The sequence below is a fragment of the Cellulomonas marina genome (assembly GCF_900111925.1).
GTDB classification, from domain to species: domain Bacteria; phylum Actinomycetota; class Actinomycetes; order Actinomycetales; family Cellulomonadaceae; genus Cellulomonas; species Cellulomonas marina.
The window spans coordinates 55,728-112,708 of sequence record NZ_FOKA01000013.1; the positions used below are offsets into that span (position 1 = coordinate 55,728).

General features: G+C 74.6%; 48 protein-coding genes, 1 tRNA gene and 1 pseudogene (1 of these 50 only partly in view). 12 read left to right on the forward strand and 38 right to left on the reverse strand.

Translation table 11 applies throughout. The features are described 5' to 3' along the window. From BM048_RS13780 to BM048_RS13810, 6 genes and pseudogenes are all read right to left on the reverse strand, one after another. A protein-coding gene (locus BM048_RS13780; protein WP_373308431.1) for a pseudouridine synthase crosses the window boundary here: on the reverse strand, positions 1–99 show its 5' portion. It extends 636 nt beyond the left edge of the window; 99 of the gene's 735 nt are visible here — the first part of the coding sequence; it begins with the start codon at positions 97–99; its stop codon lies off the left edge, out of view. Positions 100–997: 898 nt separating this feature from the next. Next, positions 998–1,606 (reverse strand): annotated as a pseudogene (gene scpB / locus BM048_RS13790) (SMC-Scp complex subunit ScpB); the annotation flags it as partial. Further along, entirely contained in the window at positions 1,603–2,484 is an 882-nt protein-coding gene (locus BM048_RS13795) for a segregation and condensation protein A (protein WP_090033919.1), read from the reverse strand. The gene BM048_RS13795 and the pseudogene scpB, both read right to left, overlap by 4 nt. After that, on the reverse strand, positions 2,468–3,352 hold the full coding sequence (locus tag BM048_RS13800; protein WP_090033921.1) for a ParA family protein: 885 nt from the start codon (positions 3,350–3,352) through the stop codon (positions 2,468–2,470). The genes BM048_RS13795 and BM048_RS13800 overlap by 17 nt, the downstream gene beginning before the upstream one ends. A gap of 50 nt (positions 3,353–3,402) precedes the next feature. Next, positions 3,403–4,371, reverse strand: a complete 969-nt coding sequence (locus BM048_RS13805; RefSeq protein WP_373308434.1) for a site-specific tyrosine recombinase XerD — start codon at positions 4,369–4,371, stop codon at positions 3,403–3,405. Further along, on the reverse strand, positions 4,368–5,345 hold the full coding sequence (locus BM048_RS13810; RefSeq protein WP_373308435.1) for a heme o synthase: 978 nt from the start codon (positions 5,343–5,345) through the stop codon (positions 4,368–4,370). The genes BM048_RS13805 and BM048_RS13810 overlap by 4 nt, the downstream gene beginning before the upstream one ends. 518 nt (positions 5,346–5,863) lie before the next feature. Here BM048_RS13810 and tkt point away from each other — a divergent pair. The 5 genes from tkt to pgl all read left to right on the forward strand — a co-directional run bounded on the left by tkt (position 5,864) and on the right by pgl (position 12,673). Next, entirely contained in the window at positions 5,864–8,035 is a 2,172-nt protein-coding gene (gene tkt / locus BM048_RS13815) for a transketolase (RefSeq protein ID WP_090033923.1), read from the forward strand. Between the two features lie 179 nt (positions 8,036–8,214). After that, positions 8,215–9,420, forward strand: a complete 1,206-nt coding sequence (gene tal, locus BM048_RS13820; RefSeq protein ID WP_090033925.1) for a transaldolase — start codon at positions 8,215–8,217, stop codon at positions 9,418–9,420. Further along, complete coding sequence (gene zwf / locus BM048_RS13825) at positions 9,417–10,958, forward strand: glucose-6-phosphate dehydrogenase (protein ID WP_090033926.1); 1,542 nt, start codon at positions 9,417–9,419, stop codon at positions 10,956–10,958. The genes tal and zwf overlap by 4 nt, the downstream gene beginning before the upstream one ends. Further along, on the forward strand, positions 10,955–11,872 hold the full coding sequence (locus BM048_RS13830) for a glucose-6-phosphate dehydrogenase assembly protein OpcA (RefSeq protein ID WP_090033999.1): 918 nt from the start codon (positions 10,955–10,957) through the stop codon (positions 11,870–11,872). The genes zwf and BM048_RS13830 overlap by 4 nt, the downstream gene beginning before the upstream one ends. A gap of 12 nt (positions 11,873–11,884) precedes the next feature. Continuing rightward, positions 11,885–12,673 carry a 6-phosphogluconolactonase gene (pgl, locus tag BM048_RS13835; protein WP_090033927.1) on the forward strand — a complete coding sequence of 263 codons (789 nt, stop codon included), beginning with the start codon at positions 11,885–11,887 and terminating at the stop codon, positions 12,671–12,673. Positions 12,674–12,764: 91 nt separating this feature from the next. Here the strand turns inward: pgl and BM048_RS13840 are convergent, their stop codons facing one another. From BM048_RS13840 to uvrA, 10 genes are all read right to left on the reverse strand, one after another. Next, positions 12,765–13,112: an RNA polymerase-binding protein RbpA gene (locus BM048_RS13840; RefSeq protein WP_090033929.1), complete on the reverse strand. Its 348-nt coding sequence runs from the start codon at positions 13,110–13,112 to the stop codon at positions 12,765–12,767. 10 nt (positions 13,113–13,122) lie between these two features. After that, positions 13,123–13,365, reverse strand: coding sequence for a preprotein translocase subunit SecG (secG, locus tag BM048_RS13845; RefSeq protein WP_090033931.1), 243 nt, complete (start codon positions 13,363–13,365; stop codon positions 13,123–13,125). A 124-nt stretch (positions 13,366–13,489) separates the two neighbouring features. After that, the gene (gene tpiA / locus BM048_RS13850) at positions 13,490–14,278 is read right to left on the reverse strand and encodes a triose-phosphate isomerase (RefSeq protein WP_090033932.1); all 789 of its coding nucleotides are present in this window, start codon (positions 14,276–14,278) and stop codon (positions 13,490–13,492) included. A gap of 3 nt (positions 14,279–14,281) precedes the next feature. Further along, positions 14,282–15,481 carry a phosphoglycerate kinase gene (locus tag BM048_RS13855; RefSeq protein ID WP_090033934.1) on the reverse strand — a complete coding sequence of 400 codons (1,200 nt, stop codon included), beginning with the start codon at positions 15,479–15,481 and terminating at the stop codon, positions 14,282–14,284. A gap of 196 nt (positions 15,482–15,677) precedes the next feature. Further along, entirely contained in the window at positions 15,678–16,682 is a 1,005-nt protein-coding gene (gap, locus tag BM048_RS13865; protein WP_090033938.1) for a type I glyceraldehyde-3-phosphate dehydrogenase, read from the reverse strand. 287 nt (positions 16,683–16,969) lie between these two features. After that, the gene (gene whiA, locus BM048_RS13870) at positions 16,970–17,950 is read right to left on the reverse strand and encodes a DNA-binding protein WhiA (RefSeq protein WP_090033939.1); all 981 of its coding nucleotides are present in this window, start codon (positions 17,948–17,950) and stop codon (positions 16,970–16,972) included. Positions 17,951–18,059: 109 nt separating this feature from the next. Further along, the gene (locus tag BM048_RS13875; RefSeq protein ID WP_373308432.1) at positions 18,060–19,052 is read right to left on the reverse strand and encodes a gluconeogenesis factor YvcK family protein; all 993 of its coding nucleotides are present in this window, start codon (positions 19,050–19,052) and stop codon (positions 18,060–18,062) included. Between the two features lie 8 nt (positions 19,053–19,060). Next, the gene (gene rapZ / locus BM048_RS13880; protein ID WP_090033943.1) at positions 19,061–20,029 is read right to left on the reverse strand and encodes an RNase adapter RapZ; all 969 of its coding nucleotides are present in this window, start codon (positions 20,027–20,029) and stop codon (positions 19,061–19,063) included. Further along, positions 20,026–22,164 (reverse strand): excinuclease ABC subunit UvrC, encoded by a 2,139-nt coding sequence (gene uvrC / locus BM048_RS13885; protein ID WP_090033944.1) that lies wholly within the window; start codon positions 22,162–22,164, stop codon positions 20,026–20,028. The genes rapZ and uvrC overlap by 4 nt, the downstream gene beginning before the upstream one ends. A 3-nt stretch (positions 22,165–22,167) precedes the next feature. Next, positions 22,168–25,029 carry an excinuclease ABC subunit UvrA gene (gene uvrA, locus BM048_RS13890; RefSeq protein ID WP_090033946.1) on the reverse strand — a complete coding sequence of 954 codons (2,862 nt, stop codon included), beginning with the start codon at positions 25,027–25,029 and terminating at the stop codon, positions 22,168–22,170. A gap of 122 nt (positions 25,030–25,151) precedes the next feature. Between uvrA and BM048_RS13895 the strand changes: the two genes are divergently transcribed. Next, a complete protein-coding gene (locus tag BM048_RS13895; RefSeq protein ID WP_090033948.1) occupies positions 25,152–27,113 on the forward strand; it encodes a glycoside hydrolase family 15 protein in 1,962 nt (653 codons plus the stop codon). Next, entirely contained in the window at positions 27,110–27,847 is a 738-nt protein-coding gene (locus tag BM048_RS13900; RefSeq protein ID WP_239078868.1) for an MBL fold metallo-hydrolase, read from the forward strand. Before BM048_RS13895 ends, BM048_RS13900 begins: the two co-directional genes overlap by 4 nt. Before the next feature lie 24 nt (positions 27,848–27,871). Here the strand turns inward: BM048_RS13900 and BM048_RS13905 are convergent, their stop codons facing one another. Further along, positions 27,872–29,110 carry an acyl-CoA dehydrogenase family protein gene (locus BM048_RS13905; RefSeq protein ID WP_090033949.1) on the reverse strand — a complete coding sequence of 413 codons (1,239 nt, stop codon included), beginning with the start codon at positions 29,108–29,110 and terminating at the stop codon, positions 27,872–27,874. Positions 29,111–29,205: 95 nt separating this feature from the next. Between BM048_RS13905 and BM048_RS13910 the strand changes: the two genes are divergently transcribed. Beyond that, positions 29,206–29,496, forward strand: a complete 291-nt coding sequence (locus BM048_RS13910; RefSeq protein ID WP_090034002.1) for a YciI family protein — start codon at positions 29,206–29,208, stop codon at positions 29,494–29,496. 30 nt (positions 29,497–29,526) lie between these two features. On the opposite strand, the gene BM048_RS13915 is transcribed toward BM048_RS13910, so the two are convergent. The 11 genes from BM048_RS13915 to BM048_RS13965 all read right to left on the reverse strand — a co-directional run bounded on the left by BM048_RS13915 (position 29,527) and on the right by BM048_RS13965 (position 43,823). Then, positions 29,527–30,525 carry a TerC family protein gene (locus BM048_RS13915; protein WP_090034004.1) on the reverse strand — a complete coding sequence of 333 codons (999 nt, stop codon included), beginning with the start codon at positions 30,523–30,525 and terminating at the stop codon, positions 29,527–29,529. Beyond that, positions 30,525–31,601, reverse strand: a complete 1,077-nt coding sequence (locus BM048_RS13920) for a TerC family protein (protein WP_090033951.1) — start codon at positions 31,599–31,601, stop codon at positions 30,525–30,527. The genes BM048_RS13915 and BM048_RS13920 overlap by 1 nt, the downstream gene beginning before the upstream one ends. Positions 31,602–31,876: 275 nt before the next feature. Next, the gene (gene uvrB, locus BM048_RS13925; protein WP_090033952.1) at positions 31,877–33,982 is read right to left on the reverse strand and encodes an excinuclease ABC subunit UvrB; all 2,106 of its coding nucleotides are present in this window, start codon (positions 33,980–33,982) and stop codon (positions 31,877–31,879) included. A gap of 126 nt (positions 33,983–34,108) precedes the next feature. After that, positions 34,109–34,762, reverse strand: coding sequence for a pyroglutamyl-peptidase I (locus BM048_RS13930; protein ID WP_090033954.1), 654 nt, complete (start codon positions 34,760–34,762; stop codon positions 34,109–34,111). A 9-nt stretch (positions 34,763–34,771) separates the two neighbouring features. Next, positions 34,772–35,404 carry a dephospho-CoA kinase gene (coaE, locus tag BM048_RS13935; RefSeq protein ID WP_090033955.1) on the reverse strand — a complete coding sequence of 211 codons (633 nt, stop codon included), beginning with the start codon at positions 35,402–35,404 and terminating at the stop codon, positions 34,772–34,774. Positions 35,405–35,506: 102 nt separating this feature from the next. After that, positions 35,507–37,000: a 30S ribosomal protein S1 gene (rpsA, locus tag BM048_RS13940; protein ID WP_090033957.1), complete on the reverse strand. Its 1,494-nt coding sequence runs from the start codon at positions 36,998–37,000 to the stop codon at positions 35,507–35,509. A 262-nt stretch (positions 37,001–37,262) separates the two neighbouring features. Beyond that, positions 37,263–38,288 (reverse strand): 6-phosphofructokinase, encoded by a 1,026-nt coding sequence (locus tag BM048_RS13945; protein ID WP_090033958.1) that lies wholly within the window; start codon positions 38,286–38,288, stop codon positions 37,263–37,265. Between the two features lie 179 nt (positions 38,289–38,467). Beyond that, on the reverse strand, positions 38,468–40,246 hold the full coding sequence (locus tag BM048_RS13950; protein ID WP_090033960.1) for a dipeptide ABC transporter ATP-binding protein: 1,779 nt from the start codon (positions 40,244–40,246) through the stop codon (positions 38,468–38,470). Continuing rightward, the gene (locus BM048_RS13955) at positions 40,246–41,184 is read right to left on the reverse strand and encodes an ABC transporter permease (RefSeq protein WP_090033962.1); all 939 of its coding nucleotides are present in this window, start codon (positions 41,182–41,184) and stop codon (positions 40,246–40,248) included. Before BM048_RS13955 ends, BM048_RS13950 begins: the two co-directional genes overlap by 1 nt. Continuing rightward, positions 41,181–42,182 carry an ABC transporter permease gene (locus BM048_RS13960; protein WP_090033964.1) on the reverse strand — a complete coding sequence of 334 codons (1,002 nt, stop codon included), beginning with the start codon at positions 42,180–42,182 and terminating at the stop codon, positions 41,181–41,183. Before BM048_RS13960 ends, BM048_RS13955 begins: the two co-directional genes overlap by 4 nt. 9 nt (positions 42,183–42,191) lie before the next feature. Then, positions 42,192–43,823, reverse strand: coding sequence for an ABC transporter substrate-binding protein (locus tag BM048_RS13965; RefSeq protein ID WP_090034005.1), 1,632 nt, complete (start codon positions 43,821–43,823; stop codon positions 42,192–42,194). A 248-nt stretch (positions 43,824–44,071) separates the two neighbouring features. On the opposite strand from BM048_RS13965, the gene BM048_RS13970 reads away from it, so the two are divergent. Then, positions 44,072–44,899, forward strand: coding sequence for a class I SAM-dependent methyltransferase (locus BM048_RS13970; protein ID WP_090033965.1), 828 nt, complete (start codon positions 44,072–44,074; stop codon positions 44,897–44,899). Positions 44,900–44,972: 73 nt separating this feature from the next. Here BM048_RS13970 and polA read toward each other — a convergent pair whose 3' ends face one another. Then, positions 44,973–47,783, reverse strand: a complete 2,811-nt coding sequence (gene polA / locus BM048_RS13975) for a DNA polymerase I (protein WP_090033967.1) — start codon at positions 47,781–47,783, stop codon at positions 44,973–44,975. On the opposite strand from polA, the gene BM048_RS13980 reads away from it, so the two are divergent. Next, positions 47,782–48,282, forward strand: a complete 501-nt coding sequence (locus BM048_RS13980; RefSeq protein ID WP_090033968.1) for a PaaI family thioesterase — start codon at positions 47,782–47,784, stop codon at positions 48,280–48,282. The two genes, polA and BM048_RS13980, sit on opposite strands and share 2 nt — an antisense overlap. Here the strand turns inward: BM048_RS13980 and BM048_RS13985 are convergent. Together BM048_RS13985 and BM048_RS13990 are read right to left on the reverse strand one after the other, a co-directional pair. Then, positions 48,198–48,839 carry a GNAT family N-acetyltransferase gene (locus BM048_RS13985; protein WP_239078869.1) on the reverse strand — a complete coding sequence of 214 codons (642 nt, stop codon included), beginning with the start codon at positions 48,837–48,839 and terminating at the stop codon, positions 48,198–48,200. The two genes, BM048_RS13980 and BM048_RS13985, sit on opposite strands and share 85 nt — an antisense overlap. 188 nt (positions 48,840–49,027) lie before the next feature. After that, on the reverse strand, positions 49,028–49,666 hold the full coding sequence (locus tag BM048_RS13990; protein ID WP_090034008.1) for an ANTAR domain-containing response regulator: 639 nt from the start codon (positions 49,664–49,666) through the stop codon (positions 49,028–49,030). Positions 49,667–49,798: 132 nt separating this feature from the next. On the opposite strand from BM048_RS13990, the gene BM048_RS13995 reads away from it, so the two are divergent. Further along, positions 49,799–49,871: transfer RNA gene (locus BM048_RS13995), tRNA-Leu, on the forward strand. A 35-nt stretch (positions 49,872–49,906) separates the two neighbouring features. On the opposite strand, the gene BM048_RS14000 is transcribed toward BM048_RS13995, so the two are convergent. From BM048_RS14000 to BM048_RS14025, 6 genes are all read right to left on the reverse strand, one after another. Then, the gene (locus BM048_RS14000) at positions 49,907–50,455 is read right to left on the reverse strand and encodes a hypothetical protein (RefSeq protein WP_090033969.1); all 549 of its coding nucleotides are present in this window, start codon (positions 50,453–50,455) and stop codon (positions 49,907–49,909) included. Between the two features lie 406 nt (positions 50,456–50,861). Next, positions 50,862–51,581, reverse strand: a complete 720-nt coding sequence (locus tag BM048_RS14005) for an SDR family oxidoreductase (protein WP_090033971.1) — start codon at positions 51,579–51,581, stop codon at positions 50,862–50,864. Next, the gene (locus BM048_RS14010) at positions 51,581–52,375 is read right to left on the reverse strand and encodes an SDR family NAD(P)-dependent oxidoreductase (RefSeq protein ID WP_090033973.1); all 795 of its coding nucleotides are present in this window, start codon (positions 52,373–52,375) and stop codon (positions 51,581–51,583) included. Before BM048_RS14010 ends, BM048_RS14005 begins: the two co-directional genes overlap by 1 nt. Before the next feature lie 82 nt (positions 52,376–52,457). After that, positions 52,458–53,444, reverse strand: a complete 987-nt coding sequence (locus tag BM048_RS14015; RefSeq protein WP_090033974.1) for a diacylglycerol/lipid kinase family protein — start codon at positions 53,442–53,444, stop codon at positions 52,458–52,460. Between the two features lie 172 nt (positions 53,445–53,616). Then, positions 53,617–53,874 (reverse strand): hypothetical protein, encoded by a 258-nt coding sequence (locus BM048_RS14020; protein ID WP_090033975.1) that lies wholly within the window; start codon positions 53,872–53,874, stop codon positions 53,617–53,619. A 91-nt stretch (positions 53,875–53,965) separates the two neighbouring features. Then, positions 53,966–54,451, reverse strand: coding sequence for a ScoMcrA-related endonuclease (locus tag BM048_RS14025; protein WP_090033977.1), 486 nt, complete (start codon positions 54,449–54,451; stop codon positions 53,966–53,968). 154 nt (positions 54,452–54,605) lie between these two features. Between BM048_RS14025 and BM048_RS18275 the strand changes: the two genes are divergently transcribed. After that, complete coding sequence (locus BM048_RS18275; protein ID WP_217644269.1) at positions 54,606–55,580, forward strand: glycosyltransferase; 975 nt, start codon at positions 54,606–54,608, stop codon at positions 55,578–55,580. Here BM048_RS18275 and BM048_RS14035 read toward each other — a convergent pair. Then, positions 55,535–56,860 carry an ISL3 family transposase gene (locus BM048_RS14035; protein ID WP_239079078.1) on the reverse strand — a complete coding sequence of 442 codons (1,326 nt, stop codon included), beginning with the start codon at positions 56,858–56,860 and terminating at the stop codon, positions 55,535–55,537. The genes BM048_RS18275 and BM048_RS14035 overlap by 46 nt on opposite strands. Between the last annotated feature and the right edge of the window lie 121 nt (positions 56,861–56,981).

Below are 56,981 nucleotides of genomic sequence, written 5' to 3' on the forward strand. Positions count from 1 at the left end.
CACGCGGCCGGAGGCGATGAGGTTCTCGCACGCGCGGCGCGAGCCGAGGCCCGCCGCCGCCAGGACCTTCTGCAGGCGCGTGCCGTCCGGGTCGTGCACGTCGATCTCCGGCAGCGCCGCCGGGCGGGGACCGCGCGGCGCGCCGGCGACGCGCGCGGCCGGGCGACGCGCACCGGCGCCCGCACCAGCACCAGCAGCACCGCGCTGGCCTCGGGCGCCCGGGCCGGGGCCGCCCTTGCCCGGCACCCGGCCGCCGGCACGCGCCGGGGCGCGCGACGCTGCCCGCGGACCCGCGGACGACGACCGGTCCTCGCGCTCCGGCCGTCCCTCCCGCTCGGACCGGGACGCAGGGGCCCGGTCGTCACGCCGGGTGTCACGGCGGTCGTCGCGCCGGTCGTCACGAGCCCCGTACCCCGCGCGCGAGGCGCCCGGACGCCGGTCGTCACGCCGGTCGTCACGCCTGTCGTCACGCCGGTCGTCACGCCGGTCGTCACGGCGGTCGTCACGCCGGTCGTCACGCCTGTCGTCACGCCGGTCGTCACGAGCGCCGTACGACGCGCGGGGTGCGCCCGGGCGGCGGTCGTCGCGCGGGCCGCCACCACGCTCGTCGCCGCGGCCGGCGCCCCGGCCGCCGGACGGACCGGCGCCGCGCGCGCCGCCCTGACCACCGTCACGACCGCCGCGGCCACGGCCCTGACCGCTGCCCCGTGCGCCGCCCTGGCCGGCACCACGTCCGGCGCCCTGCCCCGGTCGGCCGCCGCCGCGGGCACCGCCGCCCGCGCCGCCGCGTCCGCCGCCACCCGTGCCGGGGCCGCGGCCGCGGCCGCCTCGTGCGTCACTCATCGTCGTCGTCCGTCCTGTCGTCGTCGGACCCGTCCCGGGCCCGGTCGTGCGCGTCGTGCCGTCCGCCCTGCTCGTCCCCCGGCGGCGGGCCCGAGGCGCCGCCGCGCGCGGTGGCGCCCGCCGTCCCGGCCGTGCGGAGCCCGCGCGACCCGGAACCGGCCTCGTCGAGGTCTCCCACCTCCGGCAGGTAGGGGGCGAGCGGCGGCAGGTCGTCGAGGGTGCCGAGCCCCAGCCGCTCGAGGAAGTATCCCGTGGTCCCGTAGAGCACCGCACCGGTGGTCGCGTCCTGACCCACCTCGGCGACGAGCCCGCGGGCCGTCAGCGTCCGCATGACGCCGTCCACGCTCACGCCACGGACGGCCGAGACCTGCCCCCGCGTCACCGGCTGCCGGTACGCGACGACGGCCAGCGTCTCCAGGGCCGCCTGCGTCAGGCGCGCCTGCTGCCCGTCGAGCACGAACCGCCCGACGACGTCGCCGTGGGCCGCCGAGGACCAGATCCGCCAGCCACCCGCCACCTCACGGAGCTCGAAGCCGCGGGGCCGGCCGCCGCCGGCGCCGGCGTACTCGTCGGCCAGCTCGGCCAGGAGCGCGCGGACCTGCGGCACCGGCAGCCCCAGCACCGCGGCGAGCCGCACGGCGGGCACGGGCTCGTCGGCGACGACGAGCACCGCCTCCAGCGCGGCCGCCGCCCCACCCGGCAGGGACGCGACGTCGGGGCCCTCCTCGGCGCCCAGGTCGGCACCCGCGTCCGGCGTGCTCACGCCGGCCCCTCCCCGCCGGCACGCGGCGCGAGGTCCTCCGCGTCGAAGTCCCCGGCCACGCGGACGCCACCGGCGGCGCTGCCCGTCCACCGCACGGTCAGCTCGCCCAGAGGCTGCACCTGCTCGAACGCCACCGCGCCCTCGCGGAACAGCTCGAGCAGGGCGAGGAACCGGGCGACGACCACGAGCGTGCCGTCGGCGTCGCCCACCAGCGTGCGGAACGAGGCGCTGCCGCTGCGTCGCAGCCGGGCGACGAGGACGTCGGCCTGCTCGCGGACGCTGACGGGCGGCGCGTGCAGGTGCGCCAGGTCGACGCCCGGCGGTGCCGGGCGCGGCGCCAGGGCCCGGGCCGCCAGGGCCGCGAGCTGCTCGGGGCCGATGCTCAGGACGAGCTCGGGCAGGAGGGCGGCGAGCTGCGGCTCGAGCGCGACCTGCCGCGGGAACCGCCGGGACTCGCGCAGGAGGCGCTCCTCCAGGTCGGCCGCGACCTGCTTGTACGCCCGGTACTGCAGCAGCCGCGCGAACAGCAGGTCCCGCGCCTCGAGCAGCTCGAGGTCCTCGGCGTCCTCGATCTCCGCGCTCGGCAGCAGGCGCGCGGCCTTGAGGTCCAGCAGCGTGGCCGCGACGAGGAGGAACTCGCTGACCTGTCCCAGGTCCCAGTCCCCCGCGCTCTCCCGGGCGCGCAGGTGGGCGATGAAGTCGTCGGTCACCCGCGCGAGCGCCACCTCGGTGATGTCGAGCTTGTGCCGGGCGATGAGGCCCAGCAGCAGGTCGAACGGGCCCTCGAAGTTGTCGAGGCGGACGGCGAAACCGGTCCCGCCCGCCGGGGCGTCGGCGGCGGGACCCGGCCGGACGGTGGCCTCAGGCGGCGTCGCCACGGGCCACGAGCTCGCGCGCGAGCTGGCGGTAGGCGGCGGCGCCGGGGTGGTTCGGGGCGTAGGACGTGATGGGTTCCGCGGCCACCGTCGCGTCCGGGAACTTCACCGTCCGCCCGATGACGGTGTGCAGGAGCGTGTCGCCGAACGCCTCGTGCACGCGGGCGACGACCTCGCGGGCGTGCAGCGTCCGCGAGTCGAACATCGTCGCGAGGATCCCGTCGACCTGCAGCCGCGGGTTCAGCCGGTCGCGCACCTTCTCGATCGTCTCGACGAGGAGGGCCACGCCGCGCAGCGCGAAGAACTCGCACTCGAGCGGGATGAGCACCCCGTGCGCGGCCGTGAGCGCGTTGACGGTCAGCAGCCCGAGCGAGGGCTGGCAGTCGACGAGCACCACGTCGTACTCGTCCATGACGGGGCGCAGCACGCGGGACAGGACCGACTCGCGCGCCACCTCCCCGACGAGCTGCACCTCGGCCGCGGACAGGTCGATGTTCGCCGGGAGCAGGTCGAGGTTCTCGACGGCGGTGCTGCGCAGCACCTCCCGCACGTCGAGGCCGCGCTCCATCAGCAGGTTGTAGATCGTCGTGTCGAGCTCGTGCGGGCTGGTGCCCAGCCCGACGGACGCGGCGCCCTGCGGGTCGAAGTCGACGACGAGCACCCGTCGGCCGTACTCGGCCAGCGCGGCGCCGAGGTTGATCGTCGTCGTCGTCTTGCCGACGCCGCCCTTCTGGTTGCACATCGCGATGACCCGGGCCGGGCCGTGCGCCGCCAGGGGCGCGGGGACCGGGAAGTCGGGGACGGGACGGCCCGCCGGGTCCAGGCGCTGCTCGCCGGGACCTGCCGTGACCTGCTCGCTCGTGCCGCTCATGCGCTCGTCCCGCTCACCACCCGGACAACCTACCGGAGCCCAACCCCGCGTCAGCGCGCCCGGGGGTGCGCCGTCGTGTAGACCTCGCGCAGCGTGTCCCGGGTCACCAGGGTGTACACCTGCGTCGTCGTGACCGAGGCGTGGCCGAGCAGCTCCTGCACCACCCGCACGTCGGCGCCGCCCGCCAGCAGGTGCGTGGCGAACGAGTGCCGGAGCGTGTGCGGGGACAGGTGCGGGGCCTGGGCGAGCCCGGCGCGGCCGGCCGCCGCGCGCAGCGCCGCCCACGCGCTCTGGCGGCTCAGCCGTGCGCCGCGCGTGTTGCAGAACACCGCCGGCGTGCCGCGGCCGGCGGCCACCAGCGCCGGCCGTCCCCGGACGAGGTACGCCTCGAGCGCGCCGAGCGCGAAGGACCCGACGGGTACGACGCGCTCCTTGCCCCCCTTGCCGCGCAGCAGCACGGACGCGCGCCCCGGCGAGGTGTCGAGGTCGTCGAGGTCGAGGCCGACGGCCTCCGAGATCCGGGCACCGGTTGCGTAGAGCAGCTCGAGCAGCGCGCGGTCGCGCAGCGGACCCGGGCCCTCCCCCGTCCCCGCCGCCTCGAGCAGGCGCTCGACGTCCTCGACCGGCACGGCCTTGGGCAGGCGCCGGGGCTGCGCGGGCGGACGGACCGCCCGCGCGGCGTCGGCGGGGACGGCGCCCTCCAGGAGCCAGAACCGGTGCCAGCCGCGGACGGCCACGACGGCGCGGGCCGCCGAGGACGCGGAGAGCGCCGCACGGCCGTCGGACCCGGACCGCAGGACGCGGACGTAGGCCGTCACGTCGGCCTCCGCGACCTGGTCCGGCGCCGTGCGCCCGGATGCCGTCAGGTGCCGGGCGTACCGCGCGAGGTCCCGCCGGTAGGCGGCCAGGGTGTTGGCCGACAGGCCGCGCTCGACCTGCAGGTGGGCCAGGTACTGCTCCAGCGACGCGCGGAGCGCCGGTGCGACGTCCTCGTCGCCGGCTGCCGCCACCTCCGTCAGAAGGGCAGGAACACGTCGACGACCACGGCCACCGAGAGAGCGGTGAGGTAGGTGATCGACGCGTGGAACACGGTCATCTCCTTGAGCCGCCCAGCCTGCGGGTCGCGCGCGCGCCGCAGCAGGCCCAGGCACAGCGCGAGGAACCACACGCCGAGCCCCAGGGCGACCACGCCGTAGACCCAGGTCATCCCGGCGACCGGCACGAGCAGCAGGCTGCACGCGATCATCGCCAGGGTGTGCCCGACCATCTCGCGGGCGACCCGCGTGTCCGCCGCCACGACGGGCAGCATCGGCACGCCCGCCGCCGCGTAGTCGCGGCGGAACTTCATCGACAGCGGCCAGTAGTGCGGCGGCGTCCAGAAGAAGACGACGCCGAACAGCACGAGCGGCGCCCAGCCGACACCGCCGGTGACCGCCGACCACCCGATGAGCACCGGCATGCAGCCGGCCGAGCCGCCCCAGACGATGTTCTGCGACGTCCGCCGCTTGAGGATCATCGTGTAGCCGACGACGTAGATGAGCACGGCCGCGGCGGCGAGCAGCGCGGAGACCGGGTTGACGAGCGTCCAGAGCCACACGAGGGACACGACGCCCAGCACGAGCCCGAAGACGAGCGTCTCGCGCGGCGTGACCGCGCCCGTGATGGTCGGCCGCCGGCGGGTGCGGTGCATGACGGCGTCGATGTCGCGGTCGAGGTAGCAGTTGAGGACGTTCGCGGCGCCCGCGGCCATGGCCCCGCCGACGAGGGTCGCCAGCACCAGCCCGAGCGGGGGCAGGCCGCCGGCGGCCAGCACCATGGTGGGGACGGTGGTGATGAGCAGCAGCTCGATCACCCGCGGCTTCGTCAGCGCGACGTACGCACCGACCTTGCCCCGCAGCCGCCCGCGTCCCGCGGCGGGCTGCCGGCCGTCACCGGCGCGCTGCGGCCCCGCGGTGACGGGCACGGCCTCGACGGCCTCGACGGCGTCGCCGATGACGGGTGCGGGAGCCCCCGCGGGCAGGGACGACGCCGGAGCGGCCTCGGTCGTCAGGGTTCTGCGTGGACGCACGCGGTGCGGCTCCGTTCCTCGTCCGGGGCACCGGGGTGCCGGGTCGACGTCCTGCACGACCGCCGGGTGCCGCACGCGGCGGTCCGGGCCCGCGGGCGTGCGGGCAGGTCGGGGGGTGCTGGGACCCCGCCATGGTACGCCCGCGGCGCGCCGCCACGGGCGTGCGGGCGCACGTCACGTCGCGGCCCGGCCACAGGTCGGCGCACCGGCCCGGGGCAGATCGGACCGATCCGGCGTCCCACCCCCTGGACGGCTCGGTCGGCGGGGCCGGGGGCGGGAGGTCTAGGCTCGCGGCGGGGACGGCAGCGGCGCGCCCGTGGTGCCGCGGCAGCCTGCCGTCGTGCCACCTGCGCACCGTCCCGTGCCCGTCGTACGCCCGTCGTCCCGGCACCCGGTGCCGGAGCCCCCTGACGCCCGCCGGTCGCGGGCGGGAATGAGGACATGTGAACGTCCAGGCCCCTGCTGCTCCGTCGGTCGGGTGGACCGACCTCGACCGCAAGGCGGTCGACACGGTCCGCGTCCTCGCCGCCGACGCCGTCGAGAAGGTCGGCAACGGCCACCCCGGCACCGCGATCAGCCTGGCCCCGGCCGCGTACCTCCTCTACCAGAACGTCATGCGGCACGACCCCGCGGACCCGCACTGGACGGGCCGGGACCGCTTCGTCCTGTCCTGCGGCCACTCGAGCCTGACGCAGTACATCCAGCTCTACCTGGGCGGCTGGGGCCTGGAGCTCGAGGACCTGGAGGCCCTGCGCACCTGGGACTCCAAGACCCCGGGCCACCCGGAGTTCCGCCACACCACCGGCATCGAGATCACCACCGGCCCCCTGGGCCAGGGGCTCGCCTCGGCCGTGGGCTTCGCGATGGCGGCCCGCCGGGAGCGCGGCCTGCTCGACCCCGACGCGGCACCGGGTACCAGCCCGTTCGACCACTTCGTCTACGTGCTGGCCTCCGACGGCGACCTGCAGGAGGGCGTCACCTCCGAGGCCTCGTCGGTCGCGGGCACCCAGCAGCTGGGCAACCTCGTCGTCGTCTGGGACGACAACCGCATCTCCATCGAGGGCGACACGCAGATCGCGTTCACCGAGGACGTCGCCGCGCGCTACGGCGCGTACGGCTGGCACGTGCAGACGGTGGACTGGCTGACCGGGCCCGACGGCTACCACGAGGACGTCGACGCCCTCTACGCCGCGATCGAGGCGGCCAAGGCGGTCACGGACCAGCCCTCCTTCATCCAGCTCCGCACGATCATCGCCTGGCCCTCGCCGAAGAAGCAGGGCACGCACGGCGCGCACGGCTCGAAGCTGGGCACGGACGAGGTCAAGGGCCTCAAGGAGGTCCTCGGCTTCGACCCGGAGAAGAGCTTCGACGTCGCGCCGGAGGTCATCGAGCACACGCGCGGCCTGTCGCAGCGCACCGCCGAGGCCAAGGCCCGCTGGCAGGAGTCGTACGACGCGTGGCGCAGCGCGAACCCCGAGCGGGCGGCGCTGCACGACCGGCTCGAGGCCGGCACCCTGCCCGAGGGCTGGGCGGACGCCCTGCCGACGTTCGAGGCCGGCAAGGCCGTCGCGACGCGCCAGGCGTCCGGCGAGGTGCTCTCCGCGCTCGCGCCCGTCCTGCCCGAGCTGTGGGGCGGCTCCGCCGACCTCGCGGGCTCCAACAACACGACGATGAAGGGCGAGCCGTCCTTCATCCCCGCCAAGTACTCCACGAAGGAGTTCTCGGGCGACGAGTACGGCCGCACGCTGCACTTCGGCATCCGCGAGCACGCGATGGGCGCGATCCTGTCCGGCATCCGGCTGCACGGGAACACCCGGCCGTACGGCGGCACGTTCTTCACCTTCTCGGACTACATGCGCGGCTCCGTCCGCCTCGCCGCCCTCATGGGCGTGCCGGTCACGTACGTGTGGACGCACGACTCCATCGGCCTGGGTGAGGACGGCCCGACGCACCAGCCGGTCGAGCACCTCGCGGCGTGCCGCGCCATCCCCGGCCTGGCCGTGGTGCGCCCGGCCGACGCCAACGAGACGGCCGCTGCCTGGAAGGCGCTGCTCGAGCGCACCGACGGCCCGGTCGGCCTCGTGCTGACCCGGCAGAACGTGCCGACGTTCCCCCGCGGCGAGGACGGCTTCACGTCCGCCGACGGCGTGGCCCGCGGCGCGTACGTGCTGCTCGACGCCTCGTCGGGCACGCCGGACGTCATCCTCCTGGCGACGGGCTCCGAGGTGCAGCTCGCCGTCGAGGCGCGCACCACCCTCGAGGCGGCGGGCGTCGCCACGCGCGTGGTGTCCGCGCCGTCGCTGGAGTGGTTCGCCGAGCAGGACGCGGAGTACCGCGAGCAGGTGCTGCCGAAGGCCGTGCGCGCCCGCGTGTCGGTCGAGGCGGGGCTGGCCCTGTCCTGGCACAAGCTCGTCGGCGACGCCGGCCGCAGCGTGTCGCTCGAGCACTACGGGGCGTCCGCCGACTACGAGACGCTGTACCGCGAGTTCGGCATCACGGCCGAGGCCGTCGTGGCCGCGGCGCACGAGTCGCTGGCCGCCGCCCGCGGCGACGCCGACCCGTCGTCCGACTCCGGCACGCCCGACCGCAGCGGCACGGGCGACCAGCAGGCCTGACCCGCGGTGCCGGGCGCGCCCGGCACCCGACCGCCGGGCCCCGCCCGGCACGGACCCACCCCTCGGCGGGGCGTCGCACCTGACGACGCACACGTCGCCACCGCGACGCCCCGCCCCGCGGACCCCACCGGCCGCGCACCCCACGGGCGCGCCGACCGCAGACGCAAGGAGGACCACCGATGTCCGAGCAGAGCACGCAGGAGACCACCGGCCAGGGCACGCCGAAGGCCGAGGACCGCGGTGCGCGCAGCGCGCCGCTCGACCGCCTCGTGCAGGAGGGCGTCGCCGTCTGGCTCGACGACCTGTCCCGGGAGCGGCTGCGCACCGGCAACCTCGCCGACCTCGTGGCCCACCACGGCGTCGTCGGGGTGACGACGAACCCCTCGATCTTCGCCTCGGCGCTCGCCAAGGGCGACGCCTACGACGAGCAGCTGCGCGAGCTGGCCGCCCAGGGCGCCGACGTCGAGGACGCGGTCTTCCGCATCACCACGGACGACGTCCGCGAGGCGGCCGACGTCCTGCGCCCGGTGTACGACGCCACGGACGGCGTCGACGGCCGCGTGTCCATCGAGGTCGACCCGCGGCTCGCCCGTGACACGGAGAAGACGGTCGCGTCCGCGAAGGCGCTGTGGTCGACGGTGGACCGCCCCAACGTCTTCATCAAGATCCCCGCGACGATCGAGGGCCTGCCGGCCATCACCGCGGTCCTGGCCGAGGGCATCAGCGTCAACGTCACGCTCATCTTCTCCCTCGAGCGCTACCGCGCCGTGCTCGACGCGTTCCTCACGGGTCTCGAGCAGGCGAAGGAGAAGGGCATCGACCTCGCGCCCGTCGCCTCCGTCGCCTCGTTCTTCGTCAGCCGGGTCGACGCGGCGATCGACAAGAGGCTCGACGAGCTCGGCACCGAGGAGGCCGCCGCGCTGCGCGGCAAGGCCGCCCTGGCCAACGCCCGCCTCGCCTACGGCGCGTACCAGGAGGTCGCCGCCTCCGACCGGTGGAAGGCCCTGGCCGCCGCCGGCGCCAAGCCGCAGCGACCGCTGTGGGCGTCGACCGGCGTCAAGGACCCGGCGTACCCCGACACGCTGTACGTGCAGGAGCTCGTCGTCGCCGGCGTCGTCAACACGATGCCCGCCGGCACGCTCGAGGCGACGGAGGACCACGCGGAGATCACCGGCGACACGGTCACCGGTCGGACCGAGGAGTCGCAGGAGGTCGTCGACCGGCTCGCGGCCCTCGGCGTCTCCCTCGACGAGGTGACGGAGGCCCTCGAGGTCGACGGCCTGCAGAAGTTCGACCAGGCCTGGGAGCAGCTCCTCGGCACGGTGCGCGACGGGCTCGGCGGCGCCCAGGAGGCGGTGGCCAGCGGGTCCGGGGCGTCCCGGTGAGGCCCGCCAAGGTCGCACCCGGCCGCAACCCGCTGCGGGACCCGCGGGACCGGCGCCTGCCGCGCATCGCCGGCCCCTGCGGGCTCGTCATCTTCGGCGTCACCGGCGACCTGGCGCGCAAGAAGCTCATGCCGGCCGTCTACGACCTCACCAACCGCGGCCTGCTCCCGCCCGGGTTCGCCCTGACGGGCTTCGCCCGGCGGGACTGGGAGACGCAGGACTTCGCGCAGATCGTCCACGACTCCGTCCGCGAGCACGCCCGCACGCCGTTCCACGAGGCGACGTGGCGCCAGCTCGCGGAGGGCATCCGCTTCGTCCAGGGCTCCTTCGACGACGACGCCGCGTTCGACCAGCTGGCCGCGACGGTCGAGGAGCTCGACGTGAAGCGCGGCACCGGCGGCAACCACGCGTTCTACCTGTCGGTGCCGCCGAGCCAGTTCCCCGTCGTCTGCGAGCAGCTGTCCCGGTCGGGCCTGTCGCAGCCGAAGGAGGGCACCTGGCGCCGCGTGGTCATCGAGAAGCCCTTCGGGCACGACCTCAAGAGCGCGCAGGAGCTGGACCGCGTCGTCTCCTCGGTCTTCCGACCGGACGACGTGTTCCGGATCGACCACTACCTGGGCAAGGAGACGGTCCAGAACCTCCTGGCCCTGCGGTTCGCGAACCAGCTCTTCGAGCCGATCTGGAACGCCAACTACGTCGACCACGTGCAGATCACGATGGCCGAGGACATCGGCATCGGCGGGCGCGCGGGGTACTACGACGGCATCGGCGCGGCGCGCGACGTCATCCAGAACCACCTCCTGCAGCTCCTGGCGCTCACCGCCATGGAGGAGCCCGTCTCCTTCGAGGCGGCGGACCTGCGGGCGGAGAAGATCAAGGTCCTCTCGGCGGTCCGGCTCCCGCGCGACCTCGGCCGGCACACCTCGCGCGGGCAGTACGCCGCGGGGTGGCAGGGCGGCGAGCAGGTCGTCGGGTACCTGGAGGAGGAGGGGTTCAACCCCGCCTCCACCACGGAGACCTTCGCGGCCGTGCGCCTGGACATCGACACCCGCCGCTGGGCCGGCGTGCCGTTCTACCTGCGCACCGGGAAGCGCCTCGGCCGCCGCGTCACCGAGATCGCGGTCGTGTTCAAGCGCGCGCCGCACCTGCCCTTCGAGTCGACCGCCACGGAGGAGCTGGGCAAGAACGCCCTGGTCATCCGCGTGCAGCCCGACGAGGGCGTCACGCTGCGGTTCGGCGCCAAGGTGCCCGGCACCGCCATGGAGGTGCGCGACGTCACGATGGACTTCGGGTACGGGCACTCGTTCACCGAGTCCTCGCCGGAGGCCTACGAGCGCCTCATCCTCGACGTGCTCCTCGGCGACCCGCCGCTGTTCCCGCGCCAGGAGGAGGTCGAGCTGTCCTGGAAGGTCCTCGACCCGATCACGGCGTACTGGGCCTCGAAGGGCAAGCCCGACCAGTACCGCGCCGGCACCTGGGGACCGGCGTCGGCCGACGCGATGATGGCCCGTGACGGCCGCCAGTGGAGGAGACCGTGATCATCCACCTGCCGGGCACCACGACCCGGGCGATCAACAAGCGCCTCATCGAGGAGCGCGACGAGGGCGGCGCCGTCGCCCTCGGGCGCGTGCTGACCCTCGTGATCGACGCCGAGGACCAGGACCCCGAGGTCGCCATCGCGGCGGCCAACGAGGCGAGCCGGGAGCACCCCTGCCGCGTCATCGTCCTGGCCCGCAGCGCCGAGCCCGCCGAGAGCACCCTCGACGCGGAGATCCGGCTGGGCGGTGACGCCGGCGCGAGCGAGGTCGTCATCCTGCGGCCGTCCCGCGCGATCGCGGCGGACGACGACACCCTCGTCATGCCCCTGCTCCTGCCGGACGCCCCCATCGTCACGTGGTGGCCGTTCGAGGTGCCGGACAACCCCGCGGCGCACCCGCTGGGCCGCATGGCGCAGCGCCGGATCACGGACACGTCCGCCACCTCGCAGCCCGGGCCGGCCCTGCGCCGCCTGGCGACGGTCCACGCGGAGGGCGACACGGACATCGCCTGGGCGCGGACCACCCTGTGGCGGGGGCTCATCGCGGCGACGCTGGAGCAGCCGCCGTTCGAGCCCGTGCTCGAGGCGTCGGTCTCCGGCGAGAGCACGCACCCGTCCGTCGACCTCATGGCCGGCTGGCTGGCGTGGTCGCTCAAGTGCCCCGTGCGCGTCGAGCGCATCGAGGGCGCGCCGGCGATCACGCAGGTGCGGCTGCACCGGGCGTCCGGGGACATCGTGCTCGACCGTCCCGACGGCAAGACGGCCGCGCTCATCAAGCCGGACCAGCCGGAGCACCGGATCGCCCTGCCCATCCGTCAGCTCCGCGAGTGCCTGGCCGAGGAGCTGCGCCGCCTCGACGCCGACGAGGTGTACGGCGAGACCCTCACGCGCGGCCTCGCCCTCATCGACGCCTGACCCGGAGGACGCATGACCACGCCCCACCCGCTGCGCGACGTCGTCGTGCACCCCGACGCCGCGACGCTCGCGGAGGCGACGGCCGCCCGGCTGCTCACCGCGGTCCTCGACGCCCAGTCCCACCACCGGCCCGTGCACCTCGTGCTCACCGGCGGCACGGTCGGGATCAGGACGCTCGCGGCCGTCGCCGCCAACCCCGTGCGGGACGCCGTCGACTGGACGGGCGTGCACCTGTGGTGGGGCGACGAGCGGTTCGTGCCCGCCGGGGACCCCGACCGCAACGAGACGCAGGCGCGGGAGGCGCTGCTCGACACACTCGGCGACGCCCTCCCGGCCGCCAACGTCCACGCCGTGCCGGCCGCAGACGTGGTCGGCGACCCCGAGGCGGCGGCCGCCGCCTACGCGGAGGAGCTGGCGGCGCACGCCCCGGAGGGCGCCGCCCTGCCGGAGCTGGACGTCCTCCTGCTCGGCATGGGGCCCGACGGCCACGTGGCCTCGCTGTTCCCGGACCATCCCGGGCTCGACGTGGTCGGGCGCACGACCACGGGGGTGCACGACTCCCCCAAGCCGCCCCCGCTGCGGGTCTCGCTCACCTTCGAGGCGATCCGCAGCGCGCGGGAGGTGTGGGTCGTCGCCGCCGGCGAGGAGAAGGCCGACGCCGTGGCCGCCGCCCTCGGGGACGGACCGGTCGCCCAGGTGCCGGCGGCAGGCGCGGTCGGCCGTGAGCGGACGCGCTGGCTGCTGGACGTGGCCGCAGCGTCACGCTCGGCGTCGGACGCCGGCACGCCCGCGGCGGGCTGACCCGGCTGGCGTGCGACGAGGGGGCCCCGACCGGTCATCCGGTCGGAACCCCCTCGTCGCATCGGTCGTGCGCGGCGTGGGCGCCGGGCGGTCAGCGACCCCGGCGGGCCCGCAGCGCGGCCAGCGCCTCGTCGAGGATGGCCGCGCCGTCCTCGTCGGAACGCCGCTCCTTCACGTACGCCAGGTGCGTCTTGTACGGCTCGGTCCGCGACGGGCTCGGCGGGTTCGCCTGGTCCTGCCCCGCCGGGAAGCCGCAGCGCGGGCAGTCCCAGGTCACGGGCGCCTCGGCGGACGCCTCCTCCGCGAAGGACGGCCGCGTCTCGTGGCCGTTCGCGCACCAGTAGGAGATCCAGACGCGAGGGGCCGCGTCGCCGCGCTCCGCCTCGCCCATCGGGCCGGCTCCGACCCGCGACCCCCTGATCGCACTCCCGCTCGCCATGGCGTCCCCCTCAGCTGAAGCGCTCGACGAGGCCGAGCAGCACGATGACCACGGTCCACACGAGTGCGACCCCGACGGTGATGCGGTTGAGGTTGCGCTCGGCGACCCCGGAGCTCGCGGCGCCGGACGTGACGCCGCCGCCGAACATGTCGGACAACCCGCCGCCGCGGCCCTTGTGCAGGAGCACGAGGGGGACCAGCAGCAGGCTGGAGAGGACGAGCAGCACCTGGAGGGTGATGCGGAGTGCGTTCACGAGGTGGCTTTCCTGTCGTCCGACGGTGAGGCGGGCACAAGGGTAGGCGACGATCCCGCGGGCGGGCCAGCAGCCCGCCCGCGGGTCGTCACCCGGTCGGGCGATCGTCCGTGCGGTCGACCGGTCAGGCCGCGGCGGCCCGGAAGCTGGCGATCCGCGCGAACTCCTCGGGGTCGAGGCTCGCGCCGCCGACGAGCGCGCCGTCGACGTCGGGCTTGGCCATGATCGAGGCGACGTTCGAGGACTTCACGGAGCCGCCGTAGAGCACGCGGACGGCGTCGGCGGTGCCGGCGTCGTAGAGCTCGGCGATGCGCGCGCGGATGGCGCCGCACAGCTCCTGCGCGTCCTCCGGCGTCGCCGTCTCGCCCGTGCCGATGGCCCAGACGGGCTCGTAGGCGACGACGACCTGACGCACCTGCTCGGCCGTCAGGCCCTCGAGGCCACCGTCGAGCTGAGCCAGCGTGTGCGGGACGTGCTGCCCCGCCTTGCGGACCTCGAGCTCCTCGCCGACGCAGAGGATCGGCGCGAGGCCGTGCGCCAGGGCGTTCTTCACCTTGGCGTTCGTCACCGCCTCGTCCTCGCCGTGGTACTGCCGGCGCTCGGAGTGGCCGACGGCCACGTAGGTGCAGCCCAGCTTGGCGAGGAACACCGGCGAGACCTCGCCCGTGTAGGCGCCCGACACGTGGGCGGACAGGTCCTGCGCGCCGTAGCCGAGCTCGAGGGAGTCGGCGTCCACGAGCGTCTGCACCGAGCGCAGGTCCGTGAACGGCGGCAGCACGACGACCTCGACGGCCGCGAAGTCGTGCTTCGCGTCCTTCAGGGTCCAGGCGAGCTTCTGCACCGTTTGGATCGCCTGCTGGTGGTCCAGGTTCATCTTCCAGTTGCCCGCCATGAGCGGGGTGCGGTCTGCCATGCGTCAGCCCTCCAGGACGGCGATGCCGGGGAGGGTCTTGCCCTCGAGGAACTCCAGCGACGCGCCGCCGCCGGTGGAGATGTGGCCGAAGCCGGCCTCGTCGAAGCCGAGCGTGCGCACGGCCGCGGCCGAGTCGCCGCCGCCGACGATGGTGAAGGCGCCGTTCGCGCCCGCGTCGACGAGCGCCTGGGCCACCGCGCGCGTGCCCGCGGAGAACGCCTCGAACTCGAACACGCCCGCCGGGCCGTTCCACACGATGGTCTTCGCGTCGAGCAGCTTCGACCGGAACAGCTCCTGGCTCTCCGGGCCGATGTCGAGGCCCATCTGGCCGTCGGGGATCGCGTCGGCGGCGACGACGGTGGCCGGCGCGTCGGCCGCGAACTGCGGCGCGACGACGACGTCGACCGGCAGGACGATCTCGACGCCGGACTCCTCCGCCTGCGCCAGGTAGCCCTTGACGGTGTCGACCTGGTCCTGCTCGAGCAGCGAGCTGCCCACGGAGTACCCCTTGGCGGCCAGGAACGTGAAGAGCATGCCGCCGCCGATGAGCAGGCGGTCCGCCTTCGTCAGCAGGTTGGCGATGACGCCGAGCTTGTCGGAGACCTTCGACCCGCCGAGCACGACCGCGTACGGCCGCTGCGGGTCGTCGGTCGCCTTGCGCAGGGAGTCGACCTCCTTGAGCACGAGATGCCCGACCGCGTGCGGCAGCACCTGCGCCACGTCGTAGACCGACGCCTGCTTGCGGTGCACGACGCCGAAGCCGTCGGAGACGAAGACGTCCGCGAGCCCCGCGAGCTCACCGGCGAGCTCGGCGCGCTCGGCCTCGACCTTGCTGGTCTCCCGCGGGTCGAAGCGGATGTTCTCGAGCAGCGCGATCTCGCCGTCGCCGAGCCCGGCGACGGTGGCCTTCGCCGACTCCCCCACGACGTCCTCGGCGAGCGCGACGGGCTGGCCGAGGAGCTCGGACAGCCGGGTCGCGACGGGCGCGAGCGAGTACTTCGCCTCGGGCGCGCCCTTGGGACGGCCGAGGTGCGCGGCCACGACGACGCGCGCGCCGGCGTGCAGGAGCGCCTGCAGCGTGGGCAGCGCCGCTCGGACGCGGCCGTCGTCGGTGATCGTCGTGCCGTCGAGGGGCACGTTGAAGTCGGAGCGGACGAGGACGCGCGTGCCGCGCAGGTCCCCCAGGTCCTCGATGGTCTTCATGGTCTCCTGCCGTGCTGGTGGGAGTGCTGGTGGGAGTGCTGGTGGGCGTGCTGGTGGGCGTGGTGGACGCACCGGCCACCGGCGTCGGGCCGGTGCCGGACAGCACTGCGTCCGCGGGCGCCGGGCCCCGAGGGGCGCCGGCGCGCGCGGACGCAGGGGTGCACCGGTGGTGCGGTGGTCGCGAGGACCCGTGAGGTCAGAGCCGCTCGCCGACGTAGGACGTCAGCGCGACGAGGCTGTTGGAGTAGCCCCACTCGTTGTCGTACCACGCGATGATCTTCACCAGGTCGCCGCTGACCTTCGTCAGCTTCGAGTCGAAGATGCTCTGGTGCGGGTTGGTGACGATGTCGCTGGAGACGATCTCGTCCTCGACGTACTCGAGGATGCCCTTGAGGGGGCCCTCGGCGGCGGCCTTCACCGCGGCGTTGACCTCCTCGACCGTGACCTCGCGCGAGGCGGTGAAGGTCAGGTCGGTGGCGGAGCCGGTGATCGTCGGCACGCGGAGCGCGAAGCCGTCGAGCTTGCCCTTGAGCTCGGGGAGCACGAGGGCCACGGCCTTGGCGGCACCCGTCGAGGTCGGGACGATGTTCTGCGCGGCGGCGCGGGCGCGGCGGAGGTCCTTGTGGGGGCCGTCCTGCAGGTTCTGGTCACCCGTGTAGGCGTGGATCGTGGTCATGAGGCCACGCTCGATGCCGATCGCGTCGTTGAGCGCCTTCGCCACCGGGGCGAGGCAGTTCGTCGTGCAGGACGCGTTGGAGATGATCGTGTGCGCGGCCGGGTCGTACTGCGTGTGGTTCACGCCGACGACGAAGGTCGCGTCCTCGTTCTTGGCCGGCGCGGAGATGATGACCTTCTTGGCACCGCCCGCGATGTGCGCCTTCGCCTTCTCGGCGTCCGTGAAGAAGCCCGTGGACTCGATGACGATGTCCGCGCCCAGCTCGCCCCAGGGGAGGTTGGCCGGGTCGCGCTCGGCGAGGGCCCGGATGTTCTTGCCGTCGACGACGATGTTGTTCTCGTCGTAGGACACGCTCAGCGGGAAGCGCCCGAGGACCGTGTCGTACTTCAGCAGGTGCGCGAGGGTCTTGTTGTCCGTGAGGTCGTTCACGCCGACGATCTCGATGTCGGCTCCCGAGGCGATGATCGCCCGGTAGAAGTTGCGTCCGATGCGGCCGAAGCCGTTGATGCCGACCTTGATGGTCACTTGCCCTCCTCGGCACGCGCCGACGGCGTCGGCGCACACAGTTGGTGTCGGAAGCACGCACGACGCTGTGCGTCGCCCGTGAGGATCCTCCCCCGCGCCGTGGTGCCACGCCACGCAGGTGTCCCCCCTCGGGACGGCACGAGACTACATGCGCGCCCGTCGTCGACAGGGGACGTAGGTCACGCCCTGAGACGCGACGACGGTGCGTGGGACGCGCCCGACGGGGGACGCGGGAGCCGTCCGGCCGACCCCGGTCGGCGCCGGCGCCGGCGCCCGCGGCCCGGCGGCTACAGGTCGAGCAGGTCGGGGGACAGCCCCGCCTCCGTGTCCGGGATGCCGAGGTCGGCCGCCTTGCGGTCGGCCGTGGCGAGCAGGCGCCGGATCCGCCCGGCCACGGCGTCCTTCGTCAGCGGCGGGTCCGCGAGGCGGCCGAGCTCCTCGAGCGACGCCTCCTTGTGCGCCAGGCGGAGCTCCCCCGCCTGCCGCAGGTGCTCGGGCAGGTCCTCGCCGAGGATCTCGAAGGCGCGCTCGACCCGGGCGCCCGCCGCCACCGCGGCGCGCGCCGAGCGGCGCAGGTTCGCGTCGTCGAAGTTCGCGAGCCGGTTCGCGGTGCCGCGCACCTCGCGCCGCACGCGCCGCTCCTCCCACACCAGCAGGGTCTGGTGGGCGCCGAGGCGCGCGAGCATCGCGCTGATGGCGTCCCCGTCGCGGATGACGACGCGGTCGACGCCGCGTACCTCCCGCGCCTTCGCCGGGATCTGCAGGCGTCGGGCCGCGCCGACGAGCGCGAGGGCTGCCTCGGGCCCCGGGCAGGTGACCTCGAGCGAGGCCGAGCGGCCCGGCTCGGTGAGGGACCCGTGCGCGAGGAACGCGCCCCGCCACGCCGCCTCCGCCTCCGCGACGCCCCCGGCGACGACCTGCGACGGCAGGCCCCGCACAGGGCGGCCGCGGCCGTCGAGCAGACCCGTCTGCCGGGCCAGCGCCTCGCCGTCGCGGACGACGCGCACGACGTACCGGCTGCCGCGCCGCAACCCCCCGGCGGAGACGACGATGATCTCGCTGTCGTGGCCGTAGACCTCGGCCAGCGCCTGCCGCAGCCGCCGCGCGGCCATGGACGTGTCGAGCTCGGCCTCGATGACGATGCGCCCGGAGATGATGTGCAGGCCGCCGGCGAACCGCAGCGTGGCCGCGACCTCCGCCTTGCGGGCCGACGTGCGGTCCACCGTCAGGCGGGCCAGCTCCTCCTTCACCTGCGCCGTCAGAGCCATGCGGTCATCCTGCCACCCCCCGCGGACCGTGCCGGCGCCGCCGGTGCCCCCGGCGGGGCCTCGGACACGCGGTGAGCGGGACGTCGCGCGCGGCCGTGCCGGATGTCGGTCAGGGCCCGGCGACGAACCCGTCGACGACGTCGTGGAACGCCGCGGCCAGCCGCAGGGCGTCGTGCCGGGGGGTCCCGTCACCCCGACCCACCGGCCGGATCACGAGCCGGGCACCCATCGCCTCCGCGCGCGCCCGCACGGCGTCGAGGTCCTCGACACCCGCGGCGTCGCCGATGACGGCGTGCAGCCGCAGGCCCGGGCAGTGGTCGCGCAGCACGTCGAGGTGCGCGGCCGCGTCCATGCCGGCCGTCTCCCCCTCCGGCGAGAGGTTGAGCACGAGGACCAGCCGTGCCGTGGTCCGCTCGAGGGCGTCGCGCAGCCCCGGGACCAGCAGGTGCGGGATCACCGAGGTGTACCAGGAGCCGGGGCCGAGGACGACCCAGTCCGCGCTCTCGACCGCCGCTACCGCCTCCGGGCTGGCCGGCGGGTCGGCCGGCTCCAGCCGCACCTGCCCGATGACCCCGGGGGCCGTGGCCACGCTGCTCTGCCCGCGCACCACGCGGGTGCCGTCCGCGTCCGTGACGTCGGCCTCGATCTGGAGCGGCACGGCCGCCATGGGCAGCACCCTGCCGCGCGCGCCGAGCAGCCGCCCGACCCAGTCCAGCCCCTCGACGGTGTCGCCCAGCAGCTCCCACAGCGCGACGATGAGGAGGTTGCCGACGGCGTGGCGGTCGAGGTCCCCGGCCGAGGTGAACCGGTGCTGCAGGACGTCGCGCCAGGTGCGGCCCCACTCGGAGTCGTCGCAGAGGGCCGCCAGCGCCATGCGCAGGTCCCCCGGCGGCAGCACCCCGAGCTCGGCGCGCAGCCGGCCCGAGGACCCGCCGTCGTCGGCGACCGTGACGACGGCCGTGATGCGCTCGGTCACGTGCCGCAGCGCGGTGAGCGAGGCGGACAGCCCGTGCCCGCCCCCGAGCGCCACGACCGCGGGGCCGAGCCGGTGCGGCGGGCGCGCGCCGCCCGGCTCGCGCCGGCCGCTCACCCCGCCGCTCACCCCGCCGCTCACTCCTTGCCCAGGTCGCGCGCCGCGACCTGGACGGCGTGACCGCGCTCGCGCAGCCGGTGCGCGATCGCCTCGCTCATCGCGACGGAGCGGTGCTTGCCGCCGGTGCACCCCACGGCGACCGTGACGTACCGCTTCTCCTCGTGCAGGTACCCCGCGAGGACCGGCTCCAGCGCGTCCACGTACCGCTCGACGAACGTGCGCGCGCCGGGCAGGCCGAGCACGTAGTCCCGCACCGGCGCGTCCCGGCCCGTGAGGTGCCGCAGCTCGGTCACCCAGTAGGGGTTCGACAGGAACCGCACGTCCGCCACGTGGTCGGCGTCGAGCGGCAGGCCGTACTTGAACCCGAACGACAGCACCGAGACGCGCAGCGCGTCCTCCGACGGGCCGGCCACCGCCGCACGCACGGCCCGCGCGAGGTCGTGCACGTTGAGCTCGGACGTGTCGATGAGGGTGTCGGCGCGCTCCCGCACGTCGGCGAGCATGACCCGCTCCGCGGCGATGCCGTCGAGGATCCGGCCCGAGCCCTGCAGCGGGTGCGGGCGGCGCACCTGCTCGAAGCGGCGCACGAGCACCTCGTCGGAGGCGTCGAGGAACAGCACGCGGTAGGCGACGCCCTGGTGGCGCAGCTGGTCGAGGACCTGGGCCAGGTCCGCGAAGAACCCGCGCCCCCGGACGTCGACCACGGCCGCCAGGCGCTGGGCCCCCGCCCCGGCGGAGCCCGCCGTCAGCATGCCGACGAGGTGCGTGAGCATCGACGCCGGCAGGTTGTCCACGACGTACCAGTCGAGGTCCTCCACGACGGCCGCCGCCCGCGATCGGCCCGCCCCCGACATGCCCGTGATGATGAGGACGTGGGGCTCGGCCGGCTGCGGCGCCTCGGCCGCCGCGTCGATCGCCGGGATGCCCCCCGGCACGGTCAGCGGCGAGGGTTCCCGCCCGGACGTCCCTGCAGGTCCGCTGGTCATGCGCCCAGCATGCCAGCCGGTTCCTGCACCGCGTCGTCCGTGCGCGGGTGCGCCGCCGGCTGCCCGGCCGGCCGCGCGGTCGGGTGCCCGGTCGGGTGCCCAATCGGCTGCCCGGTCTGCTGCCCGGTCTGCTGCTCCGCCGGCTGCTCGGTCGGGTGCAGGGCGGCGACGACCGCGGCGGCCGTCCGCTCCCCCATGCCCGGCACGGTGGCGATCTCCTCGGCGGAAGCCGCCCGCAGGCGCTTCACCGAGCCGAAGTGCCGCAGCAGCGCCGCCTGGCGCGCCGGGCCGAGGCCCGGCACGTCGTCGAGCACCGACGCGGTCATGCCCTTGCTGCGCCGCTTCCGGTGGGCGGTGATGGCGAAGCGGTGCGCCTCGTCGCGCAGGCGCTGCAGCAGGTACAGGCCCTCCGACGAGCGCTGCAGGATCACGGGGTAGTCGTCGCCCGGCACCCACACCTCCTCGAGCCGCTTGGCCAGCCCGCAGATGGCGACGTCGTCGATGCCCAGCTCGGCGAGCGCCGCCGCGGCGGCGGCGACCTGCGGCGGGCCGCCGTCCACGACGACGAGGTTCGGCGGGTAGGCGAAGCGCACGGGCCGCCCCGTCGCCTCGTCGACCGGCCCGGAGCGCGTGGGGACCGCGTGCCCCGGCCGGGCCACGCCGTCCTCGTCCTCGAGGTCGTCCCCGCCGAGCTCGGGGTCGCCCGCGTCCGCCCGGTCGGCGAGGTAGCGCCGGAACCGCCGGGTGAGGACCTCCTGCATGGCGGCGGTGTCGTCGCGCGCGCCCTGCCCCTCAGGGCCGCGGACGGTGAAGAGCCGGTACTCGCTCTTGCGCGCCATGCCGTCCTCGAACACCACCATCGATGCCGACTGGTAGGTGCCCTGGTTGTGCGAGACGTCGTAGCACTCGATCCGCAGGGGCGCCGTCGGCAGGTCCAGCGCCTCCTGGATCTCCCGCAGCGCCTGGCTGCGTGTCGTCAGGTCCCCCGCGCGGCGCGTGCGGTGCAGCGCCAGGGCGTGCTCGGCGTTCTTGCGCACGGTCTCGGCGAGCTCGCGCTTGTCGCCGCGCTGCGCCACCCGCACGCTCACCCGGCTGCCGCGCAGCCCCGACAGCCAGCCCTGCACGCCCTCCAGGTCCGGCGGCAGCACGGGCACGAGCACCTCGCGCGGGACGCCGCCCGCGGTGCCGCCCTCCGCCGTCTCGCCGCCGTAGACCTGCTGCAGGAGCCGCTCGACGAGGTCCCCGTCGTCGGCGTCCTCGACCTTCTCCACGACCCAGCCGCGCTGGCCGCGGATGCGCCCGTCGCGGACGTGGAACACCTGGACGGCGGCCTCGAGGTCGTCGCCGGCCAGCGCGAAGATGTCCGCGTCCGTGCCGTCGGCGAGCACCACCGCGTTCTTCTCCATCGCGCGCTGCAGGGCGCCGATGTCGTCGCGCAGGCGTGCCGCCTGCTCGTAGTCCATCTCGGCCGCGGCCTCCTTCATGCGCGCGGTCAGCCGACGCGTGAAGCGGGCGGTGTCCCCGGCCATGAAGTCGCAGAAGTCCTGCGCGAGCGCGTGGTGCTCCTCGGCGCTCACCCGCCCGACGCAGGGCGCCGAGCACTTGTCGATGTAGCCGAGCAGGCACGGCCGGCCCTGCTGACGCGCCCGTCGGAAGACCCCGCCCGAGCACGTGCGCACCGGGAACACCCGCAGCAGCAGGTCGACCGTCTCGCGGATCGCCCACGCGTGCGCGTACGGGCCGAAGTACCGGGTGCCCTTCCGCTTGGCCCCCCGCATGACCTGCACGCGCGGGTACTCGTCCGCCATCGTGACGGCCAGGTACGGGTAGGACTTGTCGTCGCGGTACTTGACGTTGAAGCGCGGGTCGAACTCCTTGATCCAGGAGTACTCGAGCGCGAGCGCCTCGACCTCGGTGCCCACGACCGTCCACTGCACCGACGCGGCCGTCGTGACCATCTGCCGCGTGCGCTGGTGCAGGTTCGCGACGTCCTGGAAGTAGCTGTTGAGGCGCTGCCGCAGCGACTTCGCCTTGCCGACGTAGATGACGCGGCCGTGCTCGTCGCGGAAGCGGTAGACCCCCGGCTGGTCCGGGATCTCCCCCGGGGCCGGGCGGTAGGTGGCGGGGTCGGCCATGCCCTACGCGCTCGCCCGCTGCTCGCCCAGACCCAGCACCTCCGCGAGGAAGGCCCCCGTGTGGCTGGCGGGCACGGACGCCACGTGCTCCGGCGTGCCCTGCGCGACGACCTGGCCGCCGCCGCTGCCGCCCTCCGGGCCCATGTCGACGACCCAGTCGGCGTTCTTGATGACGTCGAGGTTGTGCTCGATGACGAGGACGGTGTTGCCCTTGTCGACGAGGCCCTGCAGGACGAGCAGCAGCTTGCGGATGTCCTCGAAGTGCAGACCGGTCGTCGGCTCGTCGAGCACGTAGATCGTCCGGCCGTTCGAGCGCTTCTGCAGCTCCGCGGCGAGCTTGACGCGCTGCGCCTCACCGCCCGACAGCGTCGGCGCCGGCTGGCCCAGCCGCACGTAGCCCAGCCCGACGTCGGTGAGGGTGCGCAGGTGCCGCGCGATCGCCGGCACGGCGGCGAAGAAGTCCGCGGCCTCCTCGATCGGCATGTCGAGGACGTCCGCCACCGTCCTGCCCTTGAAGTGCACCTCGAGCGTCTCGCGGTTGTAGCGCGCGCCGTGGCAGACCTCGCACGGGACGTAGACGTCCGGGAGGAAGTTCATCTCGATCTTCAGCGTGCCGTCGCCCGAGCACGCCTCGCAGCGGCCGCCCTTGACGTTGAAGGAGAAGCGGCCCGGGCCGTAGCCGCGCACCTTGGCCTCCTGCGTCTCCGCGAAGAGCCGGCGGACGTGGTCCCACACGCCGGTGTACGTCGCGGGGTTGGAGCGGGGGGTGCGGCCGATCGGCCCCTGGTCGACGTGCACGACCTTGTCGAGGTGCTCGAGGCCGGTCACGCGCTTGTGCCGGCCGGGCACCTGGCGGGCGCCGTTCAGCTCGTTGGCGAGGACCGTGTAGAGGATGGAATTGACCAGCGTCGACTTGCCCGAGCCGGAGACGCCCGTGACCGCGGTGAGCACGCCGAGCGGGAACGAGACCGTGACGCCCCGCAGGTTGTGCTCCTTGGCGTCGACGACCGTGACCTGACGGCTCTTGTCGACGGGTCGACGCTGCGCGGGCGCCGCGATGGACCGCCGGCCGGACAGGTAGGCGCCGGTGAGCGACTCGGGGGTGGCCAGCAGCCCGGCCAGGTCGCCCGAGTGCACGACGTGCCCGCCGTGCTCCCCCGCGCCCGGGCCGATGTCGACGATCCAGTCCGCGGTGCGGATCGTGTCCTCGTCGTGCTCGACGACGATGAGGGTGTTGCCGAGGTCCCGCAGCCGGGTCAGCGTGTCGATGAGGCGCCGGTTGTCGCGCTGGTGCAGGCCGATCGACGGCTCGTCGAGCACGTAGAGCACCCCGACGAGGCCCGAGCCGATCTGCGTCGCCAGCCGGATGCGCTGCGCCTCGCCGCCGGACAGGGTCCCCGCCGGCCGCATGAGCGACAGGTAGTCGAGCCCCACGTCGAGCAGGAAGCCGAGCCGGGCCTGGATCTCCTTGAGCACCTGCGTGGCGATCGCGCGCTCGCGCTCCCCCAGCTCGAGGGTGTCGAGGAAGTCCCGGGCCTCCCGGATCGGCAGGCCGCAGACGTCGGCGATGGAGCGGCCGCCGACGCGCACGGCGAGCACCTCGGGCTTCAGACGGGCGCCCTTGCAGACGGGGCAGGGCACCTCCCGCATGTAGGCCTCGTACTTCTCCTTGCTCCACTCCGACTCGGTCTCGCCGTAGCGGCGCTCGAGGAAGGTGATGACGCCCTCGAAGCCGGTCGAGTACTGCCGCTCGCGGCCCCATCGGTTCTTGTAGCGGACGTGCACCTCGTGGTTCTGCCCGCGCAGGACGGCCTGGCGCGCCCGCTCGGGCAGCGCGCGCCAGGGCGTGTCCATGGAGAAGCCGAGGTCGTCGGCGAGCGCGGTGAGCACCCGCGTGAAGTACTCGCTCGACGTCTGCGCCCACGGCGCGACGGCGCCCTCGCCGAGGGACAGGTCCTCGTCGGGCACGACGAGCTCGGGGTCGACCTCGAGGCGCGACCCGATGCCGGTGCACTCGGGGCAGGCGCCGTAGGGCGCGTTGAAGGAGAACGTGCGCGGCTCGATCTCGTCGAGCGTGAGGACGTGGTCGTTGGGGCAGGCGCGGTGCTCGGAGAACCGCCGCTCGCGACCCGGGTCGTCCGCGTCGGCGTCGACGAGCTCGACGACGAGCAGCCCCGCCGCCAGCCCCAGCGCCGTCTCGACGGAGTCCGTGAGGCGGCGCTGCACCCCGTCCCGCGCCACGAGGCGGTCGACGACGACCTCGATGTCGTGCTTGAGCTTCTTCTCCAGCACGGGCGGCGTCGCGAGCTGGACGACCTCGCCGTCGACCCGCGCGCGGGAGAAGCCCTTGCCCTGCAGCTCGCGGAAGAGGTCGGCGTACTCGCCCTTGCGGCCGCGGACGACCGGGGCCAGGACCTGGTAGCGCGTGCCCTCGGGGAGCTCGAGCAGGCGGTCGACGATCTGCTGCGGCGTCTGCGCCGTCACCCGCTCCCCGCACACGGGGCAGTGCTGCGTGCCTGCGCGCGCGAAGAGCAGGCGCAGGTAGTCGTAGACCTCGGTGATGGTGCCCACCGTCGACCGCGGGTTGCGGTTCGTGGACTTCTGGTCGATGGAGACGGCCGGCGAGAGCCCCTCGATGAAGTCGACGTCGGGCTTGTCCATCTGCCCGAGGAACTGCCGCGCGTACGCGGACAGCGACTCGACGTACCGCCGCTGCCCCTCCGCGAAGATGGTGTCGAAGGCCATCGACGACTTGCCGGAGCCCGACAGCCCCGTGAACACGACGAGCGCGTCGCGCGGGAGGTCGAGGTCGACGTTGCGGAGGTTGTGCTCGCGGGCGCCCTTGACGACAAGCCGATCGTTCACCCGACGAGTCTACGTCGCCCCACCGACACGGGCGTACGCCTGTTCGACCACTGCCCCGCCCGCGTGGTCGGGGCGGCGACCCGGCGTGCCCGCGTGCCCCTACCCGGGCCGGGCACCATGCTGTGCGCGTGCCAGCGCCAGCCCCAGCCGCGACCGACCCCGGCGCACCCGTGCCCATCGAGGACTACGCCGTGCTCGGCGACGGCCGGACCGCGGCGCTCGTCTCCTCCCGGGGGTCGGTGGACTGGCTCTGCCTGCCGGGGTTCGACTCGGCGGCGTGCTTCGCCGCGGTGCTCGGCACCCCCGGGCACGGCCGGTGGCTGCTCACGGTGCCCGACGCGACGACCGTGGAGCGGCGGTACGAGGACGACTCCTTCGTGCTGGAGACGACGTACACGTCCCCGACCGGCACGGCGGTCGTGCGGGAGGCGATGCCGCTCGGCGACGGGCGCGCGGACCTCATCCGCGTGCTCACGTGCACCTCGGGCAGCGTCGCGGTGGAGCACGAGTGGGTCGTCCGCCTCGGGTACGGCTCCATCCGTCCCTGGGTCCACCACGTGCGCGACGAGGACGGCGAGGACACCATCCGCGCGATCGCCGGGCCCGACTCGCTCGTGCTCCGCGGCGACCGCCTGCCGTCCCCCGACGGCCACCGGCACCGCGACGCGTTCCGGCTCCAGGCGGGTGAGCACGTCGCCCTGACGCTCACGTGGACCCCCTCCTGGGAGCCCGTGCCCGCCCGGCTGCCGGCGCGCGAGCGGCTCGACCAGACCGCGGCCGCGTGGCGCGAGTGGCTGGCCTCGGGCCGGCCCGGCTCGGCGCACCGGGCCGCGGTCGTGAGGTCCCTGCTGGTCCTGCGGCTGCTCACGGACTCCGAGACGGGTGGCATCGTCGCCGCCGCCACGACGTCCCTGCCCGAGCACCTCGGCGGGGAGCGCAACTGGGACTACCGGTACTGCTGGCTGCGCGACGCCGCGATGACGCTGGAGGCGCTGCTCGAGGAGGGCTACGCCGAGGAGGCGACGCGCTGGCGCGACTGGCTGCTGCGCGCCGTCGCCGGGGACCCGTCCGACCTGCAGATCATGTACCGGGTCGACGGCGGGCGGGACCTCGTCGAGCGCGAGCTGGCGCACCTGCCGGGGTACGCCGGGTCCCGACCCGTGCGGGTCGGCAACGACGCGGTCGCGCAGCGCCAGCACGACGTCCTCGGCGAGGTCATGATGGCCCTGGAGGCGGCGCGCGAGGGCGGCCTGCAGGAGACCGACGAGTCCTGGTCGCTGCAGCGGCACCTCGTCGACGACCTCGTCGGGAACTGGCGCGAGCCCGACCGCGGCATCTGGGAGGTGCGGGGCGAGCCCCGCCACTTCGTGCACTCGAAGGTCATGGCGTGGACCGCCTTCGACTGCGCGGTCCGCGCGGTGGAGCGGCACGGGCTCGACGGTCCCGCCGACGTGTGGCGGGCCGAGCGCGACGCCGTCCGCGCGCAGGTCCTCGCGGAGGGGTACGACGCGGAGCGCGGCACCTTCGTCCAGCACTACGGCGCCGGGCACACCGACGCGGCGCTGCTGGCCATCGCCACGACGGGGTTCCTGCCGGCGTCCGACCCCCGGCTCCTCGGCACGGTCGCGGCCGTGCGCGCCGAGCTCGAGATCGCGCCCGGCCTCCTGCTGCGGTACCGCACCGAGCGGACCGACGACGGCCTGCACGGCGAGGAGCACGCCTTCCTCGCCTGCTCGTTCTGGTTGGCCGACGCGCTGGCCCGGGCGGGTGACGCGGTCGGCGCCGGACGGGTGCTCGACGCCCTGCTCCCGCTCGCCAACGACGTCGGCCTGCTGGCCGAGGAGTACGACCCGGTGACGGGCCGGATGATGGGCAACGTCCCGCAGGCGCTCTCGCACCTCGCGCTCGTCCGCGCCGTGCACCGCTACGAGCTGGCGCTCGCCGGACGGCACCCGGGCCGGACGCAGGAGCTGCCCGTCGTCGCGCGGTCGGCGGGCCGCGTCCACGTCCCGGACGACGTCGGGGCGCCGGCGGGCCCGGCGGTGGTCCCCGGCACCGACGGCGCCGCTGCGCACCTGCGGTGAGCGACCCCGTGCCCGATCTCGTGCCCGACCCCGTGCCCGACCCCGTGCCCGACCCCGTGCCCGATCTCGTGCCCGACGTCGTGCCCGGCGAGGTGCTGGGCCCGTGGACCCTGCGCAGCACCGTCGTCGGGCCGCTCGCGACGAACGCGTACGCGCTCACCCACGTCGCAGGCGCCCGGGTGCTCGTCGACCCCGGCGACGACGCGCCGGCCCTCCTGGCGCTGCTGGACGCCGGCACCGCCGCACGCCGGCTCGACCTCGTCGTCGTGACGCACCGGCACCCGGACCACCTGGGCGCGCTGGCGGAGGTCGTCGCGGCCACGGGGGCGCCGGTCGCCGCCGGGGCCGACGACGCGGACGCGGTCGCCGACGTCACGGGCGTCGCGGTCGCGCACCGGCTGGGCCACGGCGACCGGCTGCCGCTGCCCGCCGGTGCGGCATCGGACGCACCCGGGGTCGTCGCGCTGCGGGGCCACACGCCCGGGTCGGTCGCCCTGGTGCTCGGCTCCCCCACGGCCGGCGTGCACCTGCTCACCGGCGACTCGCTCTTCCCCGGCGGTGTCGGCGCCACCGGCGGTGAGCCGGCACGGTTCGCGTCGCTGCTCGCGGACGTCCGGACGCGGCTCTTCGACCGGTTCGACGACGCGACGACCGTCCGACCCGGGCACGGCGCGGCCACGACGCTGGGAGTCGAGCGCCCGTCGCTCGACGCGTGGGCGGCACGCGGCTGGTGAGCCGCCCCGGGGCTCGCCCCGACGTCAGCCGCGCGGCGGCCCCAGCAGCGAGGTCGCGACGGTCGCGTGCGCGGACTCGTCGTCCGACGGGTGGAACATCCCGGCGAGGACGTCCCGGTACAGCCGGGCGAGCTCGTCCGCGGCGCGGTACGAGCCGCCGCCCGCGACCCTGATCGCGCCGTCCACCACCGTGCGGGCCGTCTCCGTCGCCCGCACCTTGAGGCCGACGAGCTGGGCGAACCAGCGCGCGCCGTGGTCGGCGTCCTCGTCGACGTCGCGTGCGAGGGCGAGGAGCTGCAGCTCGGCACCGTCCTGGGCGAGCGCCGCGTCGGCGATCCGCCACCGGATGTCCGGGTCCTGGTCGTACGTCCGCCCGCCGGCCTTGAGCGAGGTGCGGCGGCGCGCGGCGGCCACCCCGAGCTCGAGCGCGCGGCGGCCGATTCCCGTGTAGACGGCGGCGAGCAGGACCTCGAAGACCGCGAAGAGCGCGAACACGAACGGGTCCGCGCTGGGGCCGGGGGGCAGCGACCGGTAGACCCGCTCGGGCCGGGCGAGCGCACCGTCGAGCACCGTCGACGCGGACGCGGTGGCGCGCATGCCGAGCGCGTCCCAGTCGTCGCGCGACGTCGTGCCGCCGTCCTCGCGGGCCACGACGCCGTGGACCAGCCGGGGGGCGTCCGGGTCGGCGTCGTCGAGCCCGAACGTCGCCAGCCGCGTCCACACCGGCGACAGCGTCGTGAAGATCTTCGTGCCCGTGTAGCGGTACCCGCCGTCGGGCTGCCGCTCGGCGCGCGTGCGGGAGCCGAACATGACGAGGTCGTTGCCCGCCTCGGAGTTCGCGAACGCGAAGACCTCCCCCGCGGCGGCCTCGCGCAGCACGAACAGGACCGACTCGTCGCCGTGCGCGACGAGGTGCGCCGCGAGGCCCGTCACGACGAGGTGCATGTTGACCGCCAGGGCCGTCGCCGGGGCCGCCGCCGCGAGGCGCACCTGCTCCCGCGCGACCTCCTCGAGGGTGAGACCCGCGCCGCCGAGGTCCTCGGGCACGAACGCGGTCAGGTAGCCGGCGGCCACGAGGTCCGCCAGGTCGTCGTGCGGGAACGAGCCGTCCCGGTCGTGCTCCGCCGCCCGGGCGTGCACGCGCGCGAGGAGGTCCTCGGACAGAAGGGTGCGCGGTGCCGGGCGCGGTGCAGGGCGCGGTGCGCGACGCGGTGCAGGACGCGCGGGCGCGCCGGCGGTCGTCGGCTCGGACGTGGTGGTCATGCCGCCCACTCTGCCACCGCCCCCCGACACGGCCCGCGGACGTCGGCGCCGCCGCCGTGCGGCACGGCCACCCCGAGGGCGGCAGGATGGTGCTCATGCCACTCTTCGCCGTCCAGTACGTGTACGACGCCCGTGACGACCGACGCTCGGAGGTCCGCGCCGAGCACCGCGCCTGGCTCGGGGACCTCGCCGACGCGGGCACCGTCCTCGGCTCGGGTCCCTACGTCGGTGGCGTGCCCGGCGCGCTGCTCGTCTTCCGCTCGGACGACGAGGCCGCGCTCCGCAACCTCCTCCTGGAGGACCCGTTCGCGCGCGAGGGCCTCGTCGCCGCGACCGAGGTGCGGGAGTGGGACGTCGTCATCGGCGCGTGGAGCCGCGACGCCTGACCCGGGCCCCGGTGAGGCGCGCGGGAGCGGTCAGCCCCGCGGGCCCACCCGGTCCGCCCTCCGGTCGGCACGGCGGGTGGCGACGAGGCTCGCGACCGTGGCGGTGCCGAGCGCCAGCACGATGAAGGCCAGCGAGAACCAGATGGGCACCGTCGGCACGCCTACGGGCTCCCCGCCGTTGATGAACGGCAGCGAGTTCGTCGCCAGGGCCTCGAGCACGAGGTCCACGCCGATGAAGGCGAGCACGGCCGACAGCCCGATGGGGAGGTACTTCAGGGTGTCGATGAGGCCGCCCAGGAGGAAGTAGAGCTGCCGCAGCCCCATGAGGGCGAACACGTTCGCGGTGAAGACCAGGAACGGGTCCTGGGTCAGGCCGAAGATCGCCGGGATGGAGTCGAAGGCGAACAGCACGTCCGTCGTCCCGATCGCGACGAAGACGATGAGCAGCGGGGTGAAGACCCGCCGCCCGTGCACGACCGTGCGGACCTTGCCACCGTCGTAGGCGGGCGACATCGGGAGCACCCGGCCGGCCGCCCGGACCACCACGTTGTCGTGGTACTCCTCGTCCTCGTCGTGCCCGCGCGCGAGCTGCACGGCGGTGTACACGAGGAACGCGCCGAACAGGTAGAAGACCCAGGTGAAGCGCTCGATCACGGCGGCGCCCGCGAGGATGAACACCCCGCGGAACAGCAGCGCCAGGATGATGCCCACCATGAGCACGCGCTGCTGCTGCTCCTTGGGCACCGCGAAGCGCGTCATGATGAGGACGAAGACGAAGAGGTTGTCCAGCGACAGGCTGTACTCGGTGAGCCACCCGGCGAGGAACTCCGTCGCCGGCGCGCCGCCGCCGACGACGGCGAGCGCCCCGCAGAAGACCAGGGCCAGCGCCACGTAGACGCCGATCCAGGCGAGGCACTCGCGCGTCGACGGCACGTGCGGCCGGCTGCGGACGAGCACGAGGTCCGTGACGAGGATCGCCACGACGGCGACCAGGGTGACGGCCTCGAACAGCGCCGAGAGCTCGTGCATCACCGGCGGGGCGCTCCGAGGTCGTCCTTCTCGCCCTTGTGCGCGCTCGGGTCGGCGCCGACCCCGTCACGGACCGCGGCGCCCTCGGCCTCGGCCACGGTCGCCTCCCGGTCCTTGCGGTCCTTGCGCAGGCTGAGCACGGTGGTGATGGCCAGGATCCCGACGATCACCGACAGCGACACCGGCGTGGTGACCTCCGGGATCACCGTGATGTGCTCGCCGCCGTTGATGAACGGCACCTCGTTGGTGTGCAGGGCGTGGATGACGAGCTTGGCACCGATGAAGGCGAGGATCGCCCCGAGGCCGTAGGACAGGTACACGAGGCGGTCGAGCAGGCCGTCGATGAGGAAGAACAGCTGCCGCAGGCCCAGCAGCGAGAACGCGTTCGCGGTGAAGACGAGGTACGTCTCCTGCGTGAGGCCGAAGATCGCGGGGATGGAGTCGACCGCGAAGATGATGTCCGCCGCGCCGATCGCCAGCATGACCAGCAGCATCGGCGTGAAGAGGCGCTTGCCGTCGACCTTCGTGCTCAGGCGGTCCTCGACGAAGTCGTCCGTCGTCGGGAGCACCTTGCGCATCGCGCGCAGCGCGCCGGGCTCGTGGTACTCGTCCTCGTGGCCGGAGCCGGAGCGGATCTGCGTCCAGGCGGTGTAGATGAGGAACGCGCCGAAGATGTAGAAGATCCAGCTGACGTTCTCGACCAGCGCGGCGCCGATGAGGATGAAGATCGTGCGGAGCACCAGCGCGATCGTGATGCCGATGAGCAGCACCTTCTGCTGGTACTGCCGCGGCACGCGGAACGCGGCCATGATGAGGACGAAGACGAAGAGGTTGTCGACCGACAGGCTCTTCTCGGTGATGTAGCCGGCGAAGTACTCCCCGCCGTACTGGCCGCCCCAGACCAGCCACACGACGAACCCGAAGGCCACCGCGACGGCGACGTAGGCGATGGACCACCGCGCGGACTCGCGCAGCGTCGGCTCGTGCGCGTGGCGCACGTGCCCGATGTAGTCCACGGCGAGCATGGCGATGATGGCACCGACGGTGACCACCCAGACCCAGACGGGGACGTCCACAGGCAGATCCTCCTAGCAGCACGGCTCCACGGAGCGCGCGCACGACGTTGGTGTGGAGGTCTCTTCCGCTCGACACCCGCACGTGCGCTCACGCACGGCCCCTGGGTGGGCAGAGCCGACGGCACCGGGCCGGCCGTCCTGGCCGTCCGTGATGACGATGTCCGTCGCGGGGAGTACTCCCCTCCGCCGGACAGCGTAGGGGACCGGCGCCGGTCCGGCTCGCCGGGAGCGGGGTGAGTCCTCTCACCCCGCCGCCCGTCGGACCAGTCCGGCTCTCAGGCGGTGGCCGCCTGCATCTGCCGCAGCTCCTTCTTCAGGCCCGAGATCTCGTCGCGGAGCCGGGCGGCCAGCTCGAACTGCAGCTCCGCCGCGGCGGCGTGCATCTGGTCGCTGAGGTCGTGGATGAGGGACGCCAGCTCTCCCGCCGCCGCACCCGACAGGCGCGTCCGCTCCGAGCGGTGCGCGTCCTTCGAGCCCAGGCCCGGGACCGGCGCCTTGCCCCGGCTGGCCTGCCGTCCGGCGCCGCCGAGCAGGGCCTCGGTGTCGGCGTCCTCCCGCGCGAGCAGGTCCGTGATGTCGTTGATGCGCTTGCGCAGCGGCGTCGGGTCGACCCCGCGCTCCTTGTTGTAGGCGACCTGCTTCTCGCGCCGCCGGTCCGTCTCCTCGATGGCCTGCTGCATGCCCGCCGTGATGCGGTCGGCGTACATGTGGACCTGGCCCGAGACGTTGCGCGCGGCGCGCCCGATGGTCTGGATGAGGGACGTCCCCGAGCGCAGGAAGCCCTCCTTGTCCGCGTCGAGGATCGCGACGAGCGACACCTCCGGCAGGTCGAGCCCCTCCCGCAGGAGGTTGATGCCGACCAGCACGTCGTACTCGCCCATGCGCAGCTCGCGGAGCAGCTCCACCCGACGCAGGGTGTCCACCTCGGAGTGCAGGTAGCGCACCCGGACGCCCTTCTCCAGCAGGTAGTCCGTGAGGTCCTCAGCCATCTTCTTCGTCAGCGTGGTCACCAGGACGCGCTCGTCCTTGTCGACGCGCTCCCGGATCTCCCCGAGCAGGTCGTCGATCTGCCCCTTCGTCGGCTTGACGACGACCTGCGGGTCGACGAGGCCCGTCGGCCGGATGATCTGCTCGACGACCCCGTCGGCCTGCGACAGCTCGTAGGAGCCGGGCGTGGCGGACAGGTAGACCGTCTGGCCGATGCGCTCGACGAACTCCTCCCACCGCAGCGGCCGGTTGTCGATGGCGCTCGGCAGCCGGAACCCGTGGTCGACGAGGGCGCGCTTGCGCGACCGGTCCCCCTCGTACATGGCCCCGATCTGCGGGACCGTCACGTGCGACTCGTCGATGACGAGGAGGAAGTCCTCGGGGAAGTAGTCGATGAGGGTGTTCGGGGCGGACCCGGGGCTGCGGCCGTCGATGTGCCGCGAGTAGTTCTCGATCCCCGAGCAGGACCCGATCTGGCGCATCATCTCGATGTCGTACGTCGTGCGCATGCGCAGCCGCTGCGCCTCGAGGAGCTTGTTCTGCCGCTCGAGCTCGGCCAGGCGCTGCTCGAGCTCCGCCTCGATGCTGCCGATGGCACGCTCCATGCGCTCGGGGCCGGCGACGTAGTGCGTCGCCGGGAAGACGTGGATCTGCTTCTCGCCGCGCACGACGTCACCCGTGAGGGGGTGCAGCGTCTGGATCGACTCGATCTCGTCGCCGAAGAACTCGATGCGGATCGCCAGCTCCTCGTACACGGGGATGATCTCCACCGTGTCCCCGCGGACGCGGAAGGTGCCGCGCGTGAAGGCGACGTCGTTGCGCGTGTACTGCATGGTGACGAACTGCCGCAGCAGCATGTCCCGGTCCAGCACGTCGCCGACGGACAGCGTCACCATGCGGTCGACGTACTCCTGCGGCGTGCCCAGGCCGTAGATGCAGCTCACGGTCGCGACGACCACGACGTCGCGACGGGTGAGCAGCGAGCTCGTCGCCGAGTGGCGCAGCCGCTCCACCTCCTCGTTGATGGAGGAGTCCTTCTCGATGTAGGTGTCCGTCTGCGCGATGTACGCCTCGGGCTGGTAGTAGTCGTAGTACGAGACGAAGTACTCGACCGCGTTGTGGGGCAGCAGCTCGCGGAACTCCGTGGCGAGCTGCGCGGCCAGCGTCTTGTTCGGCGCCATGACGAGCGTCGGGCGCTGCACCTGCTCGATGAGCCAGGCGGTCGTCGCCGACTTGCCCGTCCCGGTGGCGCCGAGCAGGACGACGTCCTTCTCGCCCCCGTCGACCCGGCGGGCGAGCTCCTTGATGGCCGTCGGCTGGTCACCCGACGGGGTGTACTCGGACTCCACCCGGAAGGGGGCCACGGTCCGCTGCAGGTCGGTCACGGGGCGCATGCGCCAACCGTACGTCGCACCACCGACACGCACGGCGGGCGGTGGCCGGCGTCTCAGGGCCGGCCTCGGGCCAGCGCGGTCCGGACCCGCCGCACGGGTCCGGTGTGCGGCTCGGACGGGCACTCCTCAGGCGAGGGCGCCCTCGGACCGCCGGTCGTCCGTCGCCCGGGCCAGCGCCGTGCGCACCACGGCGTCGAGGACGCGTGCGGCGTCCTCGGTGGCCAGCGCGGCACCGCCGCGGCCCGCCTGCGCCGGGGTGCGCGGGACGTGGACGAACCCGCCCCGCACGGCCACGCCGTCGACTTCCGCGCGGCTCTCCAGCAGCCCGCCGAGCGCGTACGCCAGGGCGTTGCACACGTACGTCCCCGCCGTGAGCGACAGCTCGGTCGGCACCCCCGTCGCGCGGCCGGCCGCCACGCACGCCTTGACCGGCAGCGTGGAGAAGCGCGCCGCCGGGCCGTCGGGGTCCACCGGCACGTCGACCGGCGTGGCACCGTCCTCGTCGGGGATGCGGGCGTCGAGGAGGTTGAGGGCCACCCGCTCCACCCCGACCGCGGCGCGCCCGCCCGCCTCGCCCACGGCCACGACGAGCGCCGGCACCGCGGCGGCCACCGCGTCGGCGAGCTCCCGCGGGGCCCGCGCGAACGACACCGGCAGCACGCGCATCACGAGCTCCGCCGGCCCGGTCCACGCGGCGGCGACCGCCTCGACGGCGAGCGCGGAGGCGTTGACGGCCTGGCCGTCGAACGGGGCGAAGGCGGTGAGCAGGACCCGGGGCAGGGGCCGACGCTACCGGCGCGCCGCGTCGGCGTCGGCCTCGTCCGCCCGCTCGCGCTCGATCCGGGCCCAGAGCGCGTCCACCTGAGCGCGCAGCGCGTCCGGCGTCCCGGACCCGTCGAGCACGACGTCCGCGACGGCCAGCCGCGCGTCGTCGTCGGCCTGCGCCGCGATCCGTGCGGCGGCGGCCGCCTCGTCGAGCCCGCGCGCCCGCAGCCGCTCCCGGCGCAGGGCCGCCGGCGCGTGCACGACGACCACCGTCCCGAACTCCCCGGTCCGGCCCGTCTCGACGAGCAGCGGGATGTCGTGGACCACGACCGCGCCGGGGTCGGCCGCGGCGGCCGCCGCCTCGAGCTCGGCCGCCCGCCGACGGACGGCCGGGTGCACCACCGCCTCCAGCCGCCGCCGCGCGTCGTCGTCGGCGAAGACCAGGCGCGCCACCGCCGGACGGTCGAGGGACCCGTCCGCCGCGAGGACCTCGGGGCCCAGCGCCGCCACGACCGCGTCGAGCCCCGCCGTCCCGGGGGCGACCACCTCGCGGGCCAGCCGGTCGGCGTCGACGACGACGGCCCCGAGCTCGGCGAGCCGCGCCGACGCCGTGGACTTGCCGGCGGCGATGCCGCCCGTCAGACCGATGCGCTGCACGCCCTCATCCTGCCGGGGACGCCGACGGGCCGGCCACCCGCAGGGGTGACCGGCCCGTCGGGCCGTGCGTGCCGAGCCGGGCGGCTCAGCGGTGCGCGGTGCTCAGTTCGAGGTGAGCTTCTCGCGGAGGGCCGCCAGCGCCTCGTCGGACGCCAGGGTGCCCGTGACCTCCTCGGAGGACGAGGAGTACGTCGACGGCACCGGCTCGCCGGCACCGGCCGACGCGGTGGACGTCGTGCCGCCGCCGTTGGCCGCCTCGGCGTCGGCGCGCGCCGCCTCGGAGACCTGCTTGCGGTGCGCCTCCCAGCGCTCGTGCGCCTTGGCGTACTCGGCCTCCCACGCCTCACGCTGCGTCTCGAAGCCCTCGAGCCACTCGTTCGTCGTCGGGTCGAAGCCCTCGGGGTACTTGTAGTTGCCCTGCTCGTCGTACTCCGCCGCCATGCCGTAGAGCGCGGGGTCGAAGTCCTCCGAGGCCGGGTCGAAGCCCTCGTTGGCCTGCTTGAGCGAGAGCGAGATGCGGCGACGCTCGAGGTCGATGTCGATGACCTTGACGAAGACGTCGTCGCCGACCTGCACGACCTGCTCCGGGATCTCGACGTGGCGCACGGCCAGCTCCGAGATGTGCACGAGGCCCTCGATGCCGTCCTCCACGCGCACGAACGCGCCGAAGGGGACGAGCTTCGTGACCTTGCCGGGCACGACCTGGCCGATCGCGTGCGTCCGGGCGAACGCCTGCCACGGGTCCTCCTGCGTCGCCTTCAGCGACAGGGAGACCCGCTCGCGGTCGAAGTCGACGTCGAGCACCTCGACCGTGACCTCCTGGCCGACCTCGACGACCTCGGACGGGTGGTCGATGTGCTTCCAGGACAGCTCGGAGACGTGCACGAGCCCGTCCACGCCACCCAGGTCCACGAACGCGCCGAAGTTGACGATCGAGGACACGACACCGGGGCGCACCTGGCCCTTCTGCAGCGTCTGCAGGAAGGTGGAGCGCACCTCGGACTGCGTCTGCTCGAGCCACGCACGGCGCGACAAGACCACGTTGTTGCGGTTCTTGTCGAGCTCGATGATCTTCGCCTCGATCTCCTTGCCGACGTACGGCTGGAGGTCGCGGACGCGACGCATCTCGACGAGGGAGGCGGGGAGGAAGCCGCGCAGGCCGATGTCGAGGATCAGGCCGCCCTTGACCACCTCGATGACGGTGCCGGTGACGACGCCGTCCTCCTCCTTGATCTTCTCGATCGTGCCCCAGGCGCGCTCGTACTGGGCGCGCTTCTTGGACAGGATCAGCCGACCCTCCTTGTCCTCCTTCTGGAGGACGAGGGCCTCGACCGCGTCGCCGACCTTGACGACCTCACCGGGGTCCACGTCGTGCTTGATGGACAGCTCGCGGGAGGGGATGACGCCCTCGGTCTTGTAGCCGATGTCGAGCAGGACCTCGTCGCGGTCGACCTTGACGATGGTGCCCTCGACGATGTCGCCATCGTTGAAGTACTTGATGGTCGCGTCGATCGCGGCGAGGAAGTCCTCTGCCGAACCGATGTCGTTCACCGCGATCTGCTGCGTGGCGGGCTTCGCGGGGGTGGAGATGCTCATGTAGTAGTGGGCTCCGATGCGGACGGATGATCGTGCGGGCGGGGACTGGGGTGCCGGACGGCACGGTGGGCCGACCCGGCGCACGGCCGGGAGGGTCCAGACGGGGGCGACGCGGTGGTGCCCGGCCCGGCCCCGACCTCCGCAGGAGGTCCCGACCGGCTCCCGTCCGGCAGAGCCGGGGGGACGAGGGCGCGCGACACCGTCGGGCACTCTACCCGCGGTCAGGAGGGACGGTCAAAGCGCAGGTCGCGCGCGGGACGCCTCAGGCGAGCGTGTCCGCGACGTCGATGAGGTCGGCGGGCACGTGCTTGACCTTGCCGGCCACGTCCCCGAGCGGCAGCAGGACCACGCGCTCGCCCTGCACGGCCGCCATGACGCCGGTCTCGCCGCGCGTGACCGCGTCGATGGCGGCCACCCCGAGGCGTGAGCCGAGGATCCGGTCCGCCGCGGTCGGGATGCCGCCGCGCTGCACGTGCCCGAGAACGGTCACGCGGGTGTCGAACCCGGTCCGCTCCGCGATCTCGGTCTTGAGCCGCTCGCCGATGGCCCCGGCCACGATCTCGCCGAACCGGCCGACCTCCGTGCGGTAGTGCATGGCGGTGCCCTCGGCCGGCACGGCGCCCTCGGCGACGACGACGATGGAGAAGCTCGCGTGGGCGCGGTGGCGGTGCTTGAGGAACCGCACCACCTTCTCGATGTCGAACGGGGCCTCCGGCACGAGGACGAGCTCGGCGCCGCCGGCGATGCCCGCCTCGACCGCGATCCAGCCCGCGTGCCGGCCCATGACCTCGACGATCATCACGCGGTTGTGGCTCTCGGCCGTGGTGTGCACCCGGTCGAGCGCCTCCGTGGCGATCGTGACGGCGGTGTCGAAGCCGATGGACCGGTCCGTGCCCCACACGTCGTTGTCGATGGTCTTCGGGATGGCGACGATGCGGACGCCCGCCTCGGCGACCTTGCTGGCGGCATGCAGGGTGCCGTCGCCGCCGATGCAGATGAGGGCGTCGATGCGCTCGGCCTCCAGCGTCGCCAGCACCGCGTCGATGCCGCCGTCGTCGGCGTGCGGGTGGTAGCGGGCCGTGCCCAGCAGCGTCCCGCCCACGGGCAGGACGTTGCGGATCTGCGGCCGGCCGAGGGGCACGACGTCGCCGTCGACGACGCCCCGCCAGCCGTTGCGGAAGCCGATGAGGCTGTGGCCGTGCGTGCCCTCCCCCCGCTTGACGACGGCACGGATGGCGGCGTTGAGACCGGGGACGTCGCCGCCACCCGTGAGGAGACCGATGCGCACACCGGAGACAGTAGCCGCGCAGCCGTCCCCCGTCCGGGCCGTTCGGCCGCCGGACCTGCGCCGACGCCGTGGTACACGGGCCGCGCCGGCGCGGGACGGGGGACGACGAGCGCGACAGGACGCGGCAGGGCACGGCAGGACGCGGCAGGGCGACGCGCGGCGCGACGACCGCTGCAGGGCTACGCCGCGTCCCCGCCGGCGCCGAGCTGCAGCCCCCGCCCGGGGATCGCGGCGAGCAGGGAGCGCGTGTAGTCCGTCGCCGGGCGCTCGAACACGTCGTCGACGCTCCCCCGCTCCACCACGCGCCCGCCCTGCATGACGCACACCTCGTCGGCCACCTGCCGCACGACCGCGAGGTCGTGGCTGATGAACAGGTACGACAGCCCGAGCCGCGCCTGCAGGTCGGCCAGCAGGTGCAGCACCTGGGACTGCACGACGACGTCGAGCGCCGACACGGCCTCGTCGCAGACGACGAGCTCGGGCTCCAGGGCGAGCGCGCGGGCGATGGCGACGCGCTGGCGCTGCCCGCCCGACAGCTCGCCGGGGTACCGGCGCAGCAGGTCGTGCGGCAGGGCCACGTCGTCCATGAGGGCGTGCACGCGGTCGCGCCGGGCCGCCGCGTCCCCGACGCGGTGGACGCGCAGCGGCTCCTCGATCGTCCGGTAGATCGTGTACAGCGGGTCGAGCGAGGCGTAGGGGTCCTGGAAGATCGGCTGCACCCGGCGGCGGAACCGCACCTGGGCGGCCCGGTCGACACGGTCCCCGGAGGCCACCTCCTCGCCATCGAACCGGATCCGGCCCGACGACGGCGTCAGCAGGCCGAGGATCATCCGCGCCACCGTCGACTTGCCGGAGCCCGACTCCCCCACGACCGCGACCGTGCGCCCGCGGGGCACGACGAACGACACGTCGTCGACCGCGGTGAACGGCTGCGACCGCGCGAGCAGGCCCTTGCCCCGCAGCGAGAAGACCTTGGACACGTGCTCGACCTCGACGAGGGGCGTCCCGACGCCACCTCGGGCCGCGACGTCGGCACGCGCACCCGCCGCGGCGCCGGCCGGTGCGGCGGCGCCGTGGCCGTGCTCGCCCGCCGTCGTCGCCAGGAGGTCGGCCGCCACCGCGTCGGCACCGAGGACGCCCTGCTTGGCCAGCTCGATGCGGCGCGAGGCCAGCGACGGCGCCGCCGCCAGCAGCCGGCGCGTGTAAGGGTGCTGCGGCGCGCGGAGGAGCGCCTCCGACGGCCCCTGCTCGACGACCTCGCCGCCGTACATGACGACGACGCGCTGCGCCCGCTCGGCCGCGAGGCCGAGGTCGTGGGTGATGAGGAGGACCGCCACCCCGAGGGACCGGGTGAGCTCGGTGAGGTTGTCGAGGATCGTGCGCTGCACGGTGACGTCCAGCGCGGACGTCGGCTCGTCGGCGATGAGCAGGGCCGGCCGCGCCGCCAGTCCCATCGCGATGAGCGCCCGTTGGCGCATGCCGCCGGAGAACTCGTGCGGGTACTGCCGCGCACGGCGCCCGGCGTCGGGGAGTCCCGCCTCCTCCAGCAGCTCGACCGTGCGCGCGCGGGCCCGGCCCGCGGGCACGACCTCGTTGTCGACGAGCGTCTCGTCGACCTGCCGCCCGACGAGGCGCACCGGGTTGAGGTTCGACATGGGGTCCTGCGGGACCATGCCGATGCGCGAGCCGCGCAGGCGTGCGAGCTCGGTCGGCGGCAGCGCCGCCAGGTCCACCCCGTCGAGGAGGATCTGCCCGCCGGTGACGCGGCCGTTGCCCGCCAGCAGGCCGATGACCGCGGCCGCGGTGGTGGACTTGCCCGAACCCGACTCCCCGACGACGGCCACGGTCTCGCCGGCGCGGACGTCGAACGACACGCCGCGCACGGCCGTCGTCGTCCCCGCGTCCGTGCGGAAGGAGACCTCGAGGTCCCGGATGCTCAGCAGCGGTGCCTCGCTCATCAACGCCTCCTCTGGCGCGGGTCGAGGGCCTCGCGCAGCGCCTCGCCGAACAGGGTGAAGCCGAGCGCGGTCACGGCGATGCAGGCACCGGGCCACAGCGCCAGCCGGGGGGCGATCTCGAGCTCGGCCTGCGCGGCGGTGAGCATGCGCCCCCACTCGGCCGTCGTCGGGGAGCCGCCGCCCAGGCCCAGGAACGACAGCGCCGCGGCCTCGATGACGGCCGTGGCCAGCATGAGGGTGCCCTGCACGATGACGGGCGAGACGCTGTTGGGCAGCACGTGCGTCATCGTCACCGTCCGTCGGCTGAGCCCCAGCGAGCTCGCGGCGAGCACGTAGTCCTGCCCGCGCTGCGCGAGCATCGACCCGCGCAGCAGCCGCGCGAAGATCGGCACCTGCACGACGCCGATGGCGACGACGACCGACGTCGGCGTCTGCCCGGCGACGGCGGCGATGGAGACCGCGAGCAGCAGGCTCGGCACGGACAGCATGAGGTCGACGAGCCGCATGATGACGGAGTCCACCCAGCCGCCGACGCCGCCGGCGAGGACCCCGAGCAGCATCCCGCCCAGCAGCCCCAGCACGGTGGACAGCACGCCGATGAGCAGGGACGCCCGCGCACCCCAGATGAGCTGGGACAGCAGGTCGGCGCCGTAGCGGTCCAGCCCGAGCGGGTACGCGTCGGACGGCCCGGGGATGAGCGTGGGCCGCACCTCCGCGCGGCCGGGCAGCGCGCCCGCGTCGTAGGGCGCCAGCAGCGGCGCGAGCACCGCGACGAGGACGAAGACGGCGACGATCGCGGCGCCCGCGATGGCGCCGGGGTTGCGGCGCAGCCGCCGCCACGCCACGCGCCACAGCGACTGGCCGGCCACGTCCCCGGAAGGCCGCGACCCGGGCCCCGGACCCGCGGGCAGGACCTCGTGCACCTCGGCGGCGCTCATCGCGCGATCCGGGGGTCGATGAGCCCGTACGAGACGTCGACGAGGAGGTTCACGAGCGCGTACACCACCGCGATGATGAGGATGAAGCCCTGCAGGACGGCGTAGTCGAGGTTGAAGACGGCCTCGGCCAGGAAGGACCCGATGCCCGGGAAGGCGAATACCGTCTCGGTGAGCACCGCCCCCGACAGCAGCAGCCCCACCTGCAGGCCGATCGTCGTCGAGACCGGCAGCAGCGCGTTGCGCAGCACGACCCGGTCGCGCACGTGGCGCGGCAGGAGGCCCTTGGCGCGCGCGGTGCGCACGTAGTCCGCCGACTGCACGTCGATGACCGACGCGCGGGTGATCCGGGCGATGACGGCCAGCGGGATCGACCCGAGGGCCAGCGCCGGCAGGACCAGGTGGACGAGGGCGTCCCAGCTCGCGTCCCACTCCCGCGTGAGCAGCCCGTCGAGGACGTACAGGCCGGTGGGGTGCGTCGCGATCATCGCCGGGTCCTGGCGGCCCGACGACGGGAACCACCCGAGCTCGACCGCGAAGGCGTACTTGAGCAGGAACGCGAGGAAGAACACGGGGACCGTCACTCCGAGCAGCGACGCGACCACCGTGAGGTGGTCGAGGGTGCGGCCCTGGTGCCGCGCGGCGAGGTAGCCGAGCGGGATCGCGACCGCGACCGCGAGGAGCAGCGCCAGGACGGTCAGCTCGACCGTCGCCGGGAAGCGCGAGGCGAACTCCTCGAGCACCGGCCGGCCCGTGCGGGTCGAGACGCCGAAGTTCCCCGTCACGAGCTGGCCGAGGTAGCGCACGTACTGCTCGACGATCGGCCGGTCGAAGCCGTAGAGCGCGTTGATGCGCTCCACCGCCTCGGGGGTGGCGCGCTCCCCCAGGAGGGCCGTCGCCGGACCTCCCGGGAGAGCACGCACCCACGCGAACAGCAGGACGGACAGCCCGAGCAGCGTCGGGACGAGCAGCGCCAGACGCCGCAGGATCAGCCTGACCATCGCTGCGGCTCAGTCCCCCAGCGTGACGACGTTGTAGACCTCGTCCTGCACGGGCGACGCGGGGTAGCCCTGGACGTCGGGCTTGAACGCCAGCGACGGGACCGGGTGCGCGAGCGGGATGCCCGGCAGGAAGTCCATGATCGCCGCGTTGGCCGCCTCGTAGGCCGCGGTCTGCTCGTCGACGTCCGCCTGGTAGCGCGCGTCGCCGATCTGCTGGAACAGCTCGGGGTTGTCGAAGCCCCACTCGTTGGACGGGCCGCCGAAGAACACGCCGATGAAGTTGTACGTGTCGTTGTAGTCGCCGGTCCAGCCCAGCAGGTGCAGGCCGTGCTCCGTGCCGCCCTGGATGGTGTCGAGGTAGTCCGGGCTCCACGGCTGCGGCACGGGGTTGACGGTGATGCCGACGGCCTCGAGGTCCGCCGCGATGGCCGTGAACGTCTGCTCCGGCGTGGGCATGTAGGGCCGCGACACGTTCGTCGGGTAGTTGAAGTCGATCGTCAGGTCGGACTTGCCGGCCTCGGCGAGCAGCTCCTGCGCACGGTCGGGGTCGTACTCGTAGGTCGTGACCTCGTCGTTCCAGCCCGCGACCGACGGCGGGACGAAGTTCGTCGCCACCTCCGTGCCCTCGGGGAGGGTCTGCGCGACGAGCGCCTCCTTGTCGATCGCGTGCGCGATCGCCTGCCGGACGCGGATGTCGGCGAGGTCCGGGTCGGCCTGGTTCATGCCGAGGTACAGGACGTTGAAGGGGTCGCGGTTGACGATCTGGTACCCCTCCTCCTCGAGCGCGGCGACGTCCGCCGGCCCGACGAGGTCGTAGCCGTCGATGTCCCCGGCCTGCAGCGCCTGCCGGCGGGCGGTGGCGTCGGAGATGATCGGGAAGACGATGCGGCGGACCTGGCCCTGCTCGCCCCAGTAGTCCTCGTTGGCCGTGAGCACGACCTCCTCGCCCGGGCTCCAGGACTCGAACACGAACGGGCCCGTGCCGGTGGGGTGCGCCGTGGCGTACTCGGGCAGGACGGGCGCGTCGGCCTCGCCGCTGACGGCGTCGGCCTCGTACTCGGTCAGCGCGGTCGGCGACTGCATCGACAGCGCGGGCAGGGACAGCGCGGCGACGAGCTCCGGCAGCGGCGACTTGAGGTGGATCACCGCGGTTGCGGCGTCGGGCGCCGCGCACGACTCGTACTTGCCCGTGCCGTTGAGCTCGGGGACGTCGCTCGTCGCGAAGCCGCCGTTGACCTTGCCCCAGTAGTACGACAGGGACTCGGCCTGCAGGATGCCGGTGAAGTTGTTCCACCGGTCGAAGTTGAAGCACACGGCGTCCGCGTCGAACGGCGTGCCGTCGTGGAACTGCACGCCCTCCTTCAGCGTGAACGTGTAGTCCAGGCCGTCGTCGCTGACCTCCCACGACTCCGCCAGGAGCGGCGCCGGGTCGGCCGTGCCGGGCTCGACGCCCACGAGGCCCTCGAAGATCTGCCGGGCGACGCGGAACGACTCGCCGTCGCTGGCGAACGCGGGGTCGAGCGACGCGGGGTCGGACGACGCGGCGAAGATGAACGTGTCGCGGCCCTCACCGGCCGCCGCACCGGCGGTCGCGCCGTCGGCGGAGTCGCGGTCGCTCTCCGCGCACGCGGCGAGGACCATGCCCACCGCCAGGAGGCCGGCCGCGGCCTTCCACTGGGACTTCACCTGCTCCACCTCTCGTCGGGCGCCGGCGGGCACGGGCCGCCGGTCGCAGGGGGCCGACCCTAGGGGCAGCGCGTCACGGAATCGTTACGCGGTGGTACCTGTGTCGTGGTGCGGCGACGACTGTGACCGAATCGCAACCTTCGTCCGGTCCGTCCGCCCTCCGGCGCCGGACCCGGTCCGTCTCCGCACGTCAGGATGGGCGCGTGCCCGACGAGAGCCACCCGCCCGCCCTGCCGCCGCTCGCCGAGGCCGGCTACCGGTCCGTCCCCGACGCCGCCGGGGGCGCGGCCGCGCGCGGGTGGTGGGACGCCAACGCGGAGGAGTACCTGGCCGAGCACGGCGAGTTCCTCGGGTCGGCGGACCTGCTGTGGTGCCCCGAGGGGCTGCGCGAGTCCGACGCGCACCTGCTCGGCGACGTCGCGGGCGCCGTCGTCCTCGAGGTGGGCGCGGGCGCGGCGCAGGGGTCGCGGTGGCTGCGGGCGCGGGGTGCGCGAGCCGTCGCCACCGACGTCTCCGCCGGGATGCTGCGGGCCGGTCGGCGCCTCGACGCGCCCGGCGACGGCGGTCCCCCGCTCGTGCAGGCCGACGCGCGGGCGCTGCCGTTCGCCGACGGTGGCGTCGACGTGGCCTTCACGGCGTACGGCGCGCTGCCCTTCGTGCCCGACCCGGACCGGGTGCATGCGGAGGTGGCGCGCGTCCTGCGACCCGGCGGGCGGTGGGTGTTCTCGGTGACGCACCCGGTGCGCTGGGCGTTCCCCGACGTCCCGACGGCCGCCGGGCTGACCGTCGCGCGCTCGTACTTCGACCGGCGCCCGTACGTGGAGACCGCGGAGGACGGCACGGTGCTCTACGCCGAGTACCACCGCACGGTCGGCGACCACGTCGGGCTCCTCGTGGCTGCCGGCTTCGTGCTGGAGGCCCTCGTCGAGCCCGAGTGGCCGGCTGGGCACGACCGGGTCTGGGGCGGGTGGGGGCCGCAGCGCGCGTCCCTGCCCGGCACGGCCATCTTCTGCTGCCGCCTGCCCGGCTGACCCCCGGGCGACCCGCCGACCCCTTGCGCGGCCCACCGACCCGCGGACGCCCGGCCCGCGCCCGCCCCCGGCCTCAGTGACCGGCGGCGTGCCAGCTCGTCCCGATGCCGACGGACACGTCGAGGGGCACGTCGAGCGGGCCGTCGGGCAGGTGCTCCCCGGCACCCGCCATCTGCTCGCGCAGCAGCGCCTCGACGTCCTCCCGCTCGCCCGGCGCGACCTCGACGACGAGCTCGTCGTGCACCTGCAGCAGGATGCGGGAGCCCAGCCCCCGCGCGGCCAGCTCGCGGTCGACCCCGAGCATCGCGAGCTTGATGAGGTCGGCCGCACTGCCCTGGATCGGCGCGTTGAGGGCCATGCGCTCCGCGGCGTCGCGGCGCACGCGGTTGTCGCTCGTGAGGTCGGGCAGGTAGCGACGCCGGCCGAGCAGCGTGGCGGTGTAGCCCGTGGCGCGCGCCTGGTCGACGACCCCGTCGAGGTACTCGCGCACGCCGCCGAACCGCGAGAAGTAGTCGGTCATGAGGGCCGACGCCTCGGACGCCGGGATCGACAGCTGCTGCGAGAGCCCGTACGCCGACAGCCCGTAGGCCAGGCCGTAGCTCATCGCCTTGATCTTCGAGCGCATCGCCGGCGTCACCTCGTCGGTGGGCACCGAGAACACCCGCGAGCCGACGTAGGAGTGCAGGTCCTCGCCCGAGCGGAAGGCCGCGATGAGCCCCTCGTCGCCGGACAGGTGCGCCATGATCCGCATCTCGATCTGCGAGTAGTCCGCGGTCATCAGCGTCTCGTACCCCGGCCCGACGACGAAGGCGCGGCGGATCTGCCGGCCCGCGTCGGTGCGGATGGGGATGTTCTGCAGGTTGGGGTCGGTCGAGGAGAGCCGGCCCGTCGCCGCGATGGTCTGCTGGAAGGTCGAGTGGATCCGGCCGTCGGCAGCCACCGACCGGCGCAGCCCCTCGACGACCTGCCGCAGGCGGATCGCGTCGCGGTGGGCCAGCAGGTGCTCGAGGAACGGGTGCTGCGTGCGCGCGAACAGGTCCGTCAGCGCCGCCGCGTCGGTGGTGTACCCGGTCTTGTTGCGCTTGGTCCGGGGCATGTCGAGCTGGTCGAAGAGGACCTCCTGCAGCTGCTTGGGCGAGCCGAGGTTCACCTCCCGGCCGATCACGGCGTAGGCGTCGGCGGCGGCGGCGCGCACGTGCCCGTCGAACGACGCCTCCAGCTCGGCCAGCAGCTCCCCGTCGACCGCGATGCCCGTGCGCTCGAGCCGGGCGAGCACCCCGACGAGCGGCAGCTCGACCTCCGTCAAGAGCCGGCTCACGCCGCGGGCGGCGAGCTCGTCGCCCAGGGCCTCCACCAGGTCGCGCACGGCCGAGGCCCGCACGGCGGCGCGGCGCCCCTCCCCCACGCCGTCGAGCTCGAGGTCGAGGGCGCCCTGGGCGCCCTCCTCCTGCGCCGTCAGCTCGCGCCGCAGGTAGCCGACCGCGAGGTCCGGGAGGTCGTACGCGCGGCGGTCCGGCTGGCAGAGGTAGGCCGCGAGCTCCGTGTCGAAGGTGACGCCGCGCAGGTCGATGCCGCGGCCCGCCAGCGCGTGCCAGGCCGTCTTCGACGCATGGACCGACTTGGGGCTCGCGTCGTCCCCCAGCCAGGCCACGAGCGCGTCCTCGTCCGCCGGGTCGAGCGCGGACAGGTCGTAGGCGACCGCGCGGCCGGCGTCGTCCGCGATGGCCACGCCCCAGGCGTCGCCGCCGGCCGGTGCCCCGCTGCCCCGCACGTCGAGGCCGAGCACGTCGCCCCGGCGCTCCGCCAGCCACGCCCCGAGCTCCCCCGCGCCCGTCTCGACGAGCTCCAGCGCGGCCACCGTGGCCTCGACGGCCGCGTCGCCCTCCGTCGGCAGCATGGCGAACAGGCGGTCGCGCAGCGTGCGGAACTCGAGCTCGTCCAGCAGCTCGTGCAGCGCCTGGCGGTCCCACGGCCGCACGGCGAGGTCCTGCGGTCCGAGCGGCAGCTCGACGTCGGTCAGCAGCGCGTTCAGCCGACGGTTCAGGGCCACCTGGTCCGCGTTCGCCCGCAGGGACTCACCCGCCTTGCCGCTGAGGGAGCCCGCCGCTGCGAGCACCCCCTCGAGCCCGTCGTGCTGGACGATCCACTTCGCCGCGGTCTTCGGCCCGACACCCGGCACGCCCGGCAGGTTGTCACTCGTCTCCCCCACGAGGGCCGCGAGGTCCGGGTAGCGCTCGGGCGGGACGCCGTACTTGGCCTCCACCGCCTCCGGCGTCATGCGCGTCAGCTCGGACACCCCGCGGATCGGGTACAGCACGGTCACGTGCGGCCGGACGAGCTGGAAGGCGTCGCGGTCCCCCGTGCAGACGAGCACCTCCAGCCCGGCGGCGGCCGCCTGCCCGGCCAGCGTGGCGAGGACGTCGTCCGCCTCGACGCCGGGCTTCTTGAGGACCGGGATGTGCATGGTCTCCAGCAGCCGCTCGACGACGGCGACCTGGCCGCGGAACGGCTCCGGCGTGGCGTTGCGCGTGCCCTTGTACTCCGCGTACTCCTCCGTGCGGAAGGTCGACCGGCCGGCGTCGAAGGCGACGGCCACGTGCGTCGGCTCCTCGTCGCGCAGCAGGTTGGCGAGCATCGAGACGAAGCCGAAGACCGCGTTCGTCGGCTGCCCCGTCGACGTGGCGAACTTGTCGACCGGCAGGGCGAAGAAGGCGCGGTACGCCATGGAGTGGCCGTCGATGAGGAGGAGCCGTCCGGCCGACCCCGGCGTCGGCGCCGTCCCGTCGGCAGGGGCGTCGGCAGAGGGCGTCAGCGGGTCCGTCTGCGGGTCGCTCAGCGCGGCGGAGGGGGGTGCGTCGGTCACGGGTGCCAACCTAGCCGCCATGTCCGACACCGCCCCTGCTGCCGTCCCCGCCCCCCTGCCCGAGGGCACGACGCCCGGCCCCACGACCAGCACGACGACCGGCCCGACGACCGGCCCGACGACCAGATCGGCGACGAGCCCGACCACGAGGGGCACGCTGATCGAGCGCATGGGCATCGAGGTGCGCGAGGTGGCGCCGGACCGCGCGGTGGCGACGATGCCCGTCGCCGGCAACACCCAGCCCCACGGGTTGCTGCACGGAGGGGCGTCGGGCGTCCTCGTCGAGACCGTCGGCTCGCTGGCCGCGCAGGAGCACGCGGGCGCCGGGCGGCGGGCGGTCGGCATCGAGCTGTCGGTGACCCACCACCGCTCGGCGTCGGAGGGCGTGGTCACGGGCACGGCGACGGCCGTGCACCGCGGCGGGACGCTGGCGACCTACGAGGTGACGGTGGAGGACGCGTCCGGGCGCAGGGTCGCGACGGGGAGGCTGACCTGCATGCTCCTCGACGCGCGCGCCTGACGGCGGGCCTCCAGGACGCCGAGCAGCCGCGTGTGGCGGTTGCCGGCGCCCGTCGGGACGGCCAGGGCGTCCTGCGCGAGCCGCCGCTGCAGCACGCCCGTCGTCGCCACGCGGTGCCCGGCCGCGGGCGAGAAGCCGAGCCGGGCGAGGAACCGCTGCATGCTGCGGGCGCCGGGCAGCCCGGCGCAGAACACCTCGGTGGCCCCGCTGGCGGCCGCCACGTCCGCCGCCCCGGCCATGAGCGCGTGCCCGAGACCGCGCCGGCGCGCCTCCGCCGCGACGTAGATGGTCTCGACCTCGAGGACGACGGCGTCCGAGAAGGGGGACGGCCCCACCACGCGCGCGAGCAGCATCCCCAGGGGGTGCCCGTCGACGCTCACGACCAGCCCGCGACCGCCCGGTGAGCCGAGGTACGCCCCGAGCTGGGCACGCAGCCGGTCGGGGTCACCGGTGCACACCTGCGCGCCGGCGGCCTCCTCACGCCCCGCGAGGGCGAGGCGGACGACGTCGTCGAGGTCCTCGGACCGGACAGGGAGCACCACCGGGGCGGGACGCACGCAGCACCTCCGTCAGAGCACGTGGCTGGACCTGGACTGGCGTCCCTGCCCCCTGCAGGACGTCGGCGCTGACGATGATGACCGAGCGCGGCCACCACCGACCAGCGCCGTCCACCGCTGTCACACCTCAAGCGGACATTTCACCCGGCCGGGTGACCGGTCGGCCGCGACCGACGCGGTCCCGACCGTCAGGCGGCGCCGCCGACCTGGTCGATGACGGCGTCCGCGACCTCGCGCATCGTGAGGCGGCGGTCCATCGACGTCTTCTGGATCCAGCGGAACGCCTCCGGCTCCGTCAGCCCCATCTTCGTCATGAGGAGGCCCTTGGCGCGGTCCACGCGCTTGCGGGTCTCGAAGCGCTCGGCGAGGTCCGCGACCTCGGACTCCAGCGCGGTGATCTGCGCGTAGCGCGAGATCGCGATCTCGACGGCCGGAAGGAGGTCGGCCGGGCTGAACGGCTTGATGACGTACGCCATCGCGCCCGCGTCCCGCGCCCGCTCGACGAGCTCCGTCTGCGAGAAGGCCGTCAGCAGCACGACCGGGGCCAGGTGCGCCTTGCCGATGCGCTCGGCGGCGGAGATGCCGTCGAGGTTGGGCATCTTGACGTCCATGACGACGACGTCGGGCTTGAGCTCGGTGACGAGGGCCACCGCCTGCTCGCCGTCGCCCGCCTCCCCGACGACGTCGAAGCCCGCCTCACGCAGCGTCTCCACGACGTCCATGCGGATGAGGGCCTCGTCCTCCGCGACGACGGCGCGGCGCTTCGGACGGGTGCCGGTCGCGGGCGCCTCGGGGGCGGGGCCGGCCGACGGCTTGACGTCGACCACGACGTCCGGGTTCTTCTCGCTGCTCACGCGGACATCGTAGTGGTGCCCGGCCGCGGCCCGCGGTGCGGCGCGGGCCACACCGGTCCCGGCGCTCCGCGGGGCACGGCCGGGCGCCGGTATCGTTGCTGGCCGGCCCCGATAGCCCAACGGCAGAGGCGTTCGGCTCAAACCCGATCCAGTGTGGGTTCGAATCCCACTCGGGGCACATCAGCCGGAGCATCGACGTGCATCGACGTGCCGTCACGGCCCCGGACAGGTGAGCGGGTCGGGCTGATCGGTGATGGGTGCACCCTGCGGGTAGGCGCTCCACAGCCGGAGACGAGCGGTGTCGCCCTCCCAGCGCAGCGAGTAGGTCCCCGCGGCGATCGGCGGGTACCCGTCGTCCGCCCCGTACGTCGTCTGCGGATCGTCCAGGACCCGCTGCCCGGGCGCCAGCACGAACACGTCGCCGCCGCCGAGTAGCAGGAAGGAGATCTCCTTGACGACGACCCGGCACCCGCCGGGTCCGGCGGGCTCCGGCACGCTCCAGCACGCCGCCCACCCCAGGAACGCGACCCACCCGGCGGACGCCCATGCCACCGCCACCACCACCGCCAGCAGCGCCCGCGGCACCCAGCTGCGCAGCGGGGCCAGTGCCGAGGCGACCGCGGACGCCACCGGGACCAGGACGGCCAGGGTGAGGGCCGGCACCTCGGGCCGTAGCACCCACGAACCCAGGACGACGGTGGGCAGCCGTTCCCCGACGAGCGCCAGGCCGACGGCGAGGGCGGCGCCGAGCACGGCGCCCACACGCAAGGACTCCGCTGCCCGCGGGTGTTCCCGCCTGCTCCGCCGAGGACCGGCGCCCGGGACCGCGTCGAACGGTGAGGAGGTCATCCGGGGAGCGTAGGGAGCAGGGCCGCTGCACCCGTCGCCGCCCGCAGCAGCCCCTCCGGACCGACACAGGGCGCTCACGACTCCCCTGCCCGCGCTGGTGCAGCCGCCGAGGCCTACCCGTGCCCGGCCGACCGCCGCCGCGGGATCACCGACGCGCCGACCGGTCGCCGGGTCCGTCGACCGGGTCCGCCTGCGGCGGGGCGGACCGGCAGCCGGCCTCCTCACGGGCCGCGAAGTCACGGGTCGTGGCGCCCCGGGGCGGGGACGTCCGCGGTGCGGAACGACTGCCGACCGGGCGACGCGACCACCCGGGCAGGGGTCAGACCTGCGCGACGGGGCTGATGACGAGCTCGTCGACGCGGACCCCGGGAGGCGACGCGAGCACGAAGGCCACGGCACGCCCCACGTCCTCCGGCCGGAGCATGACGGACCGCGCCGACTCGTCGGGGACCTGCGGACGCAGGGCGAGGAACTCCGTGTCCACGTCGCCCGGGCACAGGTGGCAGGCACGGACGCCGTGCGCGGCCTCCTGCGCGTTGAGCGTCTGGCACAGCGCGCGCAGGGCGCTCTTGCTCGCGCTGTAGGCCACTCCGGCGTAGGGCGTGAAGCGCCAGGCCGAGTACGACGACACGACGACGACCTGCCCGCCCGCGACGCGCAGGTCGGGCAGCACGGCGTCGACCACCAGGACGGCGGCGGTGAGGTTCGTGTCGAGGACCGCGCGCACCTCGTCGGTCGACTGGTCGGCCCACGTGCGGCGCGGCGTGTTGAGACCCGCCGAGAGGACCACGTCGTCCACCCGGCCCCACGCCGACCGCAGGGTGGCGTGCGCACGGGCGACGGCGTCGCCGTCCCGCGCGTCCAGCGGCAGCACCAGCGCCTCGCCGCCGGCGCTCTCCACGAGCCGCGCCGTCTCCTCCAGCCGGTCCTGGCGCCGGCCGCTGAGCGCGACGCGGCGTCCGCCGGCGCACGCGACGGCCGCCGCCCGGCCCATGCCGCTGCCGGCACCGGTGACCCACAGCACCCGCGCGTCCGCCATCAGCGCAGCCCCGCGATCTCGTAGGCGCGCTGGGGGAGCTGGGTGGCGAGCTTGCCGCCGCTCACGTCGACGAGGGTGCCGGTGATGTAGCGCGCCGCGTCGCTGGCGAGGAAGCACAGCAGGTCGCAGACCTCCTGCGGCTCGCCCCACCGCCGCAGCGTCAGCGTGTCCAGGAGCCGGTCCTGGGTGGCCTGGTCCTTCTCGCGGAAGCCGTTGAGCTCCGTCGGCACCATGCCGGGCGCGTAGGCGTTGACGGTGACGCCCCACGGGCCGAGCTCTCCGGCGAGGACGCGGGTGAGCTGCACGACGGCGGCCTTCGACGCCGCGTACGCCGCGCTGCCCACGCTCGGGACGATCGCGGCGAACGACGCCGCGTTGAGGATGCGGCCGCCGCCCTGGCGCTTCATCGCCGGCATGACCGCCCGGCACGTGCGGACCGTGCCGGTGACGTTGACGTCGAGCACGGTGGTCCACGTCGAGGCGTCGACCTCCTCGACGAGCCCCTCGCCGAGCACCCCGGCGTTGTTCACGAGCACGTCGACGCGGCCGAAGCGCTCGAGCGCGGCGTCGACCGCGGCCTGCACGGAGGCGTCCGACCGGACGTCGCAGGCCAGGGCCAGCGACGTGGTGCCCGCGTCCGCCGCCGCCGGCTCGGCCCACCCGACGGCCGCGGCGTCGACGTCCGTGGCGACGACGAGCGCCCGTTCCCGCAGGAAGGTCTCCGCGACCGCGCGGCCGATGCCGCGGCCCGCACCGGTCACGAGGACGACCCTGCCCTGCAGATCCAGCTCCATGCCCGCCCACTGTGCCATGCGACGCGCACGGGCGGGCCGTGCACCGGACGCGTGCACGGGTGGTGCGACGAGCCGGCCCGTCCTACAGGCGCTCGGACCCCTCGCTGAGGTCCTCGCTCCGCTCGGGCTGCGGCACGCACAGGTCCAGCGCCGCGGGGCTGATGCTCACCTCGAGCACGCGGCCGCGCTCGATGACGTCGCCGTCGAGCTGGCGCCGGTGCGGCTCGGTCGCCACCACCCGGACGTGCGAGGCGCGGAACGTCTCCAGGTGCGGCACGTGCTTCCGCCGCCGGGCCACGCCCCACGCCGTACCGGCCCAGTCGCCCAGCGTGCGCGGCGCCAGGACCGCGACCTCCATCTGCCCGTTGTCGGGCTCCGCGTCCGCGAGGAGCAGCACCCCGCCCTGCAGCCGTCCCACGTTCCCCACGACGACGGAACGGACGCGCCGGCGCATCGGCGGTCGGTCGTCGAGCTCGATGCGGACGTCGATGCGGTGCCGGCGCAGGTGCTTGAGCGCGGACACCACGTAGGCGGCCGGGCCGAAGCGGGCCTTGAGCTGCGTCGACGCGTCGTCGAGCAGCGCGGCGTCGAAGCCGATCCCGGCCATCACGGCGAAGGCCTGCCCGTCGACGTACCCGACGTCGATACGGCGGCGGCCGCGCTCGACGACGACCCGTACGCCGGCGGCGGGGTCGTCGGGCAGCCCGAGGTTCGTCGCCAGCAGGTTGCCCGTGCCCGCGGGCAGCACGGCCAGCGCGCCGGGGCCGCCGGCGAGGCCTTCGATGCAGGACCGGACGGTCCCGTCGCCGCCGCACGCGAAGACCACCTGGGCGCCGTCCGCGACGGCCTGCCGAGCCTGCCCGGCGCCGGGGTCGTCCTCGGTCGTCTCGATCCAGCGGGGCGCGGGCCAGCCCGCGGCAGCCAGGGCCTCCTCGACGACGCGGCGGCGCTCGTCGAGGCCCTCGACGCGGACGGGGTTGTACACGACGGCGGTGCGCAGCGGGCCGGCCGTGGCGTCACCGGTCCGTACGTCCTGGCTCGTCGTGCTCGTACCTGTCCCGTCGCCCATCGCGGCTGCCCCTCCCCGTGCGGCCCGGCCGTGGGGCCGGCGTGCGCCACCGGCGGTGGTCGCGTGCGGGACCACAGTGGTGGTGCGGGCGGCGGCGGGCAACCGCTCGGCGGTGCGTCCGCCGGTCGGGGGACGACGGTCCCGTCGGCGCGGCCCGAGGACCGGCCGACGCTCAGAGGACGGGGCTGAGCACCTCGTCGGGCACCGGCGCGGCGGACGCCAGCGCGTGCAGCTGCCAGACGCACGCCACGGCGAGCCCCGTGGCCGATGCCAGGGCGACGAGCGCGGTCGGGGCCGGCGCGACGAGCGCCCAGGCGGCACAGGCGACGACGGCCGTGACGCACGCGCCCAGCAGCGCGAGCGTGCCGCGGACCTCGACGACCGCGAGGGTCCCCACGGAGGCGGCGGCGAGCCAGAGCACGACGAGCACGGAGACGATCCTGGCCGCCCCGGACGTCGCCGCCCAGGTCGCGCAGGTGAACAGCGGACGACGAACGAACAGCGGACGACGAACCGGTGCGTCAGCCGCAGTCGTCGCAGATGCCGGTGGCGGGGAGCGTCATGGCGCACGTCGGGCAGATGGCGGCCACCCGCTCGGTCGCCGCCCGGCGTGCGGGCGACGGGGCCGCCGTCCGGGTGCCGGACGTGCGGGTGCCGGGCGTGCGGGTGCCGGCCGTGCGGCGCGCGGGGGCGGACCGGGTCACGGCGGCGGCGGGACGGGCGGCCAGGGCGGGTTCGGCGACCTCGAAGCCCCGTCGGCGGAGGATCGCGAGGGCCGTCGGCAGCCCGTTGGTCACCTCCTCGGGCGTCGCGAGGCGTCCGGTGGCGTACCGGTGCGCGACACCCAGCACGGCGACGGCGTCGTACCGCTCCCCCTCGTGCACGACGGCGTAGCCCGAAGGGGCACCGAACCCGTAGGTCGACGCGAAGTCGTCCGCGCCCAGCCGCGCGTGCTCGGCGAGGGCGGCCAGGACGTGCTGCTGCTGCAGGGAGGAGAACGTCGCCACAGGACGAGCCTACGAGGTCACCCGGACGGGTCATGGACGGCGGCGGCAGGGTGACGTGAGGCGCCGGGTCCCGCGCTCACGGCTAGCGTGGGACCCAGGGGGAGCCCACGGGTCCGATGGAGGTCGCATGCCGCGCTCGTCGCGAGGCCCGGCCGTGTCGGTCGTCGTCCCCACCTACCAGCGCCGCGACCTCCTCCCCCGGGTGCTCCGTCCCCTGCTCGCGGACCCCGCGCTGCACGAGCTCGTCGTCGTCGTCGACGGCTCCACGGACGGCACCGCGGAGCTGCTCGCCCGGGCGCGCGCCGCCGACCCCCGCGTCCGTCCGGTCCTGCAGCCGAACCGCGGGCTCGCCGCGGCGCGGCAGCGCGGTGCGGAGGAGGCGACGGGCGACCTCCTGCTCCTGCTCGACGACGACGTCCTCCCCGGTCCCGGGCTGCCCGGCGCGCACGCCGCCGCGCACGCGCGGGCCGACGACCCGTGCCTCGTGCTCGTCGGGCACATGCCCAACGACCCCCGGCGCGTGCCCCGCGAGCGGCGCGCGGTCGCCGAGATGTACGCCCGCGCCTACGCGGCCGCGAGCGCCGGGTGGGAGGCGGGCGACGACGTGCTGCTGCACTTCTGGGCCGGCCACTTCTCGCTGCGCCGGGACGCCGCGCTGCGGATCGGGCTCGCGACCCCGGGCGACGAGGTCTACCGCCGGCAGGAGGACCGCGACTTCGGCATGCGCGCCCTCGCCGCCGGCTACCGGGGCGTCTTCGACCGGGGGCTGCACGCCGAGCACCTGTTCGAGCGCGGGATGGCGGCCTGGCGGCGGGAGTGCTTCGAGACGGGAGCCCACCGCTCCCACCTCGAGCGCGTGCACCACGAGGTGCTGGGGGTGAGCGGGGGTGCCGTGCCGCGGGGGGTCACGCACCGGCGCCGGCCCCTGGCCCTCGCCCTGGGGGTGGTGGCGCAGGCGGTGGCGACGACACCGGTCGCGGGCACCGTCGTCGACGCCGCGGTGGGCGCCCACGCCCTCGTCACCCGGGTGCCGGGCACGGGCGCGCCGGCCCGTTTCCTGGCTCTTCGGACATCTGGTGGGGTTCAGGCGTTGAGGCCGCCGGCGGCGAGGAGCATGCGGAGTCGGTAGTTGTCGCGGTTGCGGTAGCCGCGGGCGATGCGGCGGTGGAGTTCGATGATGCCGTTCACGGCTTCGGTGCCGCCGTTGTTGGCGCGGTCGGTGGTGAAGTAGGCCAGAAACGCTTGTTGCCAGCGGCGCAGGGTCCGTCCCAGGCGGGCGACCTCGGCGATGGGGCAGGTGTGGAACGAGGCCAGGATCTTCTCGGCGCGGCGCCGTCCCTCGGCGGTGTCCTTGGTGCGGTAGGCCGCGCGCAGGTCCTGGGCGCACCGCCAGGCGATGTAGACCTCCTCGTGGGCGTCATCGGCGGTGATCGCGACCTCGAGGCGGTGCAGCTGCTTGTCGGTCAGGTTCTCGGCGCCGGCGCGCAGGAGGGTCTGGATGCCGTACAGGGGGTCGCCCTTGCGGCCGCGGTGCCCGGTCGTGGCCTGCTGGACGCGGCGGCGGACTTCGTCGACGACCTGGGTGCCGAGCTTGACGACGTGAAACGCGTCCAGCACGGCGACCGCGTCGGCGAGCTCGGCGTCCAGGGCGGCCTTGTAGCCGCCGAAGGGGTCTAGCGCGGCGACCTGGACCCCGTCGCGGAAGGTGGCTCCGCGGTCGGTGAGCCAGTCGGCGTAGGCCTTCTTGGACCGGCCCGGGACCAGGTCCAGCAGGCGGGCACGGACCCGCCACCGTCCGTGTTCGTCCTGATGGCGGGTCAGGTCGACCATCCCGGTGAGCTCCTTGGGCCCACGTCGGCGGGTGTCGCCGTGATGCCAGATGTGCTCGTCGACGCCCAGAGAGGTGACGCCGGTGAACCGTGCCGGGTCCTCGGCCCGGGCCTGCAGCCGCGGCCGGACCGCGCGCCACAACGTCTTCCACGCCACCGCGAGCCGGCGCGCCAGACCCGACACGCAGGCGTGCTCGCGGCGCAGCTGGGCGATGGCCCAGGTCACCGCCCGGCACGTCAGCGACCCGCGGGCGGGGACCAGGTCGGGCAGCTGCTCGGTGAACGACCCGACCGGGCAGCCGGGGTCCGGGCACCGCCAGGTCCGCTGCCGCCACCGCAGCACGACGGGCACCTCGCCCGGCACGTCGTGCAGCACCCGGATCTTGCGGCCCCGGCCGACGGCGACGACGCCGCACCGCGGGCACCCCATCAGACCGGGCGGGGAAGAGACCGTCACCGTCAGCAACGTCGGTGATCGTTCGACGGCCTCGACCTGAACGACGTCCAGGCCCAGCAGCACGTCACATCGCGAACAGGGGTCGGTAGAAGGCGCGCTCGAGCACGCCGTAGCGTTGGACACGGTCGAGGTCTCCGCAGGGACGGTTTGCTTGGTCGCTGCTGATCCTCGGGGACCTCGACCCCCTCACCCCTGCACCTGACTCACCGGCGAGCCGTCACCCCCACCGGATGTCCGAAGAACC

What these genes read in the sequence shown, in the direction of transcription:
- BM048_RS13800 (WP_090033921.1), bottom strand. Translation starts at nt 3,352, where the DNA reads ATGAGCGGCACGAGCGAGCAGGTCACGGCAGGTCCCGGCGAGCAGCGC.
- tal (WP_090033925.1), top strand. Translation starts at nt 8,215, where the DNA reads ATGTCCGAGCAGAGCACGCAGGAGACCACCGGCCAGGGCACGCCGAAG.
- pgl (WP_090033927.1), top strand. Translation starts at nt 11,885, where the DNA reads ATGACCACGCCCCACCCGCTGCGCGACGTCGTCGTGCACCCCGACGCC.
- BM048_RS13840 (WP_090033929.1), bottom strand. Translation starts at nt 13,112, where the DNA reads ATGGCGAGCGGGAGTGCGATCAGGGGGTCGCGGGTCGGAGCCGGCCCG.
- tpiA (WP_090033932.1), bottom strand. Translation starts at nt 14,278, where the DNA reads ATGGCAGACCGCACCCCGCTCATGGCGGGCAACTGGAAGATGAACCTG.
- BM048_RS13855 (WP_090033934.1), bottom strand. Translation starts at nt 15,481, where the DNA reads ATGAAGACCATCGAGGACCTGGGGGACCTGCGCGGCACGCGCGTCCTC.
- whiA (WP_090033939.1), bottom strand. Translation starts at nt 17,950, where the DNA reads ATGGCTCTGACGGCGCAGGTGAAGGAGGAGCTGGCCCGCCTGACGGTG.
- rapZ (WP_090033943.1), bottom strand. Translation starts at nt 20,029, where the DNA reads ATGACCAGCGGACCTGCAGGGACGTCCGGGCGGGAACCCTCGCCGCTG.
- uvrC (WP_090033944.1), bottom strand. Translation starts at nt 22,164, where the DNA reads ATGGCCGACCCCGCCACCTACCGCCCGGCCCCGGGGGAGATCCCGGAC.
- BM048_RS13905 (WP_090033949.1), bottom strand. Translation starts at nt 29,110, where the DNA reads ATGACCACCACGTCCGAGCCGACGACCGCCGGCGCGCCCGCGCGTCCT.
- BM048_RS13910 (WP_090034002.1), top strand. Translation starts at nt 29,206, where the DNA reads ATGCCACTCTTCGCCGTCCAGTACGTGTACGACGCCCGTGACGACCGA.
- BM048_RS13915 (WP_090034004.1), bottom strand. Translation starts at nt 30,525, where the DNA reads ATGCACGAGCTCTCGGCGCTGTTCGAGGCCGTCACCCTGGTCGCCGTC.
- uvrB (WP_090033952.1), bottom strand. Translation starts at nt 33,982, where the DNA reads ATGCGCCCCGTGACCGACCTGCAGCGGACCGTGGCCCCCTTCCGGGTG.
- rpsA (WP_090033957.1), bottom strand. Translation starts at nt 37,000, where the DNA reads ATGAGCATCTCCACCCCCGCGAAGCCCGCCACGCAGCAGATCGCGGTG.
- BM048_RS13950 (WP_090033960.1), bottom strand. Translation starts at nt 40,246, where the DNA reads ATGAGCGAGGCACCGCTGCTGAGCATCCGGGACCTCGAGGTCTCCTTC.
- BM048_RS13955 (WP_090033962.1), bottom strand. Translation starts at nt 41,184, where the DNA reads ATGAGCGCCGCCGAGGTGCACGAGGTCCTGCCCGCGGGTCCGGGGCCC.
- BM048_RS13960 (WP_090033964.1), bottom strand. Translation starts at nt 42,182, where the DNA reads ATGGTCAGGCTGATCCTGCGGCGTCTGGCGCTGCTCGTCCCGACGCTG.
- BM048_RS13965 (WP_090034005.1), bottom strand. Translation starts at nt 43,823, where the DNA reads ATGGTCCTCGCCGCGTGCGCGGAGAGCGACCGCGACTCCGCCGACGGC.
- BM048_RS13980 (WP_090033968.1), top strand. Translation starts at nt 47,782, where the DNA reads ATGTCCGACACCGCCCCTGCTGCCGTCCCCGCCCCCCTGCCCGAGGGC.
- polA (WP_090033967.1), bottom strand. Translation starts at nt 47,783, where the DNA reads ATGGCGGCTAGGTTGGCACCCGTGACCGACGCACCCCCCTCCGCCGCG.
- BM048_RS14005 (WP_090033971.1), bottom strand. Translation starts at nt 51,581, where the DNA reads ATGGCGGACGCGCGGGTGCTGTGGGTCACCGGTGCCGGCAGCGGCATG.
- BM048_RS14010 (WP_090033973.1), bottom strand. Translation starts at nt 52,375, where the DNA reads ATGGAGCTGGATCTGCAGGGCAGGGTCGTCCTCGTGACCGGTGCGGGC.
- BM048_RS14015 (WP_090033974.1), bottom strand. Translation starts at nt 53,444, where the DNA reads ATGGGCGACGGGACAGGTACGAGCACGACGAGCCAGGACGTACGGACC.